We start from the raw sequence: 55500 nt of genomic DNA on the forward strand, positions 1-55500 counted from the left end.
GCAAAGTACGCGGCGGCCTTTTTTAGGATGTCTCGCTCTTCGGTCACTCGCTTGAGTTCAGCACGCAGACGACGCAGTTCGGCCTGCTGATCGTTCTCTTGCTGCCGCTTTTCCTGGGGCTTGCTGTAGCGCTTGATCCAGGCATACAGGCTGTGCACCGACATACCTAACCGCGCTGCCACTTCGGCTACAGGAAGGCCACGCTCGGTCACTTGCTTGACCGCTTCGATTTTGAATTCTTCGGGGTAACGCTGGTTGCTCATGGCACCTCCTAGTGGGCCTCATTATGAGGCTTGGAGGTGTCTACGAAACTAGGGGCGATTCAAACAGAGGATGGGCCGACCTCGCAGAGAGGATCGGCTGATGCTCCATGGCATCTTCTGGGCTCTTTGCTCCGGGGCTGCCTGGCGCGATCTTGCGGAGCGATTCGGCACATGGTCGACGGCGTATCAACGATTGAGACGACGGCACGTTTGAGCGGGTTCTTGAGCGACTGCACATCCAGTTGAATCAGGAGAGTCTGATTGATCTGGACACGTGGATGATTGACTCCACCGCAGTGCGCGCAACCCGAGCCTCCTCAGGCACCGGGAAAAAGGGGGCCAGAAGGACCGCTGGATCATGCTTTGGGGCGCAGCAGTGGTGGCCAAACCACAAAAGGCAGCCATCAAGGCTGCCTTTTTCATTCCCGCATTCCCAAAATGTTCCCAAGAGCTGGGTTATTCGGCTGAGCACCCCTGAAATAGGGGCTTAAAGATGGTGCGGACGGAGAGACTCGAACTCTCACGCCTTGCGGCGCTGGAACCTAAATCCAGTGTGTCTACCAATTCCACCACGTCCGCGTGGCAATACATTTTTCACAAACAAAAACGCCAGGCTTTTTAGGGCCTGGCGCTTTCAGAATATGGGGTGGACGAAGGGGATCGAACCCTCGACACCAGGAGCCACAATCCTGTGCTCTACCAACTGAGCTACGCCCACCATATTGCTTTACTGCTTCACTTGTGCCGACTCACCTAGTGGCGCACCCGGCAGGACTCGAACCTGCGACCATCCGCTTAGAAGGCGGATGCTCTATCCAGCTGAGCTACGGGCACTTATCCATCCACTAGAGCAGACTTCAAGCTTCGGCTGGAGCGGCCACTTTCGTTGCTGCCTTTGCCGCTTTACCCTGTCACTTGCTGTGCTCGCCAAGTGGTGCGCATCTTATAGAGCCCCCCCCGAGCCGTCAACACCCAGATCTAAAAAAATTGAGTTAGATAAAGGAGTTACACCAAATCTACCGTCTGGCGCCTTTGCCCTTCCTTAATGCCATGCGAGAATGCGCGTCCTTTTTCACTCCCCTTCAATGGTTAATCGAGCGCAATGACCGCACAACTGATAGATGGCAAAGCGATTGCCGCCAATATCCGCCAGCAGATTGCCCAGCGCGTCGCCGAACGGCGCCAGCAGGGGCTGCGTGCGCCAGGCCTGGCGGTGATCCTGGTCGGCAGCGATCCCGCCTCTCAGGTTTATGTCGCGCACAAACGCAAGGACTGCCAAGAGGTCGGCTTCGTTTCCCGCGCCTATGACCTGAGCGCCGACACCAGCCAGGACGAGTTGCTGAGCCTGATTGACTCACTGAATGAAGACGCGAGCATCGACGGCATCCTGGTGCAGCTGCCGCTGCCGGCGCACCTGGACTCATCATTGCTGCTCGAGCGCATTCGCCCGGACAAGGACGTGGACGGTTTCCATCCTTATAACATCGGCCGCCTGGCCCAGCGCATGCCGCTGCTGCGCCCCTGCACCCCCAAGGGCATCATGACCCTGCTGGCCAGCACTGGCGTCGACCTCTACGGGCTCGATGCCGTTGTAGTGGGTGCATCCAATATCGTCGGTCGCCCCATGGCCATGGAGCTGCTGCTCGGTGGCTGTACCGTGACCGTCACCCACCGCTTCACCAAGGATCTGGCCGGCCATGTGGCCCGTGCCGACATCGTTGTGGTTGCAGCCGGCAAGCCGGGCCTGGTCAAGGGGGAATGGATCAAGGAAGGCGCCATCGTCATCGACGTGGGCATCAATCGCCAGACCGATGGCAAGCTGATTGGTGACGTGGTGTATGAAACCGCCCTGCCCCGTGCTGGCTGGATCACCCCGGTACCAGGCGGTGTCGGCCCGATGACCCGCGCCTGCCTGCTGGAAAACACCCTGCATGCTGCGGAACATCTGCACGCCTGATAGCGTTTCGCAGCAGATAAAACGGCGCCCTCGGGCGCCGTTTTCAGTTCAGTGCGCCCGTCGCCCCTTGAGGCTTGCGCACGAACCACAGTACCCGGCTGACGCCGCGGGTCACCGCCACGTAGCCAAGACGCAGGCTCTCGTCGGCCATCACCTGATCGTAGCTGTTGGCGAAGAAACCACAGTATGCATACAGGGCGTTACGCAGCGGGTGAGGCGTAGGCGGCAGACAATCATCGAGGATGATCGCCACCTCGGCCTGCAGGCCCTTGGCGCGATGGATGGTGTAGGCCTTTACCGGGAGTTTGCGGCCGAGCCCGGCCTGCACCTCCTTGAGCGTCTCGTTGCGCCGCCCCAGCAGCAGTACCGCCGTGCGCTCCGTGGAATCGATGGCGCTGGCATACTCGCACTGGGCGGCAATTTCCTTCAGCAGATCAGGCATCTGCCGGGCCAGATCGAATGGCGTCACCAGTTGTACGCCATGCCCGCCGGGCGGCGTGACTCGGATCGCTTCGGTGGCTTTGTCCTGCTTGGAGGCAACCTCGCGCAGAATCGACTCGGCATCGCGGATCAGCGGCTCGATCGAGCGATAATTTGCCTGCAGCATCAGCACCGCACTCTGGCCCTTGCCCTTGCTCGGGAAGTGCCGGTCAAAGGCCATGAACAGCTCCGGCGAACTGCCACGCCAAGCATAGATCGACTGCCAATCGTCACCGATGGCCATCAGGCTCACTGCCTTCGAAGCGCCGGCCAGGCGCCGATGCACCGCCTGCAGCCATTGCACGATCTGCGGTGAGACATCCTGGAATTCGTCGATCAGCAGATGGGAGAAGCTCGCCAGCGCCTCGGCGGGCAGCCGCCCGTCGCCTTCATCAAGCATCTGCGTCAGCTGCTGGAAGGCGCCATTGAAGGTCATCAGGCCCTGCTCGCCAAGACGCTGCTGCAAGGTCCGCCAGAAAGCCTGCAAGGCGAGGAGAAAAAGGCGTTCCTGATCCGAACAAGGCACCGCGACCACCGCCAGTTGGTCGATGCGAATGCCGATGCTCTCGATAAAGCCTGCCTGGCCGTAGAACACCTCGAACAACGGTACAGCGTGCAGCTCGCCAGTCAGTCGGAATGGCTGCAGTGGCGCCTTCGGCAACGGCTTGTGCTCATCCGGGGCAGGCGAACCGAGCAGCCTGTGAACCTGCGCGCGAAACGCTGGATCCGCGGCGTAACAGGCCTGATAGACCTCTTTCAGCAGACGCCCCTGCGCAGCGCCCAGGCGACCGCCAGCCAGCGGATTATCCGGCTCGCTGGCAGCAGCTCGCTTGTCACCCAGTTGTTCGAACCAACCCGGGTTGCCCAATGCCTGACGGGCCAGCACACCCATCGCCGCGTGAAAGGTGCGTACGCATTGCTGTATCGCACGCTCGTCGACGGGCGACTGCCAGAACGCCAGCAACTTCGACAGCCGCTCACGCAGCTCGACGCAGGATGCATGGGTAAAGGAAATCACCGTCAGCCGTTCGGGTTCGATGTTCAGGTGACAGAGCATGAAGACCACACGCAGCACCAGGGTCGTCGACTTGCCCGATCCTGCACCGGCAAAGATACGCGTCAACGGTTGGCGAGCGAGGATCATTGCCCATTGCTCGTCGGAAGGCGCGCCGACCACCCCGGCCGCAACGGCTCGGGCGACGCTGTCCCGCATGGCCTGCTCCTGGGCAGCGGTGATTTTCATGGCGACCGCCGAGTAGACACCGGCGCTCGGGCGCCTAACGGGCTTTTTTGGCGCGCCCCCTCCCTGGCCGCGCCCCTTCGCACCCGCGCCCTTCCCTGCGCGCTTGGCTGCCGCCTTCTTCCCGGCGGCAGGCTTGCCGGCGGTTTTCGCGGCAGACTTCAGGCGTTCGGCAGTGGCGTGCCTTTCGGCTTCCAGATAGGCCGCGGTACGGGGGAAGTAACGGGCCAGCGTGGTGGAAAGCAGCAGTTTGTAACGGCTCAGCATGGTGTTTCCGTAGCGAATGCGATGTGGGCGTCTGGAAATGAAAAGGCCGCTAATGCGGCCTTTTCGATGCAGCGGGGGATTACTCGGCAAGACGCCAGGTGGTGCCGCCCTTACCGTCCTCGAGTACCACGCCCAAGGCGGCGATCTGATCGCGGATACGGTCGGATTCGGCCCAGTTCTTCTCGGCACGGGCCTGCAGGCGCGCCGCGATCAAGGCTTCCACTTCGGCCGCATCGACCTTGCCTTCGGCGCCAGCCCTGAGAAAAGCATCCGGTTCCAGCTGCAGCACGCCGAGCAGGCCGGCCAGTCGCTTGAGCTGAGCGGCCAGACCGGCAGTGGCCTGCAGGTCGCTTTCACGCAGGCGGTTGATCTCGCGGATCATCTCGAACAGCACCGCGCAGGCTTCCGGCGAGTTGAAGTCGTCGTCCATCGCCGCGCCGAAACGCTCGACGAACGCCTCGCCACCAGCCGGAGCGACGTCGGGCAAGCCCTTGAGCCCGTTGTAGAAGCGCTCCAGGGCGCCTTTGGCTTCCTTGAGGCTTTCTTCCGAGTAGTTGATCGGGCTGCGGTAATGGCTGGACACCAGCAGGTAGCGAACCACCTCCGGATGGTATTTCTCCAGTACCTCACGGATGGTGAAGAAGTTGCCCAGGCTCTTGGACATCTTCTCGCCATCCACACGCACCGCGCCAGCGTGCATCCAGGCATTGGCGTACTGCTTGCCGGTCGCCGCCTCGCTCTGTGCGATCTCGTTCTCGTGGTGCGGGAACACCAGATCCGGCCCGCCGCCGTGAATGTCGAAGGTCTCGCCCAGGCAGCAGGTGGACATCACCGAGCACTCGATGTGCCAGCCCGGCCGGCCAGCGCCCCAGGGCGACTGCCAGCTCGGCTCGCCTGGCTTGGCACCTTTCCACAGCACGAAGTCCAGCGGGTCCTGCTTGATCTCGTCGACCTCGATACGTGCACCGATCTTCAGGTCTTCGATCTTCTTGCGAGACAGCTTGCCGTAGCCGACGAACTTGCCGACGCGGTAATACACGTCGCCATTTCCCGGCGCATAGGCGTACCCCTTGTCGATCAGGGTCTGGATCATCTCGTGCATGCCGGCGATATGCCCGGTGGCACGCGGCTCCTGATCCGGGCGCAAGACCGACAGGCGCGCTTCGTCTTCGTGCATCGCCGCGATCATGCGCTCGACCAGCGTCTCGAACGGCTCGCCGTTCTCATTGGCACGCCTGATGATCTTGTCGTCGATGTCGGTGATATTGCGCACGTAGGTCACGTCATAGCCGCGATGCCGCAGCCAGCGGGTGACCACGTCGAATGCGACCATCACCCTGGCATGGCCGATGTGGCAGAAGTCGTAGACCGTCATGCCGCACACGTACAGGCGCACGTGATTACCGACCAGCGGCTTGAAGGGCTCTTTGACCTTGCTCAGGGTGTTGTAAATGCTCAGTGCCATTTACTGCCCCCAGGAATCGCGCAGGGTGACGGTGCGGTTGAAGACCAGAGCGTCCGGCTTGGAGTCCTTGGCGTCCAGGCAGAAATAGCCTTCGCGCTCGAACTGGAAGCGATCGTCCACACTGGCCTGAGCCAGCGATGGCTCGGCACGGCAACCCTTGAGCACCACCAGGGAATCGGGGTTGATGTTGTCGAGGAAGCTGCCGCTGTCTTCGGCCTTTTCCGGGTTGGCCGAACGGAACAGACGGTCATACAGGCGAACCTCGCACTCGACGCTCTCGGCCGCCGGAACCCAGTGGATCACGCCCTTGACCTTGCGGCCTTCCGGGTTCTTGCCCAGGGTGTTTTCGTCGTAGGAGCAGCGCAGCTCGACGATATGGCCGGCGGCATCCTTGATCGCTTCGTCGGCGCGAATCACGTAGCTACCGCGCAGGCGTGCTTCCCCGCCAGGAACCAGGCGCTTGAAGCCGTCCGGCGGAGTTTCTTCGAAGTCGCCGGCGTCGATGTAGATCTCGCGGGAGAACGGCAGCACGCGGGTGCCGATATCCTGCTTGGGATGGCGCGCCAGTTCCAGGTTCTCGACCTTGCCTTCCGGGTAATTGGTGATCACCACCTTGAGCGGCTTGAGCACGCACATGGCGCGCGACGCGTTGGCGTCGAGGTCTTCGCGGATGGCGAACTCGAGCATGCCGATGTCCACCAGGCCGCCGGCGCGGTTGACGCCGATCATGTCGCAGAAGGTGCGGATAGAAGCCGGCGTGTAGCCACGGCGACGGTAGCCCGAGAGCGTCGACATGCGCGGGTCATCCCAGCCGTTGACGTGCTTCTCGTCGACCAGTTGCTTGAGTTTGCGCTTGCTGGTGATGGTGTAGTTCAGGTTCAGGCGGGCGAATTCGTACTGACGTGGCTGCGCCGGCACCGGCAGATTGGCCAGGAACCATTCGTACAGCGGGCGATGATCCTCGAACTCCAGGGTGCAGATGGAGTGGGTCACGCCTTCGATGGCATCCGACTGGCCATGGGTGAAGTCGTAGCTCGGGTAGATGCACCACTTGTCACCGGTCTGGTGATGATGGGCGTGGCGGATGCGATAGAGGATCGGGTCGCGCAGGTTCATGTTGCGCGACGCCATGTCGATCTTGGCGCGCAGGGCGCGAGCGCCATCCGGGAACTCGCCGGCCTTCATGCGTGCGAACAGATCGAGGTTCTCGGAAACCGAGCGCTCGCGGTATGGGCTGTCCTTGCCGGGGGTATTCAGGGTGCCACGGTATTCGCGGGCTTCGTCCGGCGACAGGTCGTCGACGTAGGCCTTGCCAGCCTCGATCAGCTCGACGGCCCAGTCATGCAGTTGGTCGAAGTAATTGGAAGCATAACGCTCCTCGCCGGCCCACTTGAAGCCGAGCCACTCGACGTCGGCCTTGATGGCGTCGATATATTCCTGATCTTCCTTGGCCGGGTTGGTGTCGTCGAAACGCAGGTTGCACTCGCCAGCGAATTCCTCGGCCAGGCCGAAGTTCAGGCAGATCGACTTGGCATGGCCGATATGCAGGTAGCCATTGGGCTCCGGCGGGAAACGGGTGATGATCTTGGCATGCTTGCCAGCGTCCAGATCAGCCTGGACGAGGGGACGCAGGAAGTTGGCGGCTTTTTCGACGGTAGGCTTGCTCATGGTGTCCTTAGCGCGTGCGGATTGCGGCACAGGGTAGGCCGACTAAAACAAAGCGCTTATCATAGCCCAAGCTGTCAACCCCCTGACAGGCCTTGGTGCCTGCTCCTGACCTCGGGCCGACATAAATGTCCGCCGCGAGCAGGGAGTGGCCCGCGACTTACTCGACAGAGCGATAACCACATGATCAAGCTGCACACCAACCACGGCGTCATCACCCTGAAGCTGTTCGAAGACAAGGCTCCGGCCACCGCCGCCAACTTCAAGGAATACGTGAAGAGCGGCCATTACGACGGCACGGTGTTCCACCGCGTGATCGGCAACTTCATGATCCAGGGGGGCGGTTTCGAACCGGGCATGAAGCAGAAGCCGACCAAGGCGACGATCAAGAACGAAGCCAACAACGGCTTGAGCAACAAAACCGGTACCGTGGCCATGGCGCGTACCATGGAGCCGCATTCGGCCTCCGCGCAGTTCTTCATCAACGTTGCCGACAACACCTTCCTCGACCACAGCGCACCGACCGTGCAGGGCTGGGGCTATGCGGTGTTCGGTGAAGTGGTCGAAGGCCTGGACGTGGTCGAAGCCATCAAGGGCGTCGCCACCACCATGAAATCCGGCCACCAGGACGTTCCGGCCGAAGACGTGATCATCGAGAAGGCCGAGATCGTCGAGTGATCCTGCTGATCGCCGACCTGCATCTTGAAGAGGAGCGCCCGGACATCAGCCGGGCGTTCTTGCATTTCCTCGCCCACCGGGCGAGCCAGGCCGAGGCGCTGTACATCCTCGGCGATTTTTTCGAAGTATGGATTGGCGACGACGCCATGAGCCCCTTTCAGCACCGCATCGCCCAGGCCCTGCGGCGCCTGAGCGACGGCGGTACGCGGGTCTACCTGATGCATGGCAATCGCGACTTCCTGCTTGGCAAGGCATTCTGCCGCGAGGCCGGTTGCACGCTGCTCGGCGATCCTCACGAAGTGCGCTTCGCCGGCGAAAAGGTACTGCTCATGCACGGTGACAGCCTGTGCACCCTGGATGTCGGCTACATGAAGATGCGCCGCCTGTTGCGCAACCCCATCAGCCTGTTCATCTTGCGCAACCTGCCGCTGGGCACCCGCCACAAGCTGGCGCGCAAGCTACGCTCGGAAAGCCGCTCGCAGACCCGCATGAAGGCCAGCGATATCGTCGACGTCACGCCGGAAGAAGTGCAGCGGGTGATGGCGACCCATGGCGTGCGCACGCTGATCCACGGTCATACCCACCGCCCTGCCAACCACGACTTGCTGGTCGATGGCCAACCGGCACGACGCATCGTCCTCGGCGACTGGGATAGACAAGGCTGGACCCTGCAGATCGATGAAAACGGCTTCAACCAGAGCGCCTTCGCCCTGGCCTGAAGCAGCCCCCGCAGGCAGCCCGGCGCTTAGCGAGGCGATACCCGGGAACTACCCCGTCCAGGCCTGCGGAACGCCGCTATGGAAGCGGAACTCCGTATCGGGCGACTCGATAAGCTCCTGCTCGACCGCCCTCACCCGCTCGATGGTCTGATCGACATCTGCCGCATCGCCATATTGATAGGCGAGTTTCAGGTAACCCTGAAAGTGCCGCGCTTCGCTTTTCAGCAGGCCGAAGTAGAACTTGCCCAGCTCTTCGTCCAGGTGCGGCACGATTGCCTCGAAGCGTTCGCAACTGCGCGCCTCGATAAAGGCACCGACCACCAGGGTGTCGACCAGCTTGTAGGGCTCGTGATTGCGCGTCACCTTGCGCAGGCCGGAGGCGTAGCGCGCCGCGGACACCGGGCGCAAGCCGATCTTGCGCCGCTTCATGATGCGCAGCACCTGCTCGTGATGCACCAGCTCCTCGCGGGCCAGGCGCGACATCATGTTGATCAGGTCGGCATGGCAGCTGTACTTGGCCATCAGGCTGAGCGCCGTGCTGGCCGCCTTGAACTCGCAGTTCTTGTGGTCGATCAGCATGATGTCCTGATTGGCCAGGGCGGCGTCGACCCACGCCAGGGGCGTGCGGCAGCCGAGAAAATCATGGATTTCCGGCAGGTTCGGCATGGCGCTGCGGCGGCTGGGCGATGGCTGATCGGGAGCAGTGGCTGGAAACAACACGGGTCTGGGCTCTGGCGGCTGGCTATTTGATAAGCCGGCCATTATAGGGCCGCCAGAGCGGCGCGTCCTGCCTATCGACCCGCGCAGATTGGTCGAACGGCTCAGTTGTTTTCCAGCCAAGCCTTCATCTGGGTGATTTCCTGCTCCTGCGCGGCGATGACCTGTTTGGCAAGCTTCAGCACTGCCGGGTCGGAACCATAAGCCAGCGCAACCTTGGCCATATCGATGGCGCCCTGGTGGTGCGGAATCATCCCGCGCATGAAATCCTGATCAGCGTCACCGCTCAAATCAACGGCCATGGCACCGTGCATTCGATGGTTGACGCCCTCGAACGCGGCCTTGACTTCAGCGCTCCTGCCGGCATCGACAGTAGCCTCGTAGCGCGCCGCGTTAGCGGCCAGCCACTCGTTCATCAGGCCGATCTCCTGATCCTGCGCGGCAATGACCTCGTTGGCCAAGGCCCGCACCCTTGCATCGCTGCCGTACTGCAGCGCGACCTTGGCCATCTCGATGGCGCCCTGATGATGGGGAATCATGCCGCGCATGAAATCCACGTCGGCACTGCCCGTCAGCGTGACGGCCATCGCCTTGTGCATCCTGTCGTTGATGGCGCGGTAGGCGGTCGTCGAGGCACTGGCATTCGCCGACGTACCCTCGGCCGAGTGCGCGGCATGCCCGCCTGCGTGGCCATTGGCGGCATCCTGGGCGCTCGCCATGCCGGCGGTCAGCACGGACGCCCCGGCAAACAGCAGTAAACCTAGCGTTTTGGCTTTCATTGACGATCCTCGACCATTGATAAGAGCTCGGAACCTACACCTTGCCACGACGGGAAGGTCAAGATGCGGCCTGGCGCTGCGGCTTGCGTCAACGGGCCACGGTCACAGGCGCAACAGGCCATCTATAGTGAATAGGGCAAGCCACACGCCGAGGAACCCCCATGCAAGCCATCCGCAGCATTCTCGTGGTCATTGAGGGCGATGCAGAGGAACTGGCGCTCAAACGTGCCAAGCTGATCGCTGGCGTGACCCAATCGCACCTGCATCTGCTGGTATGCGACGACGCCGAGGACCGCAGCGGCCAATTGCGCCAGCTGTGCAACGCGCTGCTCCAGGATGGCTACAGCGTCAGCGGCCAGCAGGCTTGGCACGGCAGCGTTCACGACACCATCGGCAGTGCCCAGCAGGCCGAGGGCTGCGGCCTGGTGATCAAGCGACACAGGCCCGACAACCCACTGAAAAAGGCCCTGCTCACACCCGATGACTGGAAGCTGCTGCGTTATTGCCCCTGCCCGGTGCTGCTGGTGAAGACTCACACGGCCTGGGCTGGCGGCAACGTACTGGCAGCCGTGGACGTGGGCAATGCCGACGGCGAGCATCGCGAGCTGCATACCCGCATCGTCGATCACGGCTACGACATCGCCAACCTGGCCAAGGCCTCCCTGCACGTGATCAGTGCCCATCCATCACCGATGCTGGCGGCTGCCGACCCGACCTTTCAGTTGCAGGAAACCATCGAAGCGCATTATCGCCAACAGTGCCGCACGTTTCAGCAGACCTACGACATCGATGACGAGCACCTGCATATCGCCCAAGGCCCGGCCGATGTACTGATCCCACACTTCGCACACCAGTTGCAGGCGGCCGTCACGGTGATCGGCAGCGTGGCGCGCACCGGTTTCAGTGGTGCGCTGATCGGTAACACCGCGGAGGTGATCCTCGACACCTTGGAAAGCGACATTCTGGTGCTCAAGCCCGATGGCATCATCGAGCACCTGGAGCAGCGCCTCAGCGAGCGCTGATCATTCGCGAAAGGGCTGCCGCGGCTTGCTGCGCAAGGGGTCGAGCAGCGATGACAAACCGTTGTGATCGATTTCCTGCATCAGCGCCAGCAACTGACCGATCTCGCCCTTCGGGAAGCCTTCACGGGCGAACCAGTTCAGGTAATGCCCCGGCAGGTCGGCGATCAGCCGCCCCTTGTATTTGCCAAAGGGCATTTCTCGGCTCACCAGCAATTTCAGGTCTTCGGGTTTCATGACATCGGCCGTTGGGTTTGCGTTAGCCGGCATTATGCCGCAAGCGCCAGCCGGTTGGGCCGGCCGCTCAACTCGGGTAAGCTGCGCGCCGTTCACCTCTACGGGTACTTTCCATGATTATCAAGGCACTGCGCCTCGGCCTCGGCCAACTGATCGTTCTCGGCGACCTCGCCACCCGTCCGGCCAAGATGAAGCGGGCACCTGAAGCACAGGCTGCCGTCGACCAGGCGGCGGGCAGCCTGGCGTTGTACCAGTTCAATGCCTGCCCGTTCTGCGTGAAGATTCGCCGCAAGTTGCACGCGCTCAATGTACCTGTCGCCCTGCGTGACGCCAAGAACGATGCCAGCTCCCGCAGCGAGCTGGAGAGCCAGGGCGGCAAGGTCCAGGTGCCGTGCCTGCGTATCGAAGAAAATGGCCGGAGCACCTGGCTGTACGAATCCAGGGCCATTGCAGCCTATCTGGATCAACGCTTCGCGGCGTGAACCGCTTCGGTAGCCTGGCGTAGAGCGAAGCGAAACCCAGGGAGCGATTCTGCAAGATCATCAAGACAAGCCTCGCGACTGCTCCCTGCACATCGCTGCACTCAGTGACAGGCTACAGAAACCAAGTCCAGCGAAGGCGCAAGCGGAAATACCTCCGGCTGCGCCCTTTTCTCACTTGGCTACGGCGACCTGACCGACCATGCCGGCCTGATAATGGCCGACGATCAGGCAACCGAAGTCGAAGTCACCGGCGCGGTTGAATGTCCAGGTCACCTCGCCCTGCTTGCCAGGCTGCACGTGCAGCATGTCCATGCCGGCGTGCGCCATGGTCGGTTGCTTCAGCATCTGGGCGGCGTGCTCGTCCAGTCGCGCTTTGTCGCCCAGCACGAACTCGTGCAGCACCTGCCCGTCGTTGTGCAGCACGAAACGCACCGTCTCGCCCTCCTTGACCTCCAGCTTGTCCGGCACGAAACGCATCTGGTCGTTCATGCGGATTTCCACCGTACGTGTCGCCTTGGCGGCATCCCCGGGAATCCCCCAGGGTTTCTGCCCTGCATCGCCCGCAGCGTGACCGGCGCCGTGGCCAGCGCCGTGCTCATGCTCGGCGGCATTGAGCACGGGCGCTTGAAGAAGCGCGGCAAGCGCCATGGCACTGATAAGGGGTTTAGTGATTCGCATCGTGTTTGCCTCGTGAATTTCCATCGGCATGCTCTTGGGCACGCGGGGCACGTGGCAGGCCGATTGCTGGCTGCCACGCACTGATTAACTGAAAAATGAATCAGCCAATGAAATGACGAGGTGGACGATCCGGCGTGTCGGCGATGTACCCGATGAATTGCTCCTGCCAGGCTGCCAGAGGCCTATCCCGTGGCAACTGGGAGGCAGCGCCGATAGCAGGACTCAAGGTCACCGCGCCGACGCAGAACACGCAGAGGCTGCAGGCAGCGTGCCCTGGCGCCTTCTGCTCGCTGGGCGCCAGGTGGTGACTGCAGGCCGTGCCGCAGGAATGCGCCTCATCGGCCAGGTGCATGGCATGACCCTGCCCGCCGACCGCAAGCGCCATGCCGACCGCAGCGATGCCCTGCGCCGGCAACGCCAGCATCAGCACGCACAGCAGCAGGACACGCAGTGGACGGGAAGACATCGGATGCCTAGTACGCAACGAGGAAAAATCGATTATGCCCAAATCCCGGCCGCGCGACTAATGCTGATGGCTGCGCCCGACATGGGACACATCCTTCTCGGCATGCAGGTTGTCACTGGTACTGAGCTGGCGAATGATCTCGCAAGGCGACGATTGCCGATCCGCCAAGCAACTATTGCGCAGCTCGACCAGTTGCCCCTGTAGCGACTGCAGGCTGGCGATGCGCGCGTTGACGTGTTCGATGTGTTCATCGATCAGGGTATTGATGGCTTCGCAGTTCTCCGCCGGCCTGCCGCGCAGGCTGAGCAGCTCGCGAATCTCGTCGAGGGTCATGTCCAGGGTGCGGCAGTTGCGGATGAAGGTCAGCCGTTCGACATGCTCCGGCCGATACAGCCGATAGTTGCCTTCGCTGCGCTGCGGTGCAGGCAGCAGCCCTTCACGCTCGTAATACCGAATGGTCTCCACCTGGCTCCCGGTGACTGCTGCCAATTCGCCAATTTTCATAATCCGGCCCTCGATTGCTTGACCCTATAGTGGCTACAGGGTGTTCACTCTGCAACAGGTTATTCGGAGAAGCACCATGGCCAACTGCTGCGATCACGAGCACACCCCCAAGCCCCCTCGCCCCCAGGACTCATGCTGCGCCGCAGAGAAGGCAGCGTCTTGCTGCAACTCGAGCAGCGCATTGATCACCGGGATCGCTGAGCCCGTGGCCGCCCACGCCAGCCGGGCGATGGAAAGCAGCAGCTTGCGCATCGAGCAGATGTGCTGCCCGACGGAGGAAGGTCTGATTCGCGACAAGCTGCAGCATCTGCCCGAAGTGCACGCCATGCAGTTCAACCTGCTCAACCGCACGCTACTGGTCGAGCACCAGGCGGGCGCGGCCCCCTTGCTGGTCAAGGCCATCGCCAGCCTGGGCATGCAGGCATTGCCGCTGGCAGCACAGACCCGGGTGCGCATCGAGCAGATGGACTGTCCCACCGAGGAGCGCCTGATCACCGACAAGCTCGCCCGTCAGCCCGGTATCGAGGCCTTGCAGTTCAACCTGATGCAACGGGTGCTGACCATTCGTCATCGTCCGGACGCCCTCGAGCCAGCGCTGCAGGCCATACGTGAACTGGGTTTCACCCCGCAGCCCGAAGGCGATGAAAGCCAGCCGGTAATTGCCGAGCCCCCCCACGACGGCTTTCCGTGGCGACTGATAATGGCTGGCGTGGCGGCATTCATGGCCGAGCTGGTGCACTTCACCGACACCGCGCCGCAGTGGGTGATCGCGCTGATCGCTGTGGGCGCGATCCTCACGGCCGGGCTGGATGTCTACAAGAAAGGCTGGATCGCCCTCAAGAACCTCAACCTGAACATCAATGCGCTGATGAGCATCGCCGTGACCGGCGCCGTGCTGATCGGCCAGTGGCCCGAAGCGGCAATGGTCATGGTGCTGTTCGCCATCGCCGAACGGATCGAGGCGAAATCCCTGGATCGCGCGCGCAATGCCATTCGCGGCCTGATGGCACTGACCCCGGAGCAGGCCACGGTGCGTCAGGCCGACGGCAGCTGGCAGACAACGGACGTCACACAGGTTGCCATCGGCAGTGTGGTTCGCCTGCGCCCCGGGGAACGCATCGGCCTGGATGGCCAGGTGCTCGCCGGCCACTCGACGGTCGACCAGTCGCCGATCACCGGGGAAAGCCTGCCCATCGAGAAAAGCGTGGGCGACAGCCTGTTCGCCGGCACCATCAACCAGAGTGGTGCCCTGGACTACCAGGTCAGCGCCGCCGCCAGCAACAGCGCGCTGTCACGCATCATCAAGGCCGTGGAACAAGCCCAGGGCGCGCGGGCACCGACCCAGCGCTTCGTCGACCGTTTCGCGCGCCTCTACACGCCACTGGTGTTCCTGCTCTCCCTGGCCGTGGCCGTGGTACCGCCGCTGCTGCTCAGTGGTGACTGGTTCGAGTGGGTGTACCGCGCCCTGGTCCTGCTGGTGGTCGCCTGCCCCTGCGCCCTGGTGATTTCCACCCCGGTGAGCATCGTCAGCGGCCTGGCGGCGGCGGCGCGCAAGGGCATTCTGGTCAAGGGCGGCGTGTACCTGGAGAACGGCCGGCACATCAGCCACCTGGCGCTGGACAAGACCGGTACCCTCACCCACGGCAAACCGGTGCAGACCGACTATCAGGCCCTGGAAGGCAACGCCGATGACTACCGCAAGCTGGCCGCCAGCCTGGCCGCCCGTTCCGATCACCCGGTGTCCCAGGCGCTGGCCAAGGCAGCCGAGGAGCAAGGTATCGCGCTCGACGACGTGCAGGCATTCGAGGCGCTGCCCGGGCGTGGCGTGCGCGGCGTGATCGACGGCCAGCGCTACCAACTGGGCAATCATCGTCTGCTCGAAGAGCTGGGCCTGTGCTCGCCGGAGATCGAAGCCCGGCTCGATGCACTGGAACGTGAAGGCAAGACGGTGATTCTACTCAGCGACGACAAGCGCGCCCTGGCGCTGTTCGCGGTTGCCGACACGCTCAAGGCCAGCAGCCGCGAGGCCATCGCCAGCCTGCATGGCATGGGCATCAGGACCCTGATGCTCACCGGTGACAATCAGCACACGGCGCGAGCCATCGCCGCTCAGGTCGGCATCGATGAAGCCCGCGGCGACCTGCTGCCCGCCGACAAGCTGACCACCGTGGAGGGCCTGCTCGGCCAGAAAGGCGTGGTCGCCATGGTCGGTGACGGCATCAACGACGCCCCCGCCCTGGCCCGCGCCGATATCGGCTTCGCCATGGCGGCGATCGGCACCGACACGGCCATCGAAACCGCCGACGTGGCGATCATGGACGACGACCTGCGCAAGATCCCTGCGTTCATCCGGCTGTCCCGGCAGACCGCGGCAGTCCTCAAGCAGAACATCGCCCTGGCTCTGGGGATCAAGGCGATCTTCCTGGCCATGACCATCACCGGGCACGCCACCCTGTGGATGGCGGTGTTCGCCGACGTGGGCGTGAGCCTGCTGGTGGTATTCAACGGGTTGCGCCTGCTGCGCAAGTAGGTGCTTGCTCCCATGGCCTGTCACTGGGCGCAGCGATGGGGGGCGACTTCGATAGCTGCATTTACAAGCAGCGAAAACCGTTCCCTGGGTTTCGCTGCGCTCTACGCCAGGCTACAGGTGGGGGTGTATCAACCCAGCATGGTCACGTGCTGCGGGTGGCTGGCTACGCGGTCCAGCCAGGCGTTGACCGCCGGGTAGCCGCTCAGGTCGAAACCGCCCTCGTGAGCCACGTGGGTATAGGCGTACAGGGCGATATCGGCGATGGAGTAGCGGTCGCCGACCAGATACGGGGTCTGCTCCAGCTGCCGCTCCATGACCCGCAGCGCCTTGTGGCCGCGCACCTGGCACACCTTGTACTCCTCGGCGCGTGCCGCTGGCATGCCTTCGAGCCACTGGATGCGACGGGCCACGGCAATGTAGGGCTCATGGCTGTACTGCTCGAAGAACTGCCATTGCAGCACCTGGGTGCGCAGGCGTGGTTCGGTCTGCAGGAACTCGCTGCCATCGGCGAGGAAATTGAGAATGGCGTTGGACTCCCAGAGGTACGAGCCGTCCTCCAGCTCCAGCACTGGAATCCTGCCATTGGGGTTCTTGGCCAGGAACTCGGGGCTCTGTGTCTCGCCCTTGAAAATATCGATGGGCACCCATTCGAACGGTTTGCCGAGCAGGGTCAGCATCAGCTTGACCTTGTAGCAGTTGCCGGAACGGTAATCGCCATACACCTTGTACATGTTCGAGTCCTCTTGTCCGATAGTCACGCCGCGTTCGCGGCCAGTCCCTGACGCACCACACCCGCCAGCCGGCGCAGCCCTTCCCCCAGGCGTTGCGGTGCCACGTGGCTGAAGTTCAGCCTCAGGTAACCGTGCTGGCGATCCGGGTCGATGAAAAACGGCTCGCCCGGCATGAATGCCACGTTCTGTGCCAGCGCCGCGTCGAGCAGCAGACGGGTGTCCTGGGGCTGCTTGAGGCGCAGCCAGAAGAACAGGCCACCCTGGGGAATCTGCCACTCGGCCAGATCACTGAAATGTTCGACGAGCGCCGCCTGCATCGCATCACGCCGCAAGCGATAGAAATCTCGCAATTCGGCCAGATGCTCGCTGTAGCGCTCGGTACCCAGCCATTGCAGCGCCTGCCACTGGCCCACGCGATTGGTATGCAGGTCCGCCGACTGCTTGAGGCGCAGCAAATGGGGGTACAGGTCCGCCGTGGCGATCAGGTAACCGACGCGCAGCCCGGGCAACAGGGTCTTGGAGACGGTACCGGTGTAGATCCAGCTGGCCTTGCGCAGACGGCTGACGATCGGCGTGGCGCTGCCTGCGTCGAACACCAGCTCGCGGTAGGGTTCGTCCTCGATCAACGTCACCCCGTAACGGTCCAGCAGGGCCGCCACGGCATCGCGCTTGGCCTCGCTGTAGCGTACGGCACTGGGGTTCTGGAACGTCGGGATCAGGTAGGCGAAGGCCGGGCGCTGGCGTTCAAGCTGCTCTTCGAGCGCCTGCAACTGTGGGCCATCGGCCTCCTGCGGCACGCCGATGCAGTCGGCGCCGAACAGCTGGAAGGCCTGCAGCGCAGCCAGGTAGGTCGGCGCCTCGAGCAACACCTTGCTACCTGGGTCGATGAACAGCTTGGCGGCCAGGTCGAGGGTCTGCTGCGAGCCGCTGACGATCAGCACCTGGCTCGCCTCGCACGGCACGCCCAGGGCACGGGCTTCGGCGGCAATGGCTTCACGCAGCGCCGGTTCCCCCTCGCTCATCCCGTACTGGCCCATGCTGGCAGGCATCTGCGACCAGTCGAGTTGGGGCAACATCTCTTCGGCAGGCAGGCCACCGGCGAACGACATCACCTCCGGACGCTGGGCAGCAGCGAGAATCTCACGGATCAGGGAGCTTTTCAGGCGGGTGATGCGTTCGGAGAAGGCCATGGAGGTCACCGGATGATAAGTCGGGAAAATTGAGTCAAACTGGTTGACCGAAAGTACGACGCCCGAGACATATACGTCAACATGATTGACCTTAAAAATTCAGCTACTCAGCAAGCGGCCATGGAAGCCTTCTTCTTCGGTTACCAGGCGTTCACCGCCAAGGCCGACGAAATGCTCGCGCGCCGCGGGCTGTCGCGGGTGCACCAGCGCATCCTGTTCTTCATCGCCCGCCATCCCGGGTTGAGCGTCACCGAACTGCTCGGCTACCTCGGGGTGAGCAAGCAGGCACTGAGCATTCCGCTGCGCCAGCTGCTGGAGATGCACCTGGCGCAGAGCGTCACCGCCGAAGATGACAAGCGCAAACGTCTGCTCGGCCTTAGCGCAGAAGGCGCGAAGCTGGAGCGCGCTCTGCGCCGCGAACAGGTCAAGCTGCTGCAGCGGGCCTTTGACGAAAGCGGCAAGCACGCGGTCGATGGCTGGCTGGCGGTGAACAAGGCGCTGAGCGGTACAGGTCGCACCTCAGACTGATACTGCGCGACTGTATGGCTGCTTATAACCGACTCTGTACCGCGACGGTCGCTTAGCTAGCCCTTATCGTGCGGGCTCAACCACGAGAACTCACCATGACTCCGGAACTGCTGATCGCCTTCATCGCCTTTGCCTTCGTCACCTCGGTAACGCCTGGCCCCAACAATATGATGCTGCTCGCCTCCGGGGTGAACTTCGGCCTGCGTCGCAGCGTGCCGCACATGCTCGGCATCAGCCTCGGCTTCATGGTGCTGGTGATGTGTGTGGGGTTCGGTCTGGGTCAGGTATTCGAGCAGGTACCGGCGCTGTATACCCTGCTGCGCTACCTGGGGGCGGCCTATCTGCTCTACCTGGCCTGGAAGATCGCCGGCTCCGGTGCTCCGGACAGCACGGGGGGCGAACGTGGCAAGCCCTTCACCTTTCTTCAGGCCGCCGCCTTTCAGTGGGTCAATCCCAAGGCCTGGGTGATGGCCATCGGCGCCATCACCACCTACACGCCACAGGAGAACTTCCTGGTCAACGTGCTGCTGATCGCCGGGCTGTTCGCGCTGGTCAACTGCCCCAGCGTGGGGCTGTGGACGGTGGCAGGCTCGCTGCTGCGCAACTGGCTGCGTAACCCCCGTGTACTGCGTGCCTTCAACATAGGCATGGCGGTGCTGCTGGTGGCCTCGTTGTACCCGATCTTCGCTGACATGAAAGGAGTGCTGTGATGCTCGAGAGCAGCCATGCGCGCCTGCGGCCGCTGGCCGACACCTCGGCCTCCGCCGTGGTAGCCGGTTTCATCGGCATGCTCACGGGCTATACCAGCTCTCTGGTGCTGATGTTCCAGGCGGGCCAGGCTGCCGGGCTCAGCGCCGGGCAGATTTCCTCGTGGATCTGGGCGCTGTCGATCGGCATGGCGGTAACCTGCATCGGCCTGTCCCTGCGCTACCGCGCACCGATCATGGTCGCCTGGTCGACGCCCGGCGCGGCATTGCTGATCACCAGCCTGCCCGGCGTGCCCTACAGCGAAGCGATCGGTGCCTATATCCTGTGCTCCGCCCTGATTCTGCTCTGCGGCCTGACTGGCAGCTTCGACCGCATCATGCGGCGCATCCCCGGCTCCATCGCCGCCGCCCTGCTGGCCGGTGTGCTGTTCAAGATCGCACTGGAAATCTGCGTGGCCGCCGAGCAGCAACCGTTGCTGGTGATCGCCATGCTGTTCGCCTACTTGCTGGGCAAGCGCCTGTTGCCCCGCTACGCCGTACTGGCTGCGCTGCTGGTCGGCTGTGTGCTGGCTGGAACCCTGGGGCTGCTGAATTTCTCCCAGTTCGAGCTGCAACTGGCGACGCCGGAATGGACCACACCCAGCTTCTCCATCGCCGCGGCGATCAGCATCGGCATTCCGCTGTTCATCGTCGCCATGGCCTCGCAGAACCTGCCAGGCATGGCCGTACTGCGCGCCAACGGCTATGACGTTCCTGCATCGCCGCTGCTCACTACCACCAGCCTGGTGTCGATCCTGTTGGCACCGTTCGGCTCCCACGGTATTCACATGGCAGCCATCAGCGCGGCGATCTGTGCCGGCCCGGAGGCCCATGAGGATCCACGCAAGCGTTATACGGCGGCGATCTGGTGCGGGGTGTTCTACGGCATCGCCGGGCTGTTCGGCGCCACCCTCGCCGCCCTGTTCGCTGCACTGCCCAAGGCGCTGATCCTGTCCATCGCCGCCCTGGCACTGTTCGCCTCGATCATCGGCGGCCTGACCCAGGCCATGAGCGAGCCCAGGGAGCGGGAAGCGGCGCTTATCACCTTTCTCGTCACCGCATCGGGGATGACCCTGTTCGGAGTAGGTTCGGCGTTCTGGGGCATCGTCGCCGGGCTGCTGACCCTGGCACTGCTCAATGGCGGCAAACGTGCCTGAGCGGCGATGAACATCTCGAGGCCCCTGGCATGCCGGTGAGTTTTCACAAAATGCACGCCAACGGCGATGACTTCGTGGTGGTCGACTCACGAAACTCGCCCAACCCGATAACAGGTGCCCTGGTGCGGCGCCTGGGCGATCGCCACTGTGGCATCGGCTTCAATCAACTGGCGGTGATACTCGCTTGCGCGGATGCAGATGCACGCCTGGCGTTCTGGAACGCCGATGGTTCGACGCTGGATGCCTGTGGCAGCGCGACGCGTGGCGTTGCAGACCTGCTGATGCGCGAATCGAACGGCAGCAGGCTGCTACTGCGCAGCAACCGCGGCCTGCTGACCTGCGAGCGGACCAGCGATGGAGCCATTGCCGTGAGCATGGCGGAGCCGCTATTCGACTGGGCGGATATCCCCCTGGCCGAGGAGCACGACACAGCTGCCTTACTGCTCGCCGGCGCCCCATCGGCCTGCAGCATGGGCAATCCGCACTGCACCTATTTCGTCGATGACCTGACAGCGCTGGATATCGCCACACTCGGGCCGGCGCTGGAGATCGACCCGCTGTTCCCCCGCAAAACCAATGTGCACTTCGTGCAGATCATCGACCGCAGACGCATCAGGCTGCGCATCTGGGAGCGGGGTGGCGGCATTCCCCTCGGCTCGGGATCCTGCTCCTGCGGTGCCGTGGTCAACGGCATCCGCCGCGGCCTGCTGGACGACACCGTCGACGTGGAATGTGATGGCGGAACCGTGACGGTTCATTGGGATAAAAGCGGATCAGTCTTTCTTACCGGGCCGGTAGAGCACAGCTTTTCCGGCGTTATCGCGGATAGCGTATTGGCCAGTACAGCCAGCACCGAACTACCTGAAACCCTTACCCGAAGCACCCCTTTCTAGGCACATCGCCATGGTGTTGTGGGCTGAGCGCCAGAGCGATGGCCAGGCGGCTGTACAGATTGGCGGAGGTGCCACCGGGCGAAGCGGCCGGCAGTATCATGCCCACCGCCAGGGCGGGTGCCAGGCCGGATGCCTGTACCATGAAGAAACAGGCCGCCGGCAACAGCAGCAACTGGCAGAACAGGCCGATCAGTACCGGCTTGGGGTACGTCACCACCCGGGCGAAATCCGCCAGGGTCAGCGACAGGCCCAGGCCGAGCATGATGATGCCCAGCGCCAGGGGAAGAAACACGCTCAGCCAGGGACTTGCAGTCATCGATACAGCTGCGCGGCCAGAATTCCGTGAGCCTGATCCATGCTGCAGCCGGCGACGCTCAGCCTGCGCACGGGGGCATGCCGGCCCCTGCCCCATCAATTGGATGGATCGGTGAACATTCGTCCACGGCGACATGCTTGTCCAATGACCTGTATGGACTTATCACCACTGCATATTTCAACGGAGCCCTGCCATGTCCACTCAGCTCAACCGCCAGTTCCTGCTCGCCAAACGCCCCACCGGGATGGTCAGCCGCGATACCTTCGATTATGTGGAAAAACCGCTGGGCGAACCTGGCGACGGGCAGATTCTGGTCAAGAATCTCTACCTGTCGCTGGATCCGGCCATGCGCGGCTGGATGAACGAGGGCAAGTCCTATATCGCCCCGGTCGGCCTGGGCGACGTGATGCGTGCGCTCGGCGTGGGCGAAGTGATCGCATCCAGACACCCTGACTACGCCGTCGGCGATCACGTCAACGGCGCCCTGGGCGTGCAGGACTACTTCCTCGGCGAGCCCAAGGGGTTCTACAAGGTCGACCCGCAGCGCGCGCCATTGCCGGTGTATCTGTCAGCCCTCGGCATGACGGGCATGACCGCCTACTTCGCCCTGCTCGATGTCGGCGCCCCGAAGAGCGGCGACACCGTGGTGCTGTCCGGTGCAGCCGGCGCAGTGGGCAGCATCGCCGGGCAGATCGCCAAGCTGAAGGGTTGCCGGGTCATCGGCATTGCCGGTGGTGCGGAAAAATGCGCTTACCTGACCAATGAGCTGGGCTTCGACGCCGCCATCGACTACAAGAGCGAGCCCCTGCCCGAGGCGCTCAAGCGCGAGTGTCCGAAAGGTATCGATGTGTACTTCGACAACGTCGGTGGCGACACCCTCGATGCGGTACTCGGCCGCCTGGCTCCCAAGGCGCGCATCGTCATCTGCGGCGCCATCAGCCAGTACAACAACAAGGACGCGGTCAAGGGCCCGGCCAACTACCTGTCGCTGCTGGTCAACCGCGCACGCATGGAAGGTTTCGTGGTGATGGATCACGCTGCCCATTTCGCCAGCGCTGCGGCTGAGATCGGCGGCTGGCTCGCCAGCGGCAAGATCAAATCGAAAGAGCATGTGGTCGAGGGCCTGGAAACCTTCCCGGAGACCCTGCTCAAGCTGTTCAAGGGGGAAAACTTCGGCAAGTTGGTACTCAAGGTCTGAAACGCGCTCGAAAAAAAGATGGCCAGGCGCCATCAAATGACTTGAGCCCGCGTGGGACGTTCAGGTAGTTTCGCCGCCATGCTGTTTGCCCGCCGGGGCAGGTTGATCCTTCACGCCAGGAGCCTTTATGGAACTCACCGTCACTGTCACCGCGATCACCCTGCTTGCTGCTGCCTACCTGCTGTCGCAACCGCTGCGCGGCATCACGGCACGGTGCAATCGGCCCATGGAGGAATGGCTGTCCAGCTACCAGGCGTGCGGCCCGGTCGAACAGCATGAAATGGCCGATGCGCTGGTGCGTCAGTCCATGCGCCTTGCCGCCAACATGGGTGTGCAGGTCAGCCTCGATGACCTGCTGGCCAATGGCAGGGAACCCACCGAGTTGATCGTCACCTGGCGAGATCAACTGCCCAGCGTCATCCCCGCGTCTTCGTTGCCAGGCACGCCGGCAAGCACCATCGGTACCCTGCTGCTGATCCATCAGTTGCAGCCATCGCGCTTCTACCAACTGCTTGGCCAGTCCAGCGTAGGCTGAGGCCCTTCGCTGGCGACCTGCACCGGCGTGATGACGTTGCCAATCGCCACGGCACTCTCTGGACAGCGTCTGTAACCCTCATCATTCGGCGCTCTGCCCCCCGATCGACTGGCGGGTGCCGCGCCGATGGGGGCGCCCCGAGGCGACTCAGCAGACCATTGAGGGGGAACTTCTACACCCCAGGGCCTACAGAAAACTGTATTGGCTTTTTCAGGGGACCCCCGAATGGAACAGTGGAATATCTGGCTCGACCGCGAAGTGTGGCTCGGCGGCGGCATCGTGGTGGTCGCGACGGCAGTGATCTATACCGTGCTGCGTACCGTGGTCGGCATCCTCCACAAGCGCTTGAGCCTCTGGTCGAAAGGCCAGGACGGCAATTGGCAGCATTTCGTCGCGGTGGTGATAGGGCGGACCAGCCGAGTGCTGCTGCTCGCCTTCTCGCTGTTGCTGGCACTGCGCCTGCCGGATCTTCCAGGCAGTTGGCAGGCCGCCCTCAGCCACACCTGGTTCGTCGCCCTGGCCCTGCAGATCGCCCTGTGGGTGGACACCGGCGTACGCCTGTGGTCGCGCAGCCTGGCGGTCAGCAAGCAGGGAGGTGGTTTCAACCCGGTGATGACCACCATCATCAGCATCATGGTGTTGATCGTGGTGTGGTCGGTGATGCTGCTGTCGATCCTCGCCAACCTCGGTGTGGACATCACTGCGCTGGTGGCCAGCCTGGGGGTCGGTGGCATCGCCGTGGCGCTGGCGGTACAACAGGTGCTGGGTGACGTGTTCGCTTCGCTGTCCATCGGCGTCGACAAACCCTTCGAAATCGGTGACTTCGTGGTGTTCGGCGAGGTAGCCGGAAGCATCGAGCACATCGGCCTTAAAACCACGCGCATCCGCAGCCTCAGTGGCGAGCAGGTGGTGTGCGCGAATGCCGACCTGCTGCGGCAGATCGTGCACAACTACAAGCGCATGGACACGCGCCGCATCGTCTTCAAGTTCGGGGTCAGCTACGACACCCCGAGCGACAAGGTTCGCCAGGTATCGGAGAAGGTCGGCGACATCATCCGTGCGACCCCGAAGACCACCTTCGACCGTGCCCATTTCCTCGGCTTCGACGAAAGCCAGTTGACCTTCGAAGTGGTCTACATGTGCTGAGCTCGGACTACAACCAGTACATGGATATCCAGCAGGAGATCAACCTGCAACTGCTCGATGCCCTGCGGGAAATGCAGGTGCGCTTCGCCCTGCCGCGTCGCGACCTGCGCCTGGTCGGCGAGCGCACGCCAACGCTGCAGGTCGCCGGCCTGCCGCAGCAGGCCGAGCCCGAGGTAAACGAGCACGACCAGCGCCTGCCGCGCTTCAGCTGAGCGGATCACCAGGCGCCTAGCTAACGGCAACCTGTCATGCGGTTGCAATTGACCCGGTCGCGCTCGCCCCTGGAACTGGAAATCCGGCTGACCACGTTCCAGCCGATGCGTCGACTGGAACCCACCCACAGCTCGCCGTTGCTGCTGACGCCGGTGAACAGCTGCAGGCGACCGTAGGAGATGCTGGTCTGTGCCCAGCGTTGCCCACTGATGACGTCGAAGCCGCGCATCAGCGTATCGCTGCCCTGCTGGACGATGCCGTAGTGGTTGCCGAGACGATCCGTGCAATTGATCAGGGTCGCGCTGCGCGTGCAACGCATGGCCTCACCGGGCAGCGGCAGCCCCGCCAGCAACGAGGGGCTCAGCAATAGCACGAGTACGAAGGCGATCAGGCGTGGCACGCTGCTGTCCGGGCGAAGGCGATCATGTAGCCTGCGCTTCACTGGCGTAGCCGCGCAAGCCGGATGACGCCCGGCGATCGTTCACAGACGGCCACTGAGCGGGTACTCCAGCGACAGGCGCAGTTGATCCACATCGCCCTCGGCCTGAGCGGCATTGCCGCGGTGCACGCTGTGGCGCAGCAGCAGGGCCAGGTCCTTGGCGGCGCCGGCCTGCACCACGTAGCGCAGGTTGAGGTCGCGCTCCCAGTGCTTGCCGCCCTTGCCGTAGCCGAGCCAGGCATAGCTGCCGTTGGCATCGACGTCGCTGCCGTCGATGCCGCTACCGCGCACGTAGGCGGCGCCGGCGCTCAACCCGGGAACGCCGGCGCCCGCCAGGTCGTAGGTGTAGGCAAGCTGCCAGGAACGCTCGTTGGGCGCATTGAAGTCCGACAGCTGCACCGCGTTGCCCAGCCAGATCGCCCCACGGGTGACGTAGTCGAACGGCGTGTCACCGTCGACCTGCTGATAACCTAGGGCCAGCCTGTGGTAGGCCTGGGTGTAGCTGAGCAGCAGGCTGCCGGTGGTGTTGGCCACTTCCCCAGCCAGGGCGCGGCCGGTGTCGCGACTGCGGTATAGGTTCAGGTCGAGCCCCAGCGCTCGCCGCTCATCCACGGCATGGCTGTAGCTGGCGCCCAGGTAGGCGCTGCGCCAGCTGTCCTGTAGCTCGCCGCCATAGAGGCTGAAGGACAGCCCCGGAACGCCGCTGTAGGTGCCGCCGACGAAGCTGAATGCGTTGCCGAGGCGCATCGCCGGATTGGCGTAGTTGATCACCAGGGGGTTGTTGTTACTGCGCGAATTGCGATCGGCCGAACCGGTGAAGTGGCCGCCGCTCAGCACCAGGTCGTCGATCTCGCGGCTGTCGAGGAACCAGCCGGTATGGGTTTCCGGCAGCAGGCGGCTATCGGACGAGGAAAAGAGCGGTGTCTTCACCCGCTGCTCGCCGTAGCGAAGCCAGGTCGATGACAGGCGTGCCTTGACGGCGGCGCCGCCACGAGCGGCATCGCCCTGGTCGTAGCCGTCGCTGTCCACCGGCATGTGGCGCAACTTGCCGGCACGACCGCCGCCGCCATCGAGTTTCTGCGACAGGTACAGGTGACCATCCAGGCCGAAGCCCAGGGTGCCTTGGGTGAAGCCGGACTTGACCTCGCCCATCAGGCCATAGCCCCACTCCTCGGCATAGCCATTGCGCTGGTCGCGCGGCTTGTAGGCGTTGCGGGCACCGTTGCTGCGCCCGCCGTGGCGGTAGTCGCGGTTCTCATAGACCGTGCGGTTGAGCAGGCTCCAGGTGGAATCCTCGAAGAACCCGTCGCTGGCGGACTGGCTAACCGGCGCCGCCAGCAGCAGCGGGGAAACCCATGCCGTGGCGGCGAGCAGGGTCGGGTAGAGCTTGGTCATTATCGTTCCTTGTTGAGAGACAGGCGTCCCATGTGCCGGGACAGGCCGAATGCGGCGGCGCAACCCAGGCCGCCAAGTGCCCACCAGAGCAGCTGCGGCGGCGCTTGATCGGCGCTCAGCAGACGCCCGATCAGTACGTTGCCGAGCAGGGCGGCCAAGCCACCCACCCCGGCGAAGAATCCGTAGTAGGCAGCCAGTTGCCCGCGCCTGGCGTAATGAGGCACGTGGGCCGAGAGCAGCGGCAGCACCAGCAGGCTGCCGAGGCTCAACAGGGCAGCCATCGACAGCACCGCCCATTGCGGGCCGAGCAGACTGGCCAGGGGGTCGGCCAACAGCGTGTAGCTGGCCGCCATCAGCGCCAGACCGAGGCCCATGCCCTGCCCCTCGCTGAGCCAGCGCTGGCGCAGCGCGCTGATCGGCATCTGCAGCAGCACACCGACCAACGCGGTGATCACGAACACCCGGGTGATCCAGGCCTGGCCGCCGCCGTGGGCGTGGCTGTAGGCCGGGATGGCCAGATAAAGCGGATGGAACAGCAGCGGATAGGCCGCAGCCAACAGGGCGAAACGCAGGAATGGCCACTGCTGCAGCATGTCCAGGCACTGGCGCAACATGGTCACCGGCTCGTCGCCGGAAACCAGCTCCTTGCTCGGCAGGAAGCGCCACTGCACCAGGGTCATGAGCAGAAACAGCCCGGCCGCCACACTGCCGGATACCGCGAAATCGATGCCGATCAGCAGCAAGCCTGCCAGTGGCCCGAGCAGCATGCCGGCGGTGCTGGCCATGTTCTGCAGGGCGAATGCGCGCTTGCGCTGCTGCATGTCCTGGCACTCGTCGGCCAGGTAGGCCTGGGCACAAGGTGTGAACAGCGCACCGGCAAAGCCGCTGACGCAGGCGGCCAGCAGTAGAACCGCCAGGCTTTCCGAGAAGCCAAGCACGGCAAACCCCACGCAGCGCACCAGGCAGCCGATCAGGATGGCGCGTCGATAGCCGATGCGGTCACCCAGCAAGCCCCCGAACAGGAACAGCCCCTGCTGGCTGAACACGCGGATACCGAGCACCAGGCCCACCGCCCAACCCGCCAGCCCCAGGGTCTCGCTGAGGTGTCCGGCCAGATACGGCACCAGCAGGTAGAAGCCGAAGTTGAATGCCAGGCTGTTGAGCACCAGCACCCGCGCCGCCGGTGACAGGCTGGCGAAGGTATCCAGCACGCGGCTCATGGCTGACTCATTTGCTCGCGCGCTGGACGATCTGTTCCAGGCGCTGCCTGGCCCGCGCCGGCAGTTGTGCGGGAATCTGCGCCTGGCTGACCGGCTGATCGCCAACCTGGATGAGCATCACCATGCCCATTGCCAGGTGCGGAATGCACTGGATGCCATAGAGCCCTGCCTCACTGAAGGTCACCTCGACCTCTTCGTTGATCTTGCCCTTGAACGGCTCGGCGCCCTCCGGCAGGAGGCCGGGGATACTGGCCGCGTTGTGGGTCGGGTGAGTGGCGATGAACGTCACCCTGTCACCTGGGGCGATGGCGAGAAAATCCGGTTCATAGACCATCGAACCGGACGCCCCACGGTTGAGCATCTTCACTTCGTGGGTTTCGGCCAATGCCGGAGCTGTGAACAAAAGCGTAGCGAGCAAAGCGAAGAGCGGCGAAAAACGCATGACAAAAGACTCGTCTCAGATGGGTTGAAAGCGCAGCACCCGGGCACCGTCTTCAGGGTCGACCAGGTAGCGGGCGCGTACGCCGAAGGTGCCGCGCAAACGCTCGGTGGTCAGCACCTCGGCCGGTGCCCCCAGCGCCACCAGTCGACCACGCTCCATCACCCCGAGGCGGTCGCACTCAAGGGCCTGGTTGAGGTCATGCAAGGCGATCAGCGTGGTCACCGGCAGCGTGCGCACCAGATTGAGGATCGACAGCTGGTGCTGGATATCCAGATGATTGGTGGGTTCGTCGAGCAACAGGATCTGCGGTTTCTGCGCCAGTGCCCGGGCGATGTGCACGCGCTGGCGTTCACCGCCCGACAGGGTGCTCCAGGCCCGCTCCGGCATTTGCGCCATGTCCACATCGGCCAGTGCCTGAGCGACGATCCGTTCGTCCTCCGCCGACCAGGGCTGCAGGGCCGACAGCCAGGGCGTACGCCCCAGCTCGACGGCATCGCGCACCGTCACTGCATCACCGGTGTCGGCCTGCTGCTCGACGAACGCCAACTGGCGGGCGACATCGCGGCGACTCAGGCCACCCAGCGGCTTGCCCTGCAGGTGCACGCGACCACTGCCCGGCGCGCGGATACCGGACAGCAGCTTGAGCAAGGTCGATTTGCCCGAACCATTGGGACCGATCAGGCCGAGCGTCTCGCCCTGGCGCAGTCGCAGGTCGACGCCGGCGACGATCGCCCTTCCCCTCACCGACCAACCCAGGTCGCTGCACTGCAGCACCGTACTCACCGCGCCCGCCTCCCACGTACCAGAATCACCGCGAAGGCCGGCGCGCCGATCAAGGCGGTGACCACACCGATGGGCAGTACCTGCCCCTTGATCACCGTACGCGACAGCACGTCGGCGGCGATCAGGAACACCGCGCCAGTCAGGGCCGCGACCGGCACCAGCCGGCCATGCCGCACACCGACCAGCAGCCGTGCAGCGTGAGGAATCACCAGACCGACGAAACCGATGGAGCCGACGATCGACACCATCACCGCCGTGACCAGCGCCGCGCAGGCGATCAGCGTTGCCTGTACCCGGCGTACCGGCACGCCCAGCGACGCAGCCGATTCGGCACCGAAGGTGAAGGCATCCAGGGCGCGCGTATGCCAGGCCACCAGCAGCACCCCGGCCAGCGCCACGGGTATGGCCAGGGCGACATCCTGCCAGTTGACACCACTGAGGTTGCCGAGCAGCCAGAACATGATGCCCCGGGCCTGCTCGGCGCTGGCCGACTTGGTGATCAGGAACGAGGTCAGCGCGTTGAACAGTTGGGAGCCGGCGATACCGGCAAGAATGATCTGCCCGGTGCCATTCAGCACGCCGCCACCGGCGGCCCGCGCCAGCAGCGCGACCAGGCTGAAGGCGGCGATCGCGCCGATGAAGGCACCCATGGACAGCGACAGCATTCCCGCGCCCAGACCCAACAGCGCCACCGACACCGCACCGGTGGAGGCTCCGGCGGAAATCCCCAGCAGATAGGGATCGGCCAGCGGATTGCGCAGCAGCGCCTGCAGCACCACCCCGGAAACCGCCAACCCGGCACCGCAGCAGGCGGCCACCAGGGCGCGGGTCAGACGATAGTTCCAAACGATGCCCTGATCGATCGGGTCGAGCATGAAGCCCGCCCCGAACAGCTTGTTGGCCAGCACCTGAAAGACCACCGACAGCGGAATACGGGTCTCACCCAGCGCCACACCGACGACCACCGCCGCGGCCAGCAACAGCAGGCAGGCGATGGTCAGCAGGAACAGGCGGGAGCCGCGGGCAATCATTTCTGCAGATCGAACCCGTCAACGGCCTTGGCCAGGGTCTCGATGCCGGTGATCATGCGCAGTGAAGCCTGCATGCCGTCGGCATCGAGAATCACGATGCGGCCGTTCTTCACGGCATCCATGTGCTTGGCGACCGGATCATTACGCAGGAACTCGAGTTTCTTCTCCACGTCGTCAGCCGGGAAACGGCGGCGATCCATGCGCGCGAGCACCAGCACGGTCGGGTTGGCCTTGGCCAGGGTTTCCCAGCCGACGGTCGGCCACTCTTCGCTGGACTCGACCACGTTTTGCAGCCCCAGCGATTTCATCATGGTGTCGGCAACGCCTTTCTGACCGGCCATGTAGGGATCGAGATCCAGGTCGGCGCTGGAGAACCAGAACGCGGCGGAGATCTGCTTCGCCTGACGCTGCTCGGCGTTTGCAACCGCCTTTCCGAGCCGCTCCTGCAGGCTGCTGACCAGCTTGTCGCCCTCAGCCTGCACGTCGAAGATTTGCGCCAATTGCTGAATGCTCTTGTACAGGCTGTCGATCTGGAAAGGCTGCAGACGAGTACCGTCGGCACCCACCAGATTGTCCTTGCCCTCGCAGTCGGACGGCATGATGTAGGTCGGAATCTTCAGCGCGTGAAACTGCTCACGGGTGCCGACCACGCCCTGCTTGCCCACCATCCACTCGAACTGCACGGCCACCAGCCCGGGGCGCTTGTTGATCACCGACTCGAAGCTCGGGTCGTTATCGGCCAGCCGCTCGACCTTGGCGTTCTGTGCCTCGAACTCGGGCAGCACGTTGCTGAACCACAGCGAGGTGCCCGCCAGACGGTCGCCAAGCCCGAGGGAATAGAGGATTTCGGTGCCGGCCTGACCGATGGTGACGGCGCTCTTCGGCGCGGCGGCGAAGCTCAGCTCATGGCCGCAGTTCTCGAGGGTCAGGGGGTATTGAGTCGGGGTGGCGGCCAGCGCCATCGAAGACAGGCCAAGGGTGGCGGCCAGAACGGCGAAACGAGACACGGTCATGCGGGTGATCTCCCAATCAACGGATACGCATAAATGGCAGTGCGCAGGCTGGAGAACACATCACGCCAAGCGGCCATGGCCGCGCCTGTCCCTGAGGCAGGTGATTACGGATGCACCTCCCGGACACCCCGCCGGCTGGTTCGATTGCAGTGCCCGACACGGCTGCATCGCAGCGGATCGGACCTTGCGCCGGCAGGTCTCCTGACTGGTACGTCGTGGCAACGCTGCGGCCTTCCCGGGTTCGAACCCAGTGACACGAATGCAGCGGTGCTCGGTACCTACAGTTGCGGGGGCAGTTCCGTTTGGCCACCAGAGATGGCGACGGATTCCCTATTAATTCCTTGCGGAAACCGGCGGGCGGCATCTTAAACGATTAACTCACTCTCCTGCAGCGCTTCGCTGCAGTTTCTGCACCACGGTCGCGCGCAACGGAACCGAGCCCAGTGCCTGCACAGCGAAGGTCGGCGGGCATTATTGTTACAACATAACAATATGGCAAGGCCAATTCCGCCCTTTTTCCATGATTGCCTGAACCGCCTCATCGGGCCGAGCAAAGTATTCCCCCGAGAAATCCACGGATGGACTTGAAATGAGAAGAAAAATCAACAACACTGATAAAAGGTTACTTTATAACGTAATAATCTGGAGCGCCCATGAAACCTGGTATCCACCCTGACTACCGCCCCGTGCTGTTTCACGACGTCTCGGCCGACGCCTACTGGCTGATCGGCTCCACGGTCGACACCGACAAGACCCGCACCCACAGCGACGGCAATACCTATCCCTACGTCACCCTGGATGTCTCCAGCGCCTCGCACCCCATCTATACCGGCCAGCAGCGCCAGGTTGCCAGCGAAGGCCGGGTCGCTGGGTTCAAAAAACGCTTCGCCGGATTCGCAGGAGCCAAGGCATGAAAGTCCTCGCCTCGCTGAAACAGGCCAAACTGCGCCACCGCGATTGCCAGATCGTCAAACGCCGCGGCCGCATCTACGTAATCTGCAAGACCGAGCCGCGCTTCAAATGCGTACAGGGTCGCCCCAAACCGCAGCGCAAGAACAAGGGATGATGCCCTGTCACTACATGAGCTGAACCGGATCAGTTCAGCTCGCGCAAATAACGCCACGGATAGATGCCACGGTCGTGGCCATCATCGAACACCAGTTGCACGCCGTAGCCCTGAGCATGGATGGCAGCGATGCGTATGCCGTCCGGCACGACGTCGATGCACTGCGCAAGGCGGGCCGCCCGGCATTTCGAACATGGGCAGCAAGCTCGCAGACGAGCGTGACTGACGACCTGCAATTGGCCATCACTCCACTCCATGGTCAGGGTCGATCGTGCGCTGCTGTTGCGTAGCGCCACGGGGGCTTGATTCATCACCCGACCGCGCGCAGCTGACCGATAGCGATACGTACTGCCTTGCGCACTTCCGGGTCGGCATCCTGCTCGACAGCCAGCAATGCGGGCAGTGCCTGAGCGTCGCCCAGTTCGCCAAGCGCCAGCGCGGACTCCTTGCGCAGGTTGCTGATGGCGTGCCCAAGCAGTTCCACCAGCGCCTCACGGGCCGCCGCGAATCGCAGGCGGCCGAGCGAGCGCACCGCACGCAGCCGCACCTGCCAGTAGCTGTCGCTCAGCGCCTCGAGCAGCGCAGGGCCGGCGCCCGCCTGGCCAACCTTGCCGAGGGTGGTGGCTGCCTCCTCGCGCACCTGCCATTCGCGATCCTTGAGCGCCGTCTGCAGGGCCGGCAGCACGCTGTCGTCGCTGGCCAGCCCCAGCGCACCGGTGGCGGCACGGCGTACTTCGGTATCGGCATCATCGCTGGCCAGGCGCGCCAGTTGCGGCAGTGCATCGGCCTGTTTCAACCAGCCAAGGATGCCGACCGCTTCGCGGCGCACGAAGGCATCGCTGTCCTGTAGTGCGGCGATGGCAGTGGGTACGCTGTCGATCAGCCGCAACTCACGTAGAGCCCGCAAGGCACTGGCCCGCACGAACGGGTCGGCATGCCTGGCCCAGGGCAGCACCACGCGACCGGCATCGGCGGTTTTCAATTCGCTGAGGCTCTGAGCGGCGGCGCCGCGCACGCGTGCGTCGGCATCGGTCAGCGCAGCGCACAGGGCATTTACCACCTCGAGCTCCTCCCAGGCTTCCAGCAGGCGAGCAGCCTCGGCGCGGACATCGGCGGATGCGTCCCGGGTCAGGGCATGGGTCAGCCAGGGCAAGGCTTCCGGCTCTTCCAGGTCGGCCAGTGCGATCAGGGCGATGCGGCGCACGCCGGCGTCCTCATCGTGCAGACGTGGCAGCAGATCGAGAATGTCGGGGTTATCGGTGCTCACATAGGTGCTCAGGCCGGTCATAGCGCAACTCGCAATGGTGGATGTTCGGTGGGCAGCCCGAGCGGCGTCAGGCGTGGTAGCTCGCGGCCTTCTTCATGGCGCAGCAGCTCCAGGCAGTGGCGCTTGAGCTGCACGAATTCCGGGCTGGTCAACAGGCCCGCATGCCGCGGACGGCGGAAGTCCAGGCGCAGGTCTTCGATGAAGCGTCCCGGCCGCGGACTCATCACCAGAATGCGATCGGCCAGGAACAAGGCTTCGTCGATATCGTGGGTGACGAACACCACGGTGGTGCGCACCCTGCCCCAGATATCCAGCAGCAACTCCTGCATCTTGCTGCGGGTCTGCGCGTCCAGCGCGCCGAAGGGTTCGTCCATCAGCAACAGGCGTGGACGGTTGATCAGTACCCGGGCGATCTCGGCGCGCTGCTGCATGCCGCCGGAGAGCTGATTGGGCCAGCGCGAAGCGAAGTCCTGCAGGCCGACCAGGTTGAGAAAGTCACGCGCCCGCTGCTGCCGTTCAGCCTTGCCGATGCCCTGCATCTTCAGGCCGAAGGCGACGTTGTCGAGCACGCTGCGCCAGGGCAGCAGGGTGTGATGCTGGAACACCATGCCGCGCTGCGGTGACGGGCCATCCACCGCCTGGTCGTCGACTCGCAAGCTACCGGCGCTGGGCGTCAGGTGCCCGGCCAGGGCGCCGAGCAAGGTCGACTTGCCGCAGCCGGAGGGGCCAAGAATGCACACGAATTCGCCAGCGGCGATGGAGAAGTCCAGCGCCTGCACGGCTTCGAACGCCTGCGCGCCCTCGCCGAGGCGGATGGTCAGTTTCTCGATATCGATGCGTCCGGCCGACAGGTCGGTTTCATGAATGCTCATCAGCGACGCCCTCCGCTGCGATACCAGGGCGTCAGCAGGCTGCCGAGGCGTTTGACCAGCAGGCTGCTGCCCATGCCGAGCAGGCCGATCAGCAGCATGCCGACGATGATGTCCGGGTAATTCTGGATGGTGTACGACTCCCAGGTGTAATAGCCGATGCCGAACTGCCCGGAGATCATTTCCGCGGTGACCAGGCAGAACCAGGAGGTACCCATGCCGATCGCCAGGCCGGTGACGATGCTCGGTGCAGACCCCGGGAGGATCACCTCGCGAAGGATCGCCAGGCGCCCTGCACCAAGGCTGCGGGCCGACGCGATCAAGCGGGCATCGACGCCCTCCACCCCGTGCACGGTGTTGAGCAGCACCGGAAACAGCGCACCGGTGAAGGTGATGAAGATCATCGACAGTTCCGACGAGGGAAACATCAGGATCGCCAGGGGAATCCAGGCCACGGCAGGAATCGGCCGCAGCACCTCCAGCGGCGGCAGCAGGCTGTCTTCGGCCCAGCGGGAACGGCCGATGGCGATGCCCAGGGCGACGCCCAGCAGCGCTGCGATCAGGTAGCCGCTGAATACCCGGCCCAGGCTGGCACCCACGTGATCCCAGAGTCTGCTGGATTCGATCAGCGCGATGGCTGCATCGACCACCGACTCGGGCGTGGGCACGTAGATGAAGGTGAGCAGCCCCAGATCCAGGTGCGAGGTGGTCGCCACCTGCCAGAACAGCAGGCAGAACGCCAACGACGCCAGGCGCAACGGCCAACGGTGCAGAGAAGTCATCATCAGGCTCCAGTAAGGTGCTGCGCCACGGGAGGCGTGGCGCAGCGGGCCGATCAGCGTGCGGCTACCTGGCGCTGGTTGGCGCTGCCGAAGTCCAGCGCCTCACCACCGTGAGCCTTGGCATAGGCCTGGGCCTGATCCTTGAGCAGGAAGGCGCTGAGTTCACCCTTGCCGTTACGCACGAACCAGGCCTGGTTGGCCAGCAGCTTGATGCCGCTGTCGCTGGCCTGGGCATAGATGGCACGGATGTCCTTGCCCTCCTCCTCGAGCTGCGCCAGCGCCTTGAAGGCCGCTTCCGGTGAGGCGTAGTGGCGTACCTTGCTTTCACCACGCACCCAGATCTGCGCCACGCGCTTGAAGTCGGTGATTGGCTGGCCGGTAACCGCGTCCTTGGCCGCTAGCGGCAATTGCGCGTAATTGGCCAGTGCTTTCGCGTAATCGCGACCGTCTGCCTCGAAGGCGGCCTTGATGTACTGGTCGTCGACGAACTGCTCGACGTTCAGCCCACGGTCGGTCTTCTTCAGCAGCTTGAGGGTGTCGATGGAGGTGGTGACGGCCTGGCGGTACTCGGGCTTCCAGGTCAGGTCACGGGTCTGCAACCCGAGCGGGCCGTGGAACAGATAATTCACCTCGGCCTCGATACCGGTGACCTTCTCGATCAGCTCGCTGTACTTCTCCGGCTCGGCAGCGAACAGGCGGTCCGCTTCCAGGCCGGCGCGCAGGTAGGCGGTGACCACTTCCGGGTACTTCCTGGCGTAGTCGGCATCCACCAGCGCACCATGGAAGGTGGGCGCGTCCGCCTGGGAGCCGTCGTAGATCTTGCGCGCGAAGCCACGGTTGGGGAACAGTTCGGCGAACGGCACGAAGTCGGCGTGGGCCTCGATGCGGTTGCTGCGCAGCGCCGAGCCGGCAATTTCCGGGGCCTGGGCGATGATGCGCACGTCCTTCTGCGGGTCCCAGCCCTGGGCAGCGACGGCACGCAGCAGCATGCCGTGGGCGGTGGACGCGAACGGCACGGAAATGGTCTTGCCCTTCAGTTCGGCCAGCGATTGCACGCTGGACGCCGCCGGCACCACGATGCCGTTGCCACTGCCCTTGGTACTGCCCGACAACACGGTGATGAACAGGCTCTGCTTGCCGGCATCGCGGTGGGCCACGCCGTTGAACGAACCGGGGAAGTCAGCCATGGCGCCGAAATCGAGCTTGCCGGCGACCATTTCGTTGGTCAGCGGCGCGCCGCTGGTGAAGTTCTTCCACTCCACTTCGTACTTGGCGTCCTTGTACTTGCCATCGCGCGGCAGGTATTTGTCGAGCAGGCCGAGCTCGCGGATCAGCAACCCGCCGGTGGCGCAGTTGATGGTGGTGTCCTGGGTGCCGATGGCGATGCGAATCGGCTCTTGGTTGGATTGCGCCTGAGCATTGATGCTGCCGATGGCCAGCGCAAGGCCGACCAGAGTGGTACGCAAGTGCATGGGTGTCTCCCCTCGAATCAATAGGTGTTGGAATCGTCTCCGCCATCGGGTCGAGGGTGGGAAACGAGGGGTGTGGCATCGGGCGTCCGGTGGTTGGCCGGATGGCGTGTCGCTTTTTATAAGAGGTTGTCGGTGGATAAGCTTCGCGTTGGCTGCGCGCCCCGATCCACCCTACGTGGTGGTTGCGTGTCGGTAGCCTGGGTGGAGCGCAGCGATACCCGGGTTGAGCGGCGGCTCAACGCAGCAGGTAGGGAATCTCGACGCGCACCGCGTCGGTCGGGCAATCCTTCTCGCAGGGCATGCAATACCAGCACTCGTCGAAGGCCATGTAGGCCTTCTGGGTCGCCGGGTTGATCGCCAGCAGGTCCATGGGGCAGACGTCGACGCACACGGTGCAGCCCTTGTGGGCGATGCACTTGTCTTCGTCGATGGTCACGGGCGCATTGCTGCGAAACAGGATTTCCTGGGGCTGGAAGGCCATATCACGGTGTCCTCGGAGCCTGTGGCTCTCGTTATGGTGGTGCACGCTGTCTGATCAGGCCGCTTCGGTCTTTACCCGCAAGCGGTTGTAGGCCTGCTGCTCTTCATCGTCCAGGGGGATCAGGTAGGGCTCGACCGGCTTCTTGAAGCTGACCATCTGGCCGTGTTCGTCCTTTTTCAGGTGGCAGTGCACGAACCATTCGGCGTCATTGCGCTGTGGGTGATCGACCCGGTGGTGGTACAGGCCCCAGCGGCTTTCCTGGCGAAACAGCGAGGCGCGGGCGGCCATCTCGGCGCAGTCGCGAATCACGCTGACTTCCATGGCGCGCATCAACTCGTGGGCGTTGCTGGCCTTCAGCTCGCCCAGATCCGCTTCGATGGCAGCGAAGCGCTGCAGGCCGATCTCCATCTTCCTGGTGACCTTGGGCGGCTGCAGGTAATCGTTTACGAAGCGGCGCAGCTTGTACTCCACCTGCGCCGGCGGCAGGCCGTGCTCGCGGTTCAGCGGCGCATAGACCCGCGCCCGCTCGGCGTCGATCTGCGCCTGATCCAGTGCGCTGTAGTCGCGCTCGGCGACGAAGTCGGCAGCGTTGTTGCCCGCGAACCAGCCGTAGGTGAAGGCGCCGAGCATGTAGTTGTGCGGCACCGCCGCCATGTCTCCGGCCGAATACAGGCCCTTGACCGAGGTTTCCGCCCGCTCGTTGACCCACACGCCGGAAGCGCTGTGGCCACTGCAGAAGCCGATCTCGGAGATGTGCATCTCGACCATGCTGGAGCGGTAGTCGGTACCACGCCCGGCATGGAACTGAGCACGGCTGGGGCGCTCGTTGCTGTGCAGGATGTCCTCGATGTTCTGGATGGTTTCCTCGGCCAGGTGATCGAGTTTGAGGAACACCGGGCCGTTGCCGCCTTCGAGCTCCTGATGGAACTCCCACATCATCTGGCCGCTCCAGTAGTCGCACTCGATGAAGCGCTCGCCCTTGTTGTTGGCGGTATAGCCACCCAGCGGGCCGGTCACGTAGGCGCAGGCCGGGCCGTTGTAATCCTTGATCAGCGGGTTGATCTGGAAGCATTCCAGATTGGCCAGCTCGGCACCGGCGTGATAGGCCATGGCGTAACCGTCGCCGGCATTGGTCGGGTTCTCGTAGGTGCCCATCAGGTAACCCGAAGCCGGTAGCCCGAGCCGCCCGGCCGCACCGCAGCAGAGAATCACCGCCTTGGCCTTGATCACGTGGAAATCGGCGGTGCGGCAGTCGAAACCCATCAGGCCGTTGACTGCGCCGTCGGCATCGGTCAGCAGGCGTGTGGCCACCAGGCGATTGGTAATTTCCACCCGGGCGCGCTTGAGCTGGCGATACAGCACCTTCTTGATGTCGTGCCCTTCGGGCATCGGCAACACGTAGGCGCCCATGTGATGCACCTTCTTCACCGCGTAGTCGCCGGTTTCATCCTTCTCGAACTTCACGCCCCAGCGGTCGAGCTGCTCGATGGTCTGGAAACTGTGGGTGGCATAGGCGTACACGGCGGCCTGATTGACGATGCCGTCATTGGCCACGGTGATTTCCTTGGTGTACTGCTCGGGCGTGGCGTGGCCGGGCACGATGGCGTTGTTGAGGCCATCCATGCCCATGCTGATCGCCCCGCTGCGCTTGACGTTGGCCTTGTCGACCAGCAGCACGCGCAACGCCTTGTTGCGTTCCTTGGCCTTGATCGCGGCCATGGGGCCGGCGGTTCCACCGCCGATGATGACGATGTCGTATTCCTGTTCCAGGGTAACGATGCTCATGGCTGCTCGCCCTTCTGTCGGTCGATGCGCAGGCGATACTGGAAGGCATCGCCACGGTAATAGAGGTGTTCGAAATCCAGCGGTGTGCCGTCGGCGGTGTGGGTCAGGCGCTCGATGCGCATGATCGGCGAGCCCTCCTCCACGGCCAGTGCCTGGGTCAGGTCGCTGTCGGCAAGCACGGCGTCGATGGCCAGATCCGCATGGCCCAGGGCGATGCCACAGTCGTTTTCGAGGATCAGAAAGATGTCCCGCGTGACCAGATCGGCTTTCTCCAGCTTCTCGCCCGCGGCGTGGGGCAGCCAGGTGATTTCCAGGGAAATCGGCTCGCGGTTGATCAGCCGCACCCGGCGGATCTCCGTAACGCTGCTGCCCTCCGCCACCTGCAGGCGCTCGGCAACCAGCGCCGACGCCGGCACGTGGCGCAGGCTGCGCAGCTTGTTGAGCACCTCGTAGCCCATCTGCTTCATCGACTCGCCCAGGCCCTGCAGGGTGCTGACGTTCTGGAACGCCTTGGGCTTGGCCACGAAGGTACCCTTGCCATGGATCTTGAAGATCAGCCCTTCCTTCTGCAGGTCACCCAGCGCCTGGCGTACGGTGATGCGGCTGACGCCGTAGGTCTGGCCCAGTTCGTTCTCCGACGGCATGCGGCTGTGCGGCGCATAGGTGCCATCGAGAATGCGCGAGCGCAGCAACTCCTTGAGCTGGCTGTACAGGGGAACGGGCGAAAGCGGTATGAGCTGAGGCATGTGAATCCTTTTTGATCAACTTGTCATAACAAGTAGTGGCGAGAAAATAGCGGATACTCGCAGTCGCTGGAAATATTGATATCGAATAAGCATATGGCTGGAAACCAGCGGGTTCGCCGACAACGCGGTACGCATAGGTGAGGCACGCCTGCTCCAACGAACAGGACGCTCAAAGCGTGAACCTGCTTCGGGTAGGTATCAGGCTGGATCGCACTCCAGCGGCATGCCGCACGGTGCGAATCCGCAGAAGGCATCGACACTGCCGCCCCGCCCCTGATCCTCGGCACTGACCGGCTCCAGGGTGCGCAGCGCCTGCCGAGGTTGTCCGGCGTATCCATGCAGATCCACGGCCAGCGCCAGGACCACGCAAAGGCTGAGCAGCAGCCAGCCAGCTCGGGCCAGGGATCTATCCTTCACGAGGGCCATTCAATTCTCCAGTCCGAACAGTCGACGGGCGCGCACGCCCGCAAGACTGCCCAGCAGCGCCAGCGCGAACCATATCCAGCCATGCAGGCTGCCGGAGGCGATGCCGCTGAACAGCGCACCGACATTGCAGCCGAACGCCAGCCTGGCACCGTAGCCCATCAGCAAACCACCGATCACTGCGGCCGCCAGGGACTTCAGCGGCACCCGCAGCACCGGCGCGAAACGCTTGCTGAGCCCCGCAGCCAGCAAAGCACCGAGAATCAGCCCGAAGTTGGTCACCGAGGTGGTTTCCGCCAGCACCGGTCCGGCCAATGCCTGGGCCGGCATCGACCAGGTCCAGTACTCCCAGTTGCCGACATCCAGCCCGAGCAGGGTCGCCAACTTCGCCCCCCACAGATTGAACGCGAAGGTCACCGACCAGGGCTGCCCGGAGAGCAACAGATTGCAAACACCGAGCACCGCCAGCGCCAGAGATGCCCAGGCCAACGGCCAGTGTCCGCGCCAGAACCGCTGGTGCCACGGGCTAGCTGCGCTCTCTTGGGCGGACCTGAAGATCGAGGCGACCTGCCGACGCCTGCGTACTTCCCAGGCACGCGCCAGCAGGCCGACAGCAGCCAGGGCCAGCCACTGCAAGGCGACTGCAGGCCACAGGCCAATCAGCTCCGCCGGCTGGATGACGCCGATGCTGTATTGCGACGACCACCAGGGCAGATGAGCCGTGCCGATCAATGCACCGATGATGAAAAACACCAGGGTGACCAGCATCCGCGTGCTGCCGCCACCGACGGTGAACAGCGTTCCCGAGGCGCACCCGCCACCCAGCTGCATGCCGAAACCGAACAGCAGTGCGCCGACGGCCAATGAAACACCGAGAGGCCCCAGGGCTCCGGTCAATGGCTGACCGAAAGCGTCCCCTCTTTCGAGCAACGGCATGATTACCGCGCAAGCCAGGGCGATGGACAGCATCTGTGCGCGGATACTGGCTGTACGCCCCTCGGTGATTGCCGCTCGCCAGCCACCGGCAAAGCTGAAACTGGCCTGGTACAGGACGAAGCCGAGGGCCACGCCCACCAGAGCCAGAAGCCCCTGGCGCAGATCGATGGCCAGGTAGCAGGTGATGGCCAGTAGCGCGATGCCCACGCCGGCAACCGCCACTACCGGTGCATCGATCACGGCAGCCGATCTAGAGGGCGACAGGCCGAACGTTTGGCTGGACGACATGGATCAGCCCTTGCTCGGCCCGTAAGCCGGGTTGACCCAGCCTTCCCACTTGCCCTCGAACGCGTCGACCTTCTCGAAACCGAGCAGCTTGAGGACGGTATAGCTCTGCGCCAGCTGCAAGCCGCCCCGGGCGAAGATCACCACATGTTTGTCCGGGGTCACGCCCTGGGCGGTGAACAGCGCGCGCAGCGCCTCGGCATCCTTCAGGCTGCGCTGCTCGTCGAGGGTGTCGTTCCAGAACACATTGACCGATTCGGGAATGCGGCCCACCTGGTAGTCCGCTGGTGCACGCACGTCCACCACGATGGCACGCTCGTCGGCCTGCAAGGCCTTCACTTCGGTTTCATTGAGAAAGCGCGGCCCCAGTGATTTTGGGCTATCGAGGGCATCGCCAGCGAACGAGAAATTGCCCAGCCCCAGCGCCTGCGGGTTGCCGTCACGACTCCACTCGTCCCAGCTCTTGTCGTAGAACTTGATGTTGTTGTAACCAAGGTCCTTGAGGAACAGATAGGAACTGGATGCCGCCGCGCCGCTGCCACAGTAGGCGACGATTTCGTCGTCAGGGCTGATGCCCTTTGCCTTCAGTTCGGCGACCAGCTCATCGCGCGGCCTGAGAACCGAGGTCTTGCCGTCGACGAAGCTGGTGGAAGACAGCGCCTGCGCCGTGGGGATCACACCGTCGTCAGTGGCGTCGGCCACACGTGCATCGAGGATACGCGTCTTGCCGTCACCGACCCTGCTGGCCACGTAATCCTTCTCGATCCGGTTCTCCTGCTTGCGGGTCAGCTTGAACTCGCTGGGCGCGGGCTTGGCGGCCTGGGTCACCAGCTTGCCTTTCCACTGGCTGAGGCCACCGTCGAGCACGTGCAAGTCGCTGAAGCCTGCGTACTCCAACACCACGAAGGCACGCCCGGCCAGTGACGTGGCGCCGTAGATCAGCAGCGTATCGGCGTAGCTGATACCGGCAGCGCTCAGCGCCCGTTCTATCGCCTCGTCACTGGCGTACTCGTTGCGGATGCCGTCGCGCTCGGAAACGTTCAACGACTGCCAGGGCAGATGGATGGCACCGGCGATATGCCCCTTGTCGTACTCGGCCTTGCTGCGGATATCCAGGACCTTCACGTTCTTTTGCTGGCTGAGGGTCTGGAACTGCTCCTGGGGCAGAACGATGCCTGCGGGCTTCTGAGCCAAAGCCAGGCCGGGAACAGCGATGGCAGCCACGAGGCTGCTGGCGAGAATCGTGCGGATAAAAGGGCGGTTCATGGAGAGTTCTCGAAAGGGTTATCGGCCGGGGCCGGAAAGGTCTGTCGAGATCATAAGTACGCTAATCAATTCATTTAAATAATTTATAGACCACCTTTAATTCCATAAAGGAATATATGGACTTGTCCGTCAGGCACGCGTGAAGTATTGCACCAACACATCTGTCTGGATGTTCTCGACTCTATACCTGGGCGGAATTCGATGCGATGGGGCGGCCTGCGGACAAGTCATCGGCGGTTATCGGGCAAAATCATGTGACCCGCTCCTGAAAAGCCGATTATTCTATCGAGGCATTTTTCCTGCCCTTAATATGTGAGTACCAGAGATGAAGATCGATGACATGGATGCATTCGTCGCCGTCATCCGCTGTCAATCGACCAAGCTGGCCGCCGATGCACTGCAACTGACCCAGCCGGCGATCACCCGGCGCGTGCAGAATTTCGAGGAAGACCTGGGCGCCAATCTGCTCGACCGCAATACCAAGCCGCTCAAGCCGACGCCCATGGGCCTGCGCGTTTACGACCAATGCAAGGCGATCCTGCGCGAGATCGATTCGCTGCGCGAACTGGTCGCCAGCGACGGTTCGCCCAGCGGCTCCCTGCGCCTGGGGGTGCCACAGACCATCAGCGACGTGGTGCTGCTCGACGCCCTGCAGCAGATCCGCGAAACCTTCCCGGAACTGAAGACCCAGGTGATCAACGGCTGGGGCAGCAGCCTGATCGCGCGCATGGAGAACGGCGAGCTGGATGCCGCCGCCGCGCTGTTTCCCGCCGGCAAGATTTTCCCGGAAGGCATCGCCAGCCGCTCCATCGGCCGCATGCCGCTGCAGGTGGTAGCCGCCAAGGGCGCGATGCGCAAGCGCAACTGCAAGCTCAAGGACTGCTACCAGCAGGGCTGGGTGCTCAACCCCGATGGCTGTGGTTTCCGCGCCGGTCTGCAACGGGCGCTGTCCGAGCAGGGCCTGTCGTTGCAGATCAACCTGGAAACCTTCGGCACCGAGCTGCAACTGGGCCTGGTCGCCAGCGGCTTGGGCTTCGGCCTGGTGCCGGCACCGTTGCTCGAACGCAGCGGCCACCGCGAGCAGCTCGATGTGATCAGCGTCGGCGATTTCAAGCCGATGATCGACCTCTGGCTGCTGCAACCGCAATACCTCGGCAATCTGCAGGATGCCGTGAACCTGTTCAGCGACGTCGCCGCCGAGCGCTTGCGCCCGCAATAACGCCGGATTGCATCGACCAGGCACCCGGGCCTTTCGCTCCTGGGTGTCGCTTCTCGACCTGGGCTACGGGTCATGAAGCGACCGCGTATTTCGCCGCATCCCCGTGGCCCAATGAAATGGAAGCCTCCCTCCTGGCGTCGATGCGCCAGACTGAGGTGACGAAGTCTGCAGGGTGGACAATGCTTTTTTGTCCACCATTGCGATCTGCAGCGATGGGTGGTTCTGGCCGCACAGTTGCAGCGTCGTCCATCCAGCGGCCGTCCGCTGTCGCATCGCACCGAGGCGCGCTTGTGCGCCAGCGCCACCGGGCCCTGCCGCGCGACGATACTGACCGATACCCGACAACGGGTCGAACCGACAAGCGCCAGCCGGGCACCCTGAAAAATTCCATAAACGCATAACGATAAAATCTTTAATTCAGGAAAGCTGATAATTAGCTTAGAACCAAAAAGACTTTTACAGCGCAAAGCTATAAGAATACGGTCTCATCCAGGCTACCTCACCACCCTGGGGCGCTCAGAAAACCACAGGCATTTGCCTGCCCTCTGCGCCCGTGATGAGAAAGCCATGACGCTCCCCGCCCACCCCCTCACCGCCGTCGACAGCCGCCACCGCCTGACTGGCGGCGACCCGCGTTTCGCCGAGCTGCTCGCCGGGGTCACCGCGACGCTCGCCGCCAGCGCCGCTGACTACGACCGCAGCGGGGCCTTTCCCGCCGAGAATTTCGCCCTGCTGCACCGCCATGGTCTGCTCGCGCTGACCGTCCCGCGCTCGCTGGGCGGCGCCGGCGGCGACCTGGCCACCACACGCCAGGTGATCAGCGCGGTGGCCAAGGGCGAGCCGTCCACGGCGTTGATTCTGGTCATGCAGTACCTGCAGCACTTCCGCCTGCAGCAGAACCCCGACTGGCCCGAGCATCTGCGCCACCAGGTGGGTATCGATGCGGTGGAAAACGGCGCGCTGATCAACGCCTTTCGTGTCGAACCCGAACTCGGCACGCCGGCGCGCGGTGGTCTGCCAGCGACCACTGCCCGGCGTACCCGCGAAGGCTGGCGCCTGAGCGGCCGCAAGATCTATTCGACCGGCAGTCACGGCCTGACCTGGTACCTGGTGTGGGCACGCAGCGACGATGCCGACCCGCTGGTTGGCGGCTACCTGGTACATCGCGACAGCCCCGGCATTCGTATCGTCGAGGACTGGGACCACTTGGGCATGCGCGCCACCTGCAGCCATGAAGTGCAGTTCGACGACGTGCTGATCCCCCTCGATCACGCCGTCAGCGTCAGCCCGTGGAGTGCCCCGAGGCCGGAACTGGACGGTGAAGGCATGTTGTGGATGTCGGTATTGCTGCCAGCCATCTACGATGGCGTCGCCCAGGCGGCGCGGGACTGGCTGGTGGGTTTTCTCGAACAACGCACGCCGTCCAACCTCGGCGCACCGCTCTCCAGCCTGCCGCGCTTTCAAGAGATCGTCGGGCGCATCGATACCCTGCTGTTCGCCAACCGCACCCTGCTCGATTCGGCTGCCGCAGGCCAGGTCGAGGCAGCGCACGCCGGGCAGATCAAGCAACTGGTGAGCAGCAACGCCATACGTGCCGTGGAGCTCGCCATCGAGGCATCCGGCAACCCGGGGCTGTCACGCAAGAACCCGCTGGAGCGGCATTTCCGTGACGTGCTGTGCAGCCGCATCCATACCCCGCAGGACGACGTGGCGCTCAGCGCCGTCGGCCGCAGCGCCTTCGCCCAGGCCAGGGAGGCAGCACGATGAGCCAGACCATCGTCAGCCAACTGGATGCCGAGGCCAATGCCTATCTGCGCGAGCGCCTGCCGCAGCAGCGCATCGTCGAAATCCCCTTTGGCCCGGAAGGCCTGGCGCAGATTCCCGCTGACGCCAGCACGCTGATCGTACGCCCCATCAACGTCCGCGGCGTCGAACTCAAGGACGCTCCAGTCGGCTGGCCGTGGTCGTTGCAGTGGGTGCAACTGGCCTCCTCCGGCATCGATTTCTACCCGCACTGGCTGTTCGACGTAGAGCAGGTTGCCAGCGCCAAGGGTGCCAACGCCAACCCTGTCGCCGAATTCGCCCTGGCGGCGATCTTCAGTGCAGCCAAGCAGCTTCCGGACATCTGGGTAAAGAACGACGATTGGCACTTCACCTACCTGCAGCCGGTCAAGGACGCGACCCTGGGCATTCTGGGCCTCGGCTCGATTGGCCAGGGCCTGGCGCACAAGGCGCTGGCCCTGGGCATGCGCGTCATCGCCCTGGGTCGCCCTGGCCACGCCATCGCCGAGATCCCCGGCATCGAGGCCGCCCGCGACATTCACCATCTGTTCGCCGAAGCCGACCACCTGGTGGTGGTGGCGCCGCTGACCGCGGATACCCGCCACCTGCTCGACCGCGACGTGCTGGGCAGCGCCAAACCTGGCCTGCACCTGATCAACCTGGCTCGTGGGGGCCTGCTCGATCAGAACGCCCTGCTCGAGGCGCTGGACAACGGCAGCATCGGCCGCGCCACCCTGGATGTCACCGACCCCGAGCCGCTACCGAACGATCACCCGCTGTACCTGCATCCGCGGGTACGTATCTCACCCCACACCAGTGCCCTGTCCACCGATGGAAAGCGCAAGTTCGTCGACGATTTCGTCGCCAACTTCCAGCGTTTCCAGGCGCAAGCGCAACTGGAAAACCTCGTCGATATCAGACGCGGTTACTGAACAGACAGCCCACCAGGGCCTGGAGATTGCCATGAGTTCACTCGCTACCCTGCACAGCATTCCTTCCGTCCAGGAGCGCGTCAGCCCTGAAGAATGGGAAGTGCGCGTCAAGCTGGCTGCCGCCTACCAGTTGGCTGCGCTGTTTCGCTGGACGGATCATATCTACACGCACTTCTCCGCCCGTGTGCCGGGGCCGGACGAACACTTCCTGATCAACGCCTTCGGCCTGCTGTTCGACGAGATCACCGCGTCCAACCTGGTCAAGGTGGATGTCGACGGCACCATCATCGACGACCCGCTGAACCTGGGTATCAACCAGGCCGGTTACGTGATCCACAGCGCCATCCACCGCGCGCGCCCGGATCTGCAGGCCGTGCTGCACACCCATACCCGTGATGGCGCAGCGGTATCCGCCCAGCGCGGCGGGCTGCTGCCGCTCTCGCAGCATGCCCTGGGCTTCTACAGCCGCGTGAAGTACCACGACTACGAAGGCGTGGCGCTGGATCTGGACGAGCAGGAGCGCCTGGTTGCCGACCTCGGCGACAGCAACATCTTCATCCTGCGCAACCATGGCCTGCTCACCGGCGGCATCAGCGTCGAACACGCCTTCCGCGAGCTGCATGGGCTGGAACGCGCCTGCAACATCCAGATCGCCGCACAGGCCGGCGGCAATGCCGATCTGCTGCATGCCCCCGCCGAGGCCATCGAGAAGGTTCGCCAGCAATCGGCGCGTTTTTCCGATGGCAAGGGGCCGGGCATCAAGCTGCACTGGGACGCGCTGATTCGCCAGCTCGAACGGGCTTCAGGCCAGAGCTACAAGCACTGATCAGCGGGAGACCTCCATGACCAACGCCAGCACCATCACCGTGAGCCATACGGTACAGCCCGCTCGCCGCAGCAAATGGACCACGCCGGATTTCGTTCTGCGCCTGATCAGCCCCCTGGCCATTCTGCTGCTCTGGGAAATCGCCTCGCGGGCCGGACTGATTCCAGCCCGCGTGATCGCCGCCCCCAGCGAGATCAGCGGCACCCTCTGGGAATTGACGCGCAGCGGCGAACTGCTGCGCCACCTGCTGGTATCACTGCAGCGGGCCGTGACCGGCCTCGGCATCGGCGTGGCGATCGGCGTTACCGCAGCGCTGATCACCGGCCTGTCGAAACGTGGCGAAATCGCCCTCGACTCCCCCATGCAGATGCTGCGCACCATCCCGTCTCTGGCCCTGGTGCCGCTGTTCATCCTGTGGTTCGGCATTGGTGAATTCACCAAGGTGGCGCTGATCGTCATGGGCACCACCTTTCCGATCTACCTCAACCTGTTCGCCGGCATCCGCAATATCGACCCGAAGTTGATCGAAGCGGCCAATACCCTGGGGCTGAACCGTCGCGAACTCATCTGGCACGTGATTCTGCCTGGCGCCCTGCCCTCGTTCTTCGTCGGCCTGCGTTACTCCCTGGGGATTTCCTGGCTGGCTCTGGTGTTCGTCGAGCAGATCAACACCACCGCCGGTATCGGCTTCCTGGCCAGCGATGCCCGCGACTTCATGCGCACCGACGTGATCGTCATCTGCCTGCTGATCTACAGCCTGCTGGGTCTGCTCATCGACGGCCTGATCCGCACCCTGGAACGCCTGGCGCTGGCCTGGCGCCCCTCGTTCATAAGGACCTGACGCATGAATGCACACAGCAAGATCGACTACTCGCCGGCCGTCAGCCTGCGCGGCGTGGTGCGTCAGTTCGGCGACAACCGGGTGATCGATGAACTGAACCTGGATATCGCCCCCGGCGAGTTCGTCGCCCTGCTCGGGGCCAGCGGCTCCGGCAAGACCACCCTGCTGCGCTCCCTGGCAGGCCTGGACCCCATCGACGGCGGCGAGCTGATCGCCCCGCAAGCCCGCGCTGCGGTATTTCAGGAACCGCGGCTGATGCCCTGGAAACGCGCCTGGAAGAACGTCACCCTCGGCCTGCGCGTGGCCAACCCCAAGGAACGTGCCATCCAGGCGCTGACCGAAGTGGGCCTGGCCCATCGCCTGGAAGCCTTTCCCGCCACCCTGTCCGGCGGTGAATCCCAGCGCGTGGCATTGGCGCGCAGCCTGGTTCGCGAGCCCAAACTGCTGCTGCTCGACGAGCCCTTCGCCGCCCTCGATGCGCTGACCCGCATCCGCATGCACCGGCTGATCATCGACCTGTGGCAAAAGCACACGCCAGCCGTTCTGCTGGTCACCCACGATGTCGACGAAGCCATTCTGCTCGCCGACCGCATCATCGTGCTGCAGGACGGACGCATCGCCGAAGCGCTGCGCGTCGACCTGGGTCGCCCGCGTGACAACGGCCAGACCGGTTTCAACGCCATCCGCACACGCCTGCTGGCACTGCTCGGTGTGGAAAAGGACGACCCGGACAGCCTCGGTCGTGATCACAATCCCTTTCTCGCGTCGGGCTATCCGCTCAGCGCCATCGCAATCTAAGGCAGGAGGTCAGTCATGAAACGCTATCTTTCCCGCCTCGCCAGTCGCCTGCTCGACAACCTGCATGGCGACAGCGTCAGCACACTGATCGGCTGGCCGGGTGTGCCGCCGGCAGACAACGGCGAGCGAATGTGCCGCCAGCGCTGATCGTCTAACCGGATATCCCACCGGACAGACCACGCAAGATCTGGAGCGACCTACCACCGCCTTGTCGCCCCCACCACTGCAAGACAGCCCGCACGTGAAAACGCGCGTCAGGGTTTCGTGCGCCTTGCGTAAGGCAGTGGACACCTTTCCGGGCGCCGCCGCATTGGCTGTCGCCCCAGCCTTTCAGACAGGGACAAGCGCCATGGCAACACCTTTTTCCAGCACACGCCTGCGCCATCTGCGCAGCGCCCCGGCTCGCGCAGGCATGACCTTATCGGTGCTTTCACTGGCCTGCCTGTTGGCGCCCAGCGTGCAGGCGCAGAGCAGCGAAACACGCCTGGAAACCGTCAACGTGATCTCCACCGGCATCCGCGGGCAGCAACGCACGGTTGCCGACAGCCCGACGCCAATCGACATCATCAACAGCGAGCAACTGCTCAAGACCGGGCGCGCCGAGCTCTCCGAAGCGATTTCCAAGCTGCTGCCCTCGTTCAACTTCGGCACCAACATCGCCGGGGTCAACTCATCGATTCGCCCGCTGAGCAACCGTGGCCTCGGCCCGGCCTACACGCTGGTCCTGGTCAACGGCAAACGCCGTCATAACGGCGCTGCACCCGCCAATGGCAGCACCGATAACAGCGGCGCGAATGCCGTGGACATCGATCAGATCCCGGTCAGTGCCGTCTCGCACATCGAAGTGCTCAAGGACAGCGCCGCCGCCCAGTACGGCTCGGACGCCGTCGCCGGGGTGATCAATATCATCCTCAAGGGCAATACCTCCGGTGGCCATGTGGAGACCAGCTACGGGAAGCTCTTCTCCGGCCAGGGCGAAACCATTAAAACCGCCGCCGACCACGGCTTCGCGCTGGGCAGCGACGGGGGCTTTGTGCACCTTTCCGCAGATGCGCGCAAGCGCGGCACGGCGACCTGGGTCGGGAAGTCGCCGAGCACCGTCCAAGCCTACTTCGAGCCTGAACGTCAGGCGGCCTGGGATCGAGTGAGCACCAAGAATGGCGACCCCGATCTGAAGGCCTTCAACCTGGCTTACAACGCCGAACTGCCATTGGCCGAAGATCTTAAACTGTACTCCTATGCGACCTACGGCGAGCGCAAAACCGAGGCGCTGAATCAGTTGCGCACGGCCAGGGGCGCGGCCTCGATCCCCGAACTGTTCCCAGACGGCTACTACCCGCTGAACAACCTCAAGGATACGGATTACCAGTTTCTGTTTGGCGGCAAAGGCAACGTGGCGGACTGGGATTGGGATCTGTCCACCACCTACGGCCGCAACAAGATCGAGCATTCCAGCGACCTGACCATCAACCCCACCTATGGCGCCGCATCACCCACCTCCTGGGATGACCTGGCCAGCCTGCAGTTCGAACAGTGGGTCAACAATTTCGATGTCACCCGCTCCTTCGAGGGGTTGTTTGGCCTGTCTCTGCCGACTCAGGTCTCTGCAGGCCTGGAGCATCGCTGGGAGCGTTTCCAGACGTTCGCTGGCAGTGATCCACGTGCCTGGAGTGTCGGCCCCTATACCTTCCCAGCCGGCAGTCAGCAGAATGCCGCCAACGGCGCGCAGCCATCGGTCGGCGCCCAGGCTGTCGTGGCCATTCGCCCGGAGGATGAAGCCGACATCAAACGCAACAACCTCGCAGGCTATCTGGATTTCGGCTTCGACCTCAGTGAGCGCTGGTACCTGGGCCTTGCAGGCCGACTCGAGCACTATGACGACATCGAGGAAAACACCTTTAGCTTCAAACTCAATTCGCGCTACGAACTGACCGACCAGGTAGCGCTACGCGGGACGGTTGGCTCGGGCTTCAGGGCGCCGTCTCTGACTCAGTTGGGCTATACCGTTTCCGATAACCGCACCGCTGCAGATGCCAACGGCAACGCGGTCCCGGCCCTGCGCTATACCGCCACGCCGGATAGCGCTCTGGGCCAGGCCTTGGGCGCATCCGATCTGAAGCCGGAAAAGTCGCGCAACCTGGGTCTGGGCGTGACCTGGCAGCCAGCCCCACGCACCAGCTTCACCGCCGACGCCTACCTGATCGACATCGACGATCGCATCGTGCTCAGCGACAACATCGCAGCGCCCGGCGGTGGCGCCGGCCCAATCGGCGACATCCTCGAGTCCGCCGGCGTGGCACGCAATACCTGGGTCAGCTACTACACCAACGCGTTCGACACCCGTACCCGAGGTATCGATCTGGTGGCCGATCACCGCAGTCAGTTCGGTGCCTGGGGCGATGTGCGCTGGAGCGCCGCATTCAACTACAACAAAACCACTGTTCGCGGTAAGCGAGACAACCCGTCGTTCTTGCAGAACGCCGGTATCGAGGTGGCCGGGCATGCCTCCGAAGGTCTGGTGGTCGCCGCCACGCCACGCAGCAAATGGGTACTGGGTGCGAACTGGAACCTGGGCAACTTCGCCGCCAACCTGCAGACCACTCGCTACGGCAAGGTCGAAACCTGGCAGCAGAACGCCGCCCAGGACCGCACCTTTGGAGCCAAGTGGATCACCGATCTGGATCTCTCCTACCTGCTGTTCGACAGCCTGACGGTCAGCGTGGGCGGCACCAACATCTTCAACGTCAAGCCTGACAACAACGGCATCACCCAGGCGGCCTACAAGTACAACTACGGCAGCCCGCCGTTCCACCCTGGCGGCGGCTTCTGGTACACCAAACTCGCTTACGACTTCTGACCATAAGGCCAGATTGCCTACGGGCAGCGCGGCCATTTCGCCTGGAATCCCTGCATGCACCTCATTCAAAATAGTGGGAAGAAGAGATGAAGAAAACCCGCCTTGCGACGCACCTGCTGGCCTCCTGCGCCCTTGCCCTCAGCCTGATCGGCTGCTCGCCCTCCGCTGATGAAGCCGCCAGCAAAACCCTGAACATCGCCTTCTTCGGCGACAACACCACGCTGGTCAGCGTCGATCCCTTCCAGGTGTACTGGCTGGAGCACCGCGTACTGCTGCGCAACGTCGCCGAGTCGCTCACCGATCAGGATCCGGACAGCGGCGAGATCATTCCCTGGCTGGCGAAAAGCTGGGAAATCAGCGACGACGCCCTGACCTATACCTTCCACCTGCGCGACGACGTCACCTTCAGCAACGGCGAGCGCTTCGACGCCAAGGCCGTGAAGACCGCCTTCGACAGCAACAAGGCCTTCGCCACCGAGCTGCCGGCGACCTTCGGCGCGACCTACCTGGCCGGCTACGATCATGCCGAAGTGATCGACGACTTCACCATCAGACTGGTGCTGTCGCGACCCAACGCCGGCTTCCTGCAGGCCACTTCCACCACCAACCTGGCGATCCTCGCCCCCGCCTCCTACGCGCTCAGCGCCAAGGAGCGCTCGCTCGGCAAGATCATCGGCACCGGCCCGTTCGTGCTCGATCACTACACGCCCGAAGTCGGCGCCAAGCTGGTCAAGCGCCAGGGGTACGCCTGGGCGTCGGCCAACGTCAAGAACCGCGGCGAAGCCCATCTGGATGCCGTGGAAATCAGCTACATCCCCGAGGAGAGCGTGCGCAACGGCCTGTTCCTGCAGGGCCAGGCGGATATCCTCTGGCCACGCAATCCGTTCTCCGAAGTGGACCTCAAGCTGCTGCAGTCCAAGGGCGCGACCATCCAGAGCCGCTCCCTGCCGGGACCTGCGCTGAACCTCTACCCCAACACCCGCGGTGAGCGCCTGCTGGCCGACAAGCAGGTGCGCCTGGCGCTGCAGAAAGGCATCGACCGCAAGACCTACGCCAGCACCGTGTACAACGCCGACTTCCCGGTGGTGAAGGGCATCTACGATGTCACCACGCCCTACTTCAAGGACCAGGGCGACAAGCTCGCTTATGACCCTCAGGGTGCCGAGCGACTGCTCGACGCGGCGGGATGGCACAAAGGCGCCGACGGCTATCGCAGCAAGGACGGCAAGCGCCTGAGCCTGAGTTACAACATTCAGGGTGCGGAAACCGCCGGTGACGTGCTGATCCAGGATCAGCTGCGCCAGATCGGCATCGAGCTCAAACTGGCGGTGGTCACTCGTGCCGAGTGGGTAACCACCAACTCTCAGGGCAACTATGACCTGACTTCAACCTACATGACCCGCGCCGATCCGATCATCCTGCAGACCATCCTCGATCCGCGTACCGCCAACAGCTCGACCCTGGCCACCAACCTGTACGAGCCACAGACACTGGACAAGGCCAAGACCCTGTTCGATGCCGGCATCACCGCCACGCAGACCGAGCAACGTGCACAGGCCTATGGTGACCTGCAGGATCTGCTGGTCGACGAGGCATCCGCGTTTCCGATCTACGAGCGCGTCTGGCAGGCCGCCACGGCGCAACGGGTGAAGAACTTCCGCTGGACCGCCGAGGGCTTCGCGCTGCTGGGCGACATCGAGGTCGGTGAACCATGAACCGCTACCTGATCGGCCGGGTCGGCCAGGCCCTGCTGGTGCTATGGGGTGCCTACAGCATCACCTACTTCATCCTCTACCTGCTGCCGGGTGACACCCTGTCGATCATGCTCAGCGCCTCGGGCATGGAGGCCGATGCGCTGTCGGCAGAAGACCTGGCCAAGGCGCAGGCCTACTACGGCCTGGACAAGGGTGTTTTCGAGCAGTACTTCAGCCTGCTCTGGGGCGCGATCCAGGGCGACTTCGGGCAATCGCTGTCGCTCAACCGCCCGGTCAGCGAACTGCTCGTCGAGCGCCTGCCGCAGACTCTGTCGCTGGCCGGCCTGGCCATCGTGCTGTCGCTGATCGGCGGTATCGGCCTGGCCTACCTGACGGCCTACGTGCGCTGGCAGCCCCTGAAAGTGGCGATGGCGCGCCTGCCTTCCCTGGGCTTTTCGGTGCCGGTGTTCTGGATGGGCCTGCTGCTGATCCAGGTGTTCGCCTTCAGCCTCGGCTGGTTCCCGGCCACCGGTAGCCGCGGCTTCGACAGCCTGATCCTGCCGGCCGTGACCCTGGCGATCCCCAGTGCGGCGGTGTACGCCCAGGTACTGCAACGCGGCTTTCAGGGCGTGTGGCAGGAACCCTACATCGCCACGGCCTATGCCAAGGGCCTGAGTCGCTGGCAGGTGCAGGCCCGCCACGGCTTCAAGAACGCCGCCCTGCCGATCCTCACCCTGATCGGCCTGCAGGTGGGCAACACGGTATCCGGTGCGGTGCTGGTGGAGACCATCTTCGCCCGCAACGGTGTCGGCCGCCTCGCTCAGGAGGCGGTACTGCGCCAGGACATTCCGGTGGTGCTGGCGATCGTCGCCGTGTCGGCCGCCGCCTTCGTGCTGGTGAACCTGATCGTCGACCTGCTCTACCCCTGCCTCGATCCGCGCATCGCCCACATGCCAGAGGTGTCCTGACCATGAATGCCGATAGCCGCATTTCCTCGTTGCCTCATTCACCGGCCAGCGTGGCGTTGACCTGGCGGCGCCGCAGCCGCCTGCAACGGGCCAGCGCGGCGCTACGCCCGTTGCTGCGCAAGCCGGGCTTCAGCCTGGCGCTGGCGGTGGTGCTGTTCGCCCTGGTAGCGGCGCTGGTGCCGCAACTGCTGACAGGCTTCGACCCCTACGCGACCTCGCCGACGGACAAACTCACCGCGCCCAACGCGCGGCACTGGTTCGGCACCGATGAGCTGGGCCGCGACCTCTACACCCGCGTTGTCTACGGCTCCAGCCTGTCGGTACAGGCCGCGTTGCTCGCGGTGGGCATCGCCCTGTTCGGCGGGCTCGGCCTCGGCGTGCTGTCCGGCTTCGCCGGCGGGCGTATCGATGCGGTCATCATGCGTTTCGTCGATGTCTTGCTGGCCCTGCCCGGGCTGCTGCTGGCGCTGGCCATCGTCACCGCCATCGGCTTCGGCACCATCCCGGTGGCGATTGCCGTGGGCGTGGGCATCATTCCCGGCTTCGCCCGCACCACCCGCGCCGAAGTGCTGCGCGTCAAGACGTTGCCCTATGTCGAGGCCGCCCGCCTGGGTGGCGCCAGCTGGGGCCGCACCCTGCTGCGGCACATTCTGCCCAACGCCTGGGGCCCGGTGGCGGTACTCGCGACCCTGGACTTCGGCGCAGCCATCCTGGCCACCGCCGGGCTGTCGTTCCTCGGCTTCGGCGCTGCGCCACCGGCCGCGGAATGGGGCACGCTGATCGCCAACGGTCGCCACTTCCTGATCACCGCCCCCTGGGTATCGCTGCTGCCCGGGCTGTTCGTGGTGGCCGTGGTGTTCAGCCTCAACCATATCGCCCGTACCCTCGAGGAGACCCAGCGATGAGCAGCAGCCCACTGATCGACATTCGCAACCTGGCCGTCAGCTACCGCAGCGCCGGGCAGATCACCGAAGCGGTGCGCAACCTGTCGTTTTCCGTGGCCCAGGGTGAAACGGTGGCCATCGTCGGGGAGTCCGGTTCGGGCAAATCGACCCTGGCCAACGCCATTCTCGGCCTGCTGCC

General features: G+C 63.9%; 54 protein-coding genes, 3 tRNA genes, 5 pseudogenes and 1 riboswitch (1 of these 63 only partly in view). Of the genes and pseudogenes, 28 read left to right on the forward strand and 34 right to left on the reverse strand.

Annotated elements, in window-relative coordinates:
• A pseudogene (locus BLR94_RS28020) lies at window positions 1-263 on the reverse strand (transposase); the annotation flags it as partial.
• Between the two features lie 61 nt (window positions 264-324).
• Here BLR94_RS28020 and BLR94_RS18715 point away from each other — a divergent pair.
• Window positions 325-659 (forward strand): annotated as a pseudogene (locus tag BLR94_RS18715) (transposase); the annotation flags it as partial.
• A gap of 98 nt (window positions 660-757) precedes the next feature.
• On the opposite strand, the gene BLR94_RS18720 reads toward BLR94_RS18715, so the two are convergent.
• The 3 genes from BLR94_RS18720 to BLR94_RS18730 form a co-directional block, all read right to left on the reverse strand.
• Window positions 758-842, reverse strand: a tRNA-Leu gene (locus tag BLR94_RS18720).
• A gap of 63 nt (window positions 843-905) precedes the next feature.
• A tRNA-His gene (locus BLR94_RS18725) sits at window positions 906-981 on the reverse strand.
• Window positions 982-1020: 39 nt separating this feature from the next.
• Window positions 1021-1097: transfer RNA gene (locus tag BLR94_RS18730), tRNA-Arg, on the reverse strand.
• Window positions 1098-1365: 268 nt separating this feature from the next.
• On the opposite strand from BLR94_RS18730, the gene folD reads away from it, so the two are divergent.
• Complete coding sequence (folD, locus tag BLR94_RS18735; protein WP_084307647.1) at window positions 1366-2220, forward strand: bifunctional methylenetetrahydrofolate dehydrogenase/methenyltetrahydrofolate cyclohydrolase FolD; 855 nt, start codon at window positions 1366-1368, stop codon at window positions 2218-2220.
• Between the two features lie 43 nt (window positions 2221-2263).
• Here folD and BLR94_RS18740 read toward each other — a convergent pair whose 3' ends face one another.
• From BLR94_RS18740 to BLR94_RS18750, 3 genes are all read right to left on the reverse strand, one after another.
• Window positions 2264-4207, reverse strand: coding sequence for a DEAD/DEAH box helicase (locus tag BLR94_RS18740; RefSeq protein WP_084307646.1), 1944 nt, complete (start codon window positions 4205-4207; stop codon window positions 2264-2266).
• 79 nt (window positions 4208-4286) lie between these two features.
• A complete protein-coding gene (gene cysS / locus BLR94_RS18745) occupies window positions 4287-5672 on the reverse strand; it encodes a cysteine--tRNA ligase (protein ID WP_084307645.1) in 1386 nt (461 codons plus the stop codon).
• Window positions 5673-7340, reverse strand: coding sequence for a glutamine--tRNA ligase/YqeY domain fusion protein (locus BLR94_RS18750; protein ID WP_084307644.1), 1668 nt, complete (start codon window positions 7338-7340; stop codon window positions 5673-5675).
• Window positions 7341-7520: 180 nt separating this feature from the next.
• Between BLR94_RS18750 and BLR94_RS18755 the strand changes: the two genes are divergently transcribed.
• Window positions 7521-8015: a peptidylprolyl isomerase gene (locus BLR94_RS18755; RefSeq protein ID WP_084307643.1), complete on the forward strand. Its 495-nt coding sequence runs from the start codon at window positions 7521-7523 to the stop codon at window positions 8013-8015.
• Window positions 8012-8734, forward strand: coding sequence for a UDP-2,3-diacylglucosamine diphosphatase (lpxH, locus tag BLR94_RS18760; RefSeq protein ID WP_084307642.1), 723 nt, complete (start codon window positions 8012-8014; stop codon window positions 8732-8734). Before BLR94_RS18755 ends, lpxH begins: the two co-directional genes overlap by 4 nt.
• Before the next feature lie 48 nt (window positions 8735-8782).
• Here lpxH and BLR94_RS18765 read toward each other — a convergent pair whose 3' ends face one another.
• Window positions 8783-9400 (reverse strand): MiaE family protein, encoded by a 618-nt coding sequence (locus tag BLR94_RS18765; RefSeq protein WP_084307641.1) that lies wholly within the window; start codon window positions 9398-9400, stop codon window positions 8783-8785.
• Between the two features lie 155 nt (window positions 9401-9555).
• Window positions 9556-10230, reverse strand: a complete 675-nt coding sequence (gene copM, locus BLR94_RS18770) for a CopM family metallochaperone (RefSeq protein WP_084307640.1) — start codon at window positions 10228-10230, stop codon at window positions 9556-9558.
• Window positions 10231-10391: 161 nt separating this feature from the next.
• On the opposite strand from copM, the gene BLR94_RS18775 reads away from it, so the two are divergent.
• Window positions 10392-11252: a universal stress protein gene (locus BLR94_RS18775; RefSeq protein ID WP_084307639.1), complete on the forward strand. Its 861-nt coding sequence runs from the start codon at window positions 10392-10394 to the stop codon at window positions 11250-11252.
• On the opposite strand, the gene BLR94_RS18780 is transcribed toward BLR94_RS18775, so the two are convergent.
• Window positions 11253-11486, reverse strand: a complete 234-nt coding sequence (locus BLR94_RS18780; RefSeq protein ID WP_042552673.1) for a DUF3820 family protein — start codon at window positions 11484-11486, stop codon at window positions 11253-11255.
• Between the two features lie 113 nt (window positions 11487-11599).
• Between BLR94_RS18780 and BLR94_RS18785 the strand changes: the two genes are divergently transcribed.
• Window positions 11600-11968 carry a glutaredoxin family protein gene (locus BLR94_RS18785; protein ID WP_084307638.1) on the forward strand — a complete coding sequence of 123 codons (369 nt, stop codon included), beginning with the start codon at window positions 11600-11602 and terminating at the stop codon, window positions 11966-11968.
• Between the two features lie 171 nt (window positions 11969-12139).
• On the opposite strand, the gene BLR94_RS18790 is transcribed toward BLR94_RS18785, so the two are convergent.
• From BLR94_RS18790 to cadR, 3 genes are all read right to left on the reverse strand, one after another.
• Window positions 12140-12646: a cupredoxin domain-containing protein gene (locus tag BLR94_RS18790; protein WP_084307660.1), complete on the reverse strand. Its 507-nt coding sequence runs from the start codon at window positions 12644-12646 to the stop codon at window positions 12140-12142.
• A gap of 100 nt (window positions 12647-12746) precedes the next feature.
• Window positions 12747-13112, reverse strand: a complete 366-nt coding sequence (locus tag BLR94_RS18795) for a hypothetical protein (protein WP_084307637.1) — start codon at window positions 13110-13112, stop codon at window positions 12747-12749.
• A gap of 57 nt (window positions 13113-13169) precedes the next feature.
• Window positions 13170-13616 carry a Cd(II)/Pb(II)-responsive transcriptional regulator gene (cadR, locus tag BLR94_RS18800; protein ID WP_084307636.1) on the reverse strand — a complete coding sequence of 149 codons (447 nt, stop codon included), beginning with the start codon at window positions 13614-13616 and terminating at the stop codon, window positions 13170-13172.
• Window positions 13617-13941: 325 nt separating this feature from the next.
• Here cadR and BLR94_RS18805 point away from each other — a divergent pair, with 325 nt between their 5' ends.
• Window positions 13942-16146, forward strand: coding sequence for a heavy metal translocating P-type ATPase (locus BLR94_RS18805; protein WP_208601357.1), 2205 nt, complete (start codon window positions 13942-13944; stop codon window positions 16144-16146).
• Between the two features lie 128 nt (window positions 16147-16274).
• Here BLR94_RS18805 and BLR94_RS18810 read toward each other — a convergent pair whose 3' ends face one another.
• Together BLR94_RS18810 and BLR94_RS18815 are read right to left on the reverse strand one after the other, a co-directional pair.
• Window positions 16275-16877 carry a glutathione S-transferase family protein gene (locus BLR94_RS18810; RefSeq protein ID WP_042552563.1) on the reverse strand — a complete coding sequence of 201 codons (603 nt, stop codon included), beginning with the start codon at window positions 16875-16877 and terminating at the stop codon, window positions 16275-16277.
• A gap of 23 nt (window positions 16878-16900) precedes the next feature.
• A complete protein-coding gene (locus BLR94_RS18815; protein WP_084307635.1) occupies window positions 16901-18067 on the reverse strand; it encodes an aminotransferase-like domain-containing protein in 1167 nt (388 codons plus the stop codon).
• An 81-nt stretch (window positions 18068-18148) separates the two neighbouring features.
• Here BLR94_RS18815 and BLR94_RS18820 point away from each other — a divergent pair, with 81 nt between their 5' ends.
• The 4 genes from BLR94_RS18820 to dapF all read left to right on the forward strand — a co-directional run bounded on the left by BLR94_RS18820 (window position 18149) and on the right by dapF (window position 21391).
• The gene (locus BLR94_RS18820; protein ID WP_084307634.1) at window positions 18149-18595 is read left to right on the forward strand and encodes a MarR family winged helix-turn-helix transcriptional regulator; all 447 of its coding nucleotides are present in this window, start codon (window positions 18149-18151) and stop codon (window positions 18593-18595) included.
• Window positions 18596-18690: 95 nt separating this feature from the next.
• Window positions 18691-19305, forward strand: coding sequence for a LysE family translocator (locus BLR94_RS18825; protein ID WP_084307633.1), 615 nt, complete (start codon window positions 18691-18693; stop codon window positions 19303-19305).
• Entirely contained in the window at window positions 19305-20498 is a 1194-nt protein-coding gene (locus BLR94_RS18830; RefSeq protein ID WP_084307632.1) for a benzoate/H(+) symporter BenE family transporter, read from the forward strand. Before BLR94_RS18825 ends, BLR94_RS18830 begins: the two co-directional genes overlap by 1 nt.
• Window positions 20499-20527: 29 nt before the next feature.
• Window positions 20528-21391 (forward strand): diaminopimelate epimerase, encoded by an 864-nt coding sequence (gene dapF / locus BLR94_RS18835; protein WP_084307631.1) that lies wholly within the window; start codon window positions 20528-20530, stop codon window positions 21389-21391.
• Window position 21392: 1 nt separating this feature from the next.
• Here dapF and BLR94_RS18840 read toward each other — a convergent pair.
• Window positions 21393-21707, reverse strand: a pseudogene (locus BLR94_RS18840) (bile acid:sodium symporter family protein); the annotation flags it as partial.
• 193 nt (window positions 21708-21900) lie between these two features.
• Between BLR94_RS18840 and BLR94_RS18845 the strand changes: the two are divergent.
• The 3 genes and pseudogenes from BLR94_RS18845 to BLR94_RS18855 all read left to right on the forward strand — a co-directional run bounded on the left by BLR94_RS18845 (window position 21901) and on the right by BLR94_RS18855 (window position 24798).
• The gene (locus tag BLR94_RS18845; protein ID WP_084307629.1) at window positions 21901-22905 is read left to right on the forward strand and encodes an NADP-dependent oxidoreductase; all 1005 of its coding nucleotides are present in this window, start codon (window positions 21901-21903) and stop codon (window positions 22903-22905) included.
• Between the two features lie 127 nt (window positions 22906-23032).
• On the forward strand, window positions 23033-23440 hold the full coding sequence (locus BLR94_RS18850; protein WP_084307628.1) for a hypothetical protein: 408 nt from the start codon (window positions 23033-23035) through the stop codon (window positions 23438-23440).
• A gap of 225 nt (window positions 23441-23665) precedes the next feature.
• Window positions 23666-24798 (forward strand): annotated as a pseudogene (locus BLR94_RS18855) (mechanosensitive ion channel family protein).
• Window positions 24799-24818: 20 nt separating this feature from the next.
• Here BLR94_RS18855 and BLR94_RS18860 read toward each other — a convergent pair.
• From BLR94_RS18860 to BLR94_RS18890, 7 genes are all read right to left on the reverse strand, one after another.
• The gene (locus tag BLR94_RS18860) at window positions 24819-25199 is read right to left on the reverse strand and encodes a hypothetical protein (protein ID WP_084307658.1); all 381 of its coding nucleotides are present in this window, start codon (window positions 25197-25199) and stop codon (window positions 24819-24821) included.
• 81 nt (window positions 25200-25280) lie between these two features.
• Window positions 25281-26633, reverse strand: a complete 1353-nt coding sequence (locus BLR94_RS18865) for an OprD family porin (RefSeq protein WP_084307627.1) — start codon at window positions 26631-26633, stop codon at window positions 25281-25283.
• Complete coding sequence (locus BLR94_RS18870; RefSeq protein WP_084307626.1) at window positions 26633-27853, reverse strand: MFS transporter; 1221 nt, start codon at window positions 27851-27853, stop codon at window positions 26633-26635. The genes BLR94_RS18865 and BLR94_RS18870 overlap by 1 nt, the downstream gene beginning before the upstream one ends.
• Window positions 27854-27860: 7 nt before the next feature.
• The gene (locus BLR94_RS18875) at window positions 27861-28295 is read right to left on the reverse strand and encodes a pseudoazurin (protein ID WP_084307625.1); all 435 of its coding nucleotides are present in this window, start codon (window positions 28293-28295) and stop codon (window positions 27861-27863) included.
• Between the two features lie 15 nt (window positions 28296-28310).
• Entirely contained in the window at window positions 28311-29078 is a 768-nt protein-coding gene (locus BLR94_RS18880) for an ABC transporter ATP-binding protein (protein ID WP_084307624.1), read from the reverse strand.
• On the reverse strand, window positions 29075-30109 hold the full coding sequence (locus tag BLR94_RS18885; RefSeq protein ID WP_084307623.1) for a FecCD family ABC transporter permease: 1035 nt from the start codon (window positions 30107-30109) through the stop codon (window positions 29075-29077). The genes BLR94_RS18880 and BLR94_RS18885 overlap by 4 nt, the downstream gene beginning before the upstream one ends.
• Window positions 30106-31122 (reverse strand): ABC transporter substrate-binding protein, encoded by a 1017-nt coding sequence (locus BLR94_RS18890; protein WP_084307622.1) that lies wholly within the window; start codon window positions 31120-31122, stop codon window positions 30106-30108. The genes BLR94_RS18885 and BLR94_RS18890 overlap by 4 nt, the downstream gene beginning before the upstream one ends.
• Before the next feature lie 174 nt (window positions 31123-31296).
• A riboswitch (cobalamin riboswitch) is annotated at window positions 31297-31492 on the reverse strand.
• Window positions 31493-31775: 283 nt separating this feature from the next.
• Here BLR94_RS18890 and BLR94_RS18895 point away from each other — a divergent pair.
• The gene (locus BLR94_RS18895; RefSeq protein ID WP_084307621.1) at window positions 31776-32036 is read left to right on the forward strand and encodes a type B 50S ribosomal protein L31; all 261 of its coding nucleotides are present in this window, start codon (window positions 31776-31778) and stop codon (window positions 32034-32036) included.
• The gene (ykgO, locus tag BLR94_RS18900; RefSeq protein WP_084307620.1) at window positions 32033-32188 is read left to right on the forward strand and encodes a type B 50S ribosomal protein L36; all 156 of its coding nucleotides are present in this window, start codon (window positions 32033-32035) and stop codon (window positions 32186-32188) included. The genes BLR94_RS18895 and ykgO overlap by 4 nt, the downstream gene beginning before the upstream one ends.
• A 29-nt stretch (window positions 32189-32217) precedes the next feature.
• Here ykgO and BLR94_RS18905 read toward each other — a convergent pair whose 3' ends face one another.
• The 11 genes from BLR94_RS18905 to BLR94_RS18955 form a co-directional block, all read right to left on the reverse strand.
• Entirely contained in the window at window positions 32218-32499 is a 282-nt protein-coding gene (locus tag BLR94_RS18905; RefSeq protein ID WP_084307619.1) for a DUF971 domain-containing protein, read from the reverse strand.
• Entirely contained in the window at window positions 32499-33476 is a 978-nt protein-coding gene (locus tag BLR94_RS18910) for a HEAT repeat domain-containing protein (RefSeq protein WP_084307618.1), read from the reverse strand. Before BLR94_RS18910 ends, BLR94_RS18905 begins: the two co-directional genes overlap by 1 nt.
• Window positions 33473-34327, reverse strand: a complete 855-nt coding sequence (locus BLR94_RS18915) for an ABC transporter ATP-binding protein (protein WP_084307617.1) — start codon at window positions 34325-34327, stop codon at window positions 33473-33475. The genes BLR94_RS18910 and BLR94_RS18915 overlap by 4 nt, the downstream gene beginning before the upstream one ends.
• Window positions 34327-35109: an ABC transporter permease gene (locus tag BLR94_RS18920; RefSeq protein WP_084307616.1), complete on the reverse strand. Its 783-nt coding sequence runs from the start codon at window positions 35107-35109 to the stop codon at window positions 34327-34329. Before BLR94_RS18920 ends, BLR94_RS18915 begins: the two co-directional genes overlap by 1 nt.
• A 50-nt stretch (window positions 35110-35159) precedes the next feature.
• Window positions 35160-36578 carry an ABC transporter substrate-binding protein gene (locus BLR94_RS18925; protein WP_084307615.1) on the reverse strand — a complete coding sequence of 473 codons (1419 nt, stop codon included), beginning with the start codon at window positions 36576-36578 and terminating at the stop codon, window positions 35160-35162.
• A 235-nt stretch (window positions 36579-36813) separates the two neighbouring features.
• A complete protein-coding gene (locus BLR94_RS18930; protein ID WP_042552539.1) occupies window positions 36814-37059 on the reverse strand; it encodes a 4Fe-4S dicluster domain-containing protein in 246 nt (81 codons plus the stop codon).
• A gap of 54 nt (window positions 37060-37113) precedes the next feature.
• Complete coding sequence (locus BLR94_RS18935; RefSeq protein WP_084307614.1) at window positions 37114-38844, reverse strand: fumarate reductase/succinate dehydrogenase flavoprotein subunit; 1731 nt, start codon at window positions 38842-38844, stop codon at window positions 37114-37116.
• Window positions 38841-39590, reverse strand: a complete 750-nt coding sequence (locus BLR94_RS18940) for a GntR family transcriptional regulator (RefSeq protein WP_084307613.1) — start codon at window positions 39588-39590, stop codon at window positions 38841-38843. Before BLR94_RS18940 ends, BLR94_RS18935 begins: the two co-directional genes overlap by 4 nt.
• Window positions 39591-39788: 198 nt before the next feature.
• Entirely contained in the window at window positions 39789-40016 is a 228-nt protein-coding gene (locus BLR94_RS18945) for a hypothetical protein (RefSeq protein WP_084307612.1), read from the reverse strand.
• Window positions 40017-41237, reverse strand: coding sequence for a YeeE/YedE family protein (locus BLR94_RS18950; protein ID WP_084307611.1), 1221 nt, complete (start codon window positions 41235-41237; stop codon window positions 40017-40019).
• 3 nt (window positions 41238-41240) lie between these two features.
• A complete protein-coding gene (locus BLR94_RS18955) occupies window positions 41241-42500 on the reverse strand; it encodes a rhodanese-like domain-containing protein (protein ID WP_084307610.1) in 1260 nt (419 codons plus the stop codon).
• Window positions 42501-42825: 325 nt separating this feature from the next.
• On the opposite strand from BLR94_RS18955, the gene BLR94_RS18960 reads away from it, so the two are divergent.
• The 12 genes and pseudogenes from BLR94_RS18960 to BLR94_RS19010 all read left to right on the forward strand — a co-directional run.
• Window positions 42826-43719: a LysR family transcriptional regulator gene (locus tag BLR94_RS18960; protein ID WP_084307609.1), complete on the forward strand. Its 894-nt coding sequence runs from the start codon at window positions 42826-42828 to the stop codon at window positions 43717-43719.
• Between the two features lie 567 nt (window positions 43720-44286).
• The gene (locus BLR94_RS18965; protein ID WP_084307608.1) at window positions 44287-45486 is read left to right on the forward strand and encodes an acyl-CoA dehydrogenase family protein; all 1200 of its coding nucleotides are present in this window, start codon (window positions 44287-44289) and stop codon (window positions 45484-45486) included.
• Entirely contained in the window at window positions 45483-46433 is a 951-nt protein-coding gene (locus tag BLR94_RS18970) for a D-isomer specific 2-hydroxyacid dehydrogenase family protein (protein WP_084307607.1), read from the forward strand. Before BLR94_RS18965 ends, BLR94_RS18970 begins: the two co-directional genes overlap by 4 nt.
• 31 nt (window positions 46434-46464) lie before the next feature.
• The gene (locus BLR94_RS18975; RefSeq protein WP_042552534.1) at window positions 46465-47259 is read left to right on the forward strand and encodes a class II aldolase/adducin family protein; all 795 of its coding nucleotides are present in this window, start codon (window positions 46465-46467) and stop codon (window positions 47257-47259) included.
• A gap of 82 nt (window positions 47260-47341) precedes the next feature.
• A pseudogene (locus BLR94_RS18980) lies at window positions 47342-48100 on the forward strand (ABC transporter permease); the annotation flags it as partial.
• A 3-nt stretch (window positions 48101-48103) separates the two neighbouring features.
• A complete protein-coding gene (locus BLR94_RS18985) occupies window positions 48104-48898 on the forward strand; it encodes an ABC transporter ATP-binding protein (protein WP_084307605.1) in 795 nt (264 codons plus the stop codon).
• Window positions 48899-48913: 15 nt separating this feature from the next.
• Window positions 48914-49045 carry a hypothetical protein gene (locus tag BLR94_RS28225; RefSeq protein ID WP_257026851.1) on the forward strand — a complete coding sequence of 44 codons (132 nt, stop codon included), beginning with the start codon at window positions 48914-48916 and terminating at the stop codon, window positions 49043-49045.
• Between the two features lie 202 nt (window positions 49046-49247).
• Complete coding sequence (locus tag BLR94_RS18990; protein WP_084307604.1) at window positions 49248-51755, forward strand: TonB-dependent receptor plug domain-containing protein; 2508 nt, start codon at window positions 49248-49250, stop codon at window positions 51753-51755.
• 86 nt (window positions 51756-51841) lie between these two features.
• Entirely contained in the window at window positions 51842-53470 is a 1629-nt protein-coding gene (locus BLR94_RS18995; RefSeq protein WP_084307603.1) for an ABC transporter substrate-binding protein, read from the forward strand.
• Entirely contained in the window at window positions 53467-54417 is a 951-nt protein-coding gene (locus BLR94_RS19000; protein ID WP_084307602.1) for an ABC transporter permease, read from the forward strand. The genes BLR94_RS18995 and BLR94_RS19000 overlap by 4 nt, the downstream gene beginning before the upstream one ends.
• 2 nt (window positions 54418-54419) lie before the next feature.
• Window positions 54420-55322, forward strand: a complete 903-nt coding sequence (locus BLR94_RS19005) for an ABC transporter permease (RefSeq protein ID WP_090423743.1) — start codon at window positions 54420-54422, stop codon at window positions 55320-55322.
• Window positions 55319-55500: the beginning of a dipeptide ABC transporter ATP-binding protein gene (locus BLR94_RS19010; RefSeq protein ID WP_084307601.1), read on the forward strand. The gene runs 1450 nt beyond the window's last position; 182 of the gene's 1632 nt are visible here — the first part of the coding sequence; the start codon lies at window positions 55319-55321; its stop codon lies off the right edge, out of view. The genes BLR94_RS19005 and BLR94_RS19010 overlap by 4 nt, the downstream gene beginning before the upstream one ends.

This window comes from Phytopseudomonas flavescens (genome assembly GCF_900100535.1).
GTDB lineage: Bacteria > Pseudomonadota > Gammaproteobacteria > Pseudomonadales > Pseudomonadaceae > Aquipseudomonas > Aquipseudomonas flavescens.

Bases quoted from the DNA above. Each gene is read 5' to 3' on its own strand.
- BLR94_RS18920 (WP_084307616.1), bottom strand. From the start codon at position 35,109: ATGATGACTTCTCTGCACCGTTGGCCGTTGCGCCTGGCGTCGTTGGCG.
- folD (WP_084307647.1), top strand. From the start codon at position 1,366: ATGACCGCACAACTGATAGATGGCAAAGCGATTGCCGCCAATATCCGC.
- cadR (WP_084307636.1), bottom strand. From the start codon at position 13,616: ATGAAAATTGGCGAATTGGCAGCAGTCACCGGGAGCCAGGTGGAGACC.
- BLR94_RS18820 (WP_084307634.1), top strand. From the start codon at position 18,149: ATGATTGACCTTAAAAATTCAGCTACTCAGCAAGCGGCCATGGAAGCC.
- BLR94_RS18865 (WP_084307627.1), bottom strand. From the start codon at position 26,633: ATGACCAAGCTCTACCCGACCCTGCTCGCCGCCACGGCATGGGTTTCC.
- BLR94_RS18750 (WP_084307644.1), bottom strand. From the start codon at position 7,340: ATGAGCAAGCCTACCGTCGAAAAAGCCGCCAACTTCCTGCGTCCCCTC.
- BLR94_RS18740 (WP_084307646.1), bottom strand. From the start codon at position 4,207: ATGCTGAGCCGTTACAAACTGCTGCTTTCCACCACGCTGGCCCGTTAC.
- BLR94_RS28225 (WP_257026851.1), top strand. From the start codon at position 48,914: ATGAAACGCTATCTTTCCCGCCTCGCCAGTCGCCTGCTCGACAACCTG.
- BLR94_RS18775 (WP_084307639.1), top strand. From the start codon at position 10,392: ATGCAAGCCATCCGCAGCATTCTCGTGGTCATTGAGGGCGATGCAGAG.
- BLR94_RS18790 (WP_084307660.1), bottom strand. From the start codon at position 12,646: ATGCGAATCACTAAACCCCTTATCAGTGCCATGGCGCTTGCCGCGCTT.
- BLR94_RS18930 (WP_042552539.1), bottom strand. From the start codon at position 37,059: ATGGCCTTCCAGCCCCAGGAAATCCTGTTTCGCAGCAATGCGCCCGTG.
- BLR94_RS18945 (WP_084307612.1), bottom strand. From the start codon at position 40,016: ATGGCCCTCGTGAAGGATAGATCCCTGGCCCGAGCTGGCTGGCTGCTG.
- BLR94_RS18870 (WP_084307626.1), bottom strand. From the start codon at position 27,853: ATGAGCCGCGTGCTGGATACCTTCGCCAGCCTGTCACCGGCGGCGCGG.
- BLR94_RS18885 (WP_084307623.1), bottom strand. From the start codon at position 30,109: ATGATTGCCCGCGGCTCCCGCCTGTTCCTGCTGACCATCGCCTGCCTG.
- BLR94_RS18950 (WP_084307611.1), bottom strand. From the start codon at position 41,237: ATGTCGTCCAGCCAAACGTTCGGCCTGTCGCCCTCTAGATCGGCTGCC.
- BLR94_RS18905 (WP_084307619.1), bottom strand. From the start codon at position 32,499: ATGAATCAAGCCCCCGTGGCGCTACGCAACAGCAGCGCACGATCGACC.
- BLR94_RS18975 (WP_042552534.1), top strand. From the start codon at position 46,465: ATGAGTTCACTCGCTACCCTGCACAGCATTCCTTCCGTCCAGGAGCGC.
- BLR94_RS18810 (WP_042552563.1), bottom strand. From the start codon at position 16,877: ATGTACAAGGTGTATGGCGATTACCGTTCCGGCAACTGCTACAAGGTC.
- BLR94_RS18825 (WP_084307633.1), top strand. From the start codon at position 18,691: ATGACTCCGGAACTGCTGATCGCCTTCATCGCCTTTGCCTTCGTCACC.
- BLR94_RS18960 (WP_084307609.1), top strand. From the start codon at position 42,826: ATGAAGATCGATGACATGGATGCATTCGTCGCCGTCATCCGCTGTCAA.
- BLR94_RS18805 (WP_208601357.1), top strand. From the start codon at position 13,942: ATGCAGTTCAACCTGCTCAACCGCACGCTACTGGTCGAGCACCAGGCG.
- BLR94_RS18795 (WP_084307637.1), bottom strand. From the start codon at position 13,112: ATGTCTTCCCGTCCACTGCGTGTCCTGCTGCTGTGCGTGCTGATGCTG.
- BLR94_RS18935 (WP_084307614.1), bottom strand. From the start codon at position 38,844: ATGAGCATCGTTACCCTGGAACAGGAATACGACATCGTCATCATCGGC.
- BLR94_RS18755 (WP_084307643.1), top strand. From the start codon at position 7,521: ATGATCAAGCTGCACACCAACCACGGCGTCATCACCCTGAAGCTGTTC.
- BLR94_RS18830 (WP_084307632.1), top strand. From the start codon at position 19,305: ATGCTCGAGAGCAGCCATGCGCGCCTGCGGCCGCTGGCCGACACCTCG.
- ykgO (WP_084307620.1), top strand. From the start codon at position 32,033: ATGAAAGTCCTCGCCTCGCTGAAACAGGCCAAACTGCGCCACCGCGAT.
- cysS (WP_084307645.1), bottom strand. From the start codon at position 5,672: ATGGCACTGAGCATTTACAACACCCTGAGCAAGGTCAAAGAGCCCTTC.
- BLR94_RS18875 (WP_084307625.1), bottom strand. From the start codon at position 28,295: ATGCGTTTTTCGCCGCTCTTCGCTTTGCTCGCTACGCTTTTGTTCACA.
- BLR94_RS18845 (WP_084307629.1), top strand. From the start codon at position 21,901: ATGTCCACTCAGCTCAACCGCCAGTTCCTGCTCGCCAAACGCCCCACC.
- BLR94_RS18985 (WP_084307605.1), top strand. From the start codon at position 48,104: ATGAATGCACACAGCAAGATCGACTACTCGCCGGCCGTCAGCCTGCGC.
- BLR94_RS18970 (WP_084307607.1), top strand. From the start codon at position 45,483: ATGAGCCAGACCATCGTCAGCCAACTGGATGCCGAGGCCAATGCCTAT.
- BLR94_RS18785 (WP_084307638.1), top strand. From the start codon at position 11,600: ATGATTATCAAGGCACTGCGCCTCGGCCTCGGCCAACTGATCGTTCTC.
- BLR94_RS18850 (WP_084307628.1), top strand. From the start codon at position 23,033: ATGGAACTCACCGTCACTGTCACCGCGATCACCCTGCTTGCTGCTGCC.
- BLR94_RS19000 (WP_084307602.1), top strand. From the start codon at position 53,467: ATGAACCGCTACCTGATCGGCCGGGTCGGCCAGGCCCTGCTGGTGCTA.
- BLR94_RS18915 (WP_084307617.1), bottom strand. From the start codon at position 34,327: ATGAGCATTCATGAAACCGACCTGTCGGCCGGACGCATCGATATCGAG.
- dapF (WP_084307631.1), top strand. From the start codon at position 20,528: ATGCCGGTGAGTTTTCACAAAATGCACGCCAACGGCGATGACTTCGTG.
- BLR94_RS18965 (WP_084307608.1), top strand. From the start codon at position 44,287: ATGACGCTCCCCGCCCACCCCCTCACCGCCGTCGACAGCCGCCACCGC.
- BLR94_RS18895 (WP_084307621.1), top strand. From the start codon at position 31,776: ATGAAACCTGGTATCCACCCTGACTACCGCCCCGTGCTGTTTCACGAC.
- BLR94_RS18910 (WP_084307618.1), bottom strand. From the start codon at position 33,476: ATGACCGGCCTGAGCACCTATGTGAGCACCGATAACCCCGACATTCTC.
- BLR94_RS19005 (WP_090423743.1), top strand. From the start codon at position 54,420: ATGAATGCCGATAGCCGCATTTCCTCGTTGCCTCATTCACCGGCCAGC.
- BLR94_RS18940 (WP_084307613.1), bottom strand. From the start codon at position 39,590: ATGCCTCAGCTCATACCGCTTTCGCCCGTTCCCCTGTACAGCCAGCTC.
- BLR94_RS18815 (WP_084307635.1), bottom strand. From the start codon at position 18,067: ATGGCCTTCTCCGAACGCATCACCCGCCTGAAAAGCTCCCTGATCCGT.
- BLR94_RS18995 (WP_084307603.1), top strand. From the start codon at position 51,842: ATGAAGAAAACCCGCCTTGCGACGCACCTGCTGGCCTCCTGCGCCCTT.
- BLR94_RS18990 (WP_084307604.1), top strand. From the start codon at position 49,248: ATGGCAACACCTTTTTCCAGCACACGCCTGCGCCATCTGCGCAGCGCC.
- BLR94_RS18890 (WP_084307622.1), bottom strand. From the start codon at position 31,122: ATGACCGTGTCTCGTTTCGCCGTTCTGGCCGCCACCCTTGGCCTGTCT.
- BLR94_RS18955 (WP_084307610.1), bottom strand. From the start codon at position 42,500: ATGAACCGCCCTTTTATCCGCACGATTCTCGCCAGCAGCCTCGTGGCT.
- BLR94_RS18925 (WP_084307615.1), bottom strand. From the start codon at position 36,578: ATGCACTTGCGTACCACTCTGGTCGGCCTTGCGCTGGCCATCGGCAGC.
- copM (WP_084307640.1), bottom strand. From the start codon at position 10,230: ATGAAAGCCAAAACGCTAGGTTTACTGCTGTTTGCCGGGGCGTCCGTG.
- BLR94_RS18780 (WP_042552673.1), bottom strand. From the start codon at position 11,486: ATGAAACCCGAAGACCTGAAATTGCTGGTGAGCCGAGAAATGCCCTTT.
- BLR94_RS18765 (WP_084307641.1), bottom strand. From the start codon at position 9,400: ATGCCGAACCTGCCGGAAATCCATGATTTTCTCGGCTGCCGCACGCCC.